General features: G+C 43.0%; 41 protein-coding genes, 6 tRNA genes, 1 rRNA gene and 1 pseudogene (1 of these 49 running past the window's edge). 8 read left to right on the top strand and 41 right to left on the bottom strand.

The window, feature by feature from the left end:
* The 12 genes from G603_RS0104615 to G603_RS0104560 form a co-directional block, all read right to left on the bottom strand.
* Positions 1-608: the 5' end (the start) of a xylulokinase gene (locus G603_RS0104615; RefSeq protein WP_026669456.1), read on the bottom strand. It extends 988 nt beyond the left edge of the window; 608 of the gene's 1,596 nt are visible here — the first part of the coding sequence; its start codon is at positions 606-608; the stop codon falls past the left edge of the window.
* A gap of 157 nt (positions 609-765) precedes the next feature.
* Positions 766-2,505 (bottom strand): SGNH/GDSL hydrolase family protein, encoded by a 1,740-nt coding sequence (locus G603_RS0104610; RefSeq protein WP_026669455.1) that lies wholly within the window; start codon positions 2,503-2,505, stop codon positions 766-768.
* 141 nt (positions 2,506-2,646) lie between these two features.
* On the bottom strand, positions 2,647-4,188 hold the full coding sequence (locus G603_RS0104605) for an ABC transporter substrate-binding protein (protein ID WP_026669454.1): 1,542 nt from the start codon (positions 4,186-4,188) through the stop codon (positions 2,647-2,649).
* 84 nt (positions 4,189-4,272) lie between these two features.
* Positions 4,273-5,283, bottom strand: a complete 1,011-nt coding sequence (locus tag G603_RS0104600) for a carbohydrate ABC transporter permease (protein WP_026496247.1) — start codon at positions 5,281-5,283, stop codon at positions 4,273-4,275.
* Positions 5,276-6,184: a carbohydrate ABC transporter permease gene (locus G603_RS0104595; RefSeq protein WP_035792038.1), complete on the bottom strand. Its 909-nt coding sequence runs from the start codon at positions 6,182-6,184 to the stop codon at positions 5,276-5,278. Before G603_RS0104595 ends, G603_RS0104600 begins: the two co-directional genes overlap by 8 nt.
* Positions 6,185-6,200: 16 nt before the next feature.
* On the bottom strand, positions 6,201-8,780 hold the full coding sequence (locus G603_RS0104590; RefSeq protein ID WP_026669453.1) for a DUF5696 domain-containing protein: 2,580 nt from the start codon (positions 8,778-8,780) through the stop codon (positions 6,201-6,203).
* Between the two features lie 21 nt (positions 8,781-8,801).
* Positions 8,802-9,461 (bottom strand): YIP1 family protein, encoded by a 660-nt coding sequence (locus G603_RS0104585; protein WP_026669452.1) that lies wholly within the window; start codon positions 9,459-9,461, stop codon positions 8,802-8,804.
* A gap of 4 nt (positions 9,462-9,465) precedes the next feature.
* Complete coding sequence (locus G603_RS0104580) at positions 9,466-10,989, bottom strand: NHL repeat-containing protein (RefSeq protein WP_026669451.1); 1,524 nt, start codon at positions 10,987-10,989, stop codon at positions 9,466-9,468.
* A 21-nt stretch (positions 10,990-11,010) separates the two neighbouring features.
* On the bottom strand, positions 11,011-11,874 hold the full coding sequence (locus tag G603_RS0104575; RefSeq protein WP_026496252.1) for a carbohydrate ABC transporter permease: 864 nt from the start codon (positions 11,872-11,874) through the stop codon (positions 11,011-11,013).
* Position 11,875: 1 nt separating this feature from the next.
* On the bottom strand, positions 11,876-12,814 hold the full coding sequence (locus G603_RS0104570; protein WP_026496253.1) for a carbohydrate ABC transporter permease: 939 nt from the start codon (positions 12,812-12,814) through the stop codon (positions 11,876-11,878).
* Positions 12,815-12,832: 18 nt separating this feature from the next.
* The gene (locus tag G603_RS0104565) at positions 12,833-15,757 is read right to left on the bottom strand and encodes an extracellular solute-binding protein (RefSeq protein ID WP_026669450.1); all 2,925 of its coding nucleotides are present in this window, start codon (positions 15,755-15,757) and stop codon (positions 12,833-12,835) included.
* A gap of 27 nt (positions 15,758-15,784) precedes the next feature.
* Positions 15,785-17,254: an endo-1,4-beta-xylanase gene (locus tag G603_RS0104560; RefSeq protein WP_026523712.1), complete on the bottom strand. Its 1,470-nt coding sequence runs from the start codon at positions 17,252-17,254 to the stop codon at positions 15,785-15,787.
* A gap of 313 nt (positions 17,255-17,567) precedes the next feature.
* Here G603_RS0104560 and G603_RS19225 point away from each other — a divergent pair, with 313 nt between their 5' ends.
* Positions 17,568-18,533 carry a helix-turn-helix transcriptional regulator gene (locus G603_RS19225; RefSeq protein WP_242834835.1) on the top strand — a complete coding sequence of 322 codons (966 nt, stop codon included), beginning with the start codon at positions 17,568-17,570 and terminating at the stop codon, positions 18,531-18,533.
* Here the strand turns inward: G603_RS19225 and G603_RS19220 are convergent.
* Positions 18,513-19,994 carry a glycoside hydrolase family 43 protein gene (locus G603_RS19220; RefSeq protein WP_081669820.1) on the bottom strand — a complete coding sequence of 494 codons (1,482 nt, stop codon included), beginning with the start codon at positions 19,992-19,994 and terminating at the stop codon, positions 18,513-18,515. The two genes, G603_RS19225 and G603_RS19220, sit on opposite strands and share 21 nt — an antisense overlap.
* A gap of 236 nt (positions 19,995-20,230) precedes the next feature.
* Here G603_RS19220 and G603_RS23105 point away from each other — a divergent pair, with 236 nt between their 5' ends.
* A complete protein-coding gene (locus tag G603_RS23105; RefSeq protein ID WP_330367519.1) occupies positions 20,231-23,005 on the top strand; it encodes a carboxylesterase family protein in 2,775 nt (924 codons plus the stop codon).
* 10 nt (positions 23,006-23,015) lie between these two features.
* Entirely contained in the window at positions 23,016-24,311 is a 1,296-nt protein-coding gene (locus G603_RS19215) for a glycoside hydrolase family 5 protein (protein WP_035792092.1), read from the top strand.
* 120 nt (positions 24,312-24,431) lie between these two features.
* On the opposite strand, the gene hflC is transcribed toward G603_RS19215, so the two are convergent.
* The 3 genes from hflC to G603_RS0104520 all read right to left on the bottom strand — a co-directional run bounded on the left by hflC (position 24,432) and on the right by G603_RS0104520 (position 28,675).
* A complete protein-coding gene (hflC, locus tag G603_RS0104535; RefSeq protein WP_026523710.1) occupies positions 24,432-25,307 on the bottom strand; it encodes a protease modulator HflC in 876 nt (291 codons plus the stop codon).
* A 20-nt stretch (positions 25,308-25,327) separates the two neighbouring features.
* Complete coding sequence (gene hflK, locus G603_RS19210) at positions 25,328-26,353, bottom strand: FtsH protease activity modulator HflK (protein ID WP_035792035.1); 1,026 nt, start codon at positions 26,351-26,353, stop codon at positions 25,328-25,330.
* A 216-nt stretch (positions 26,354-26,569) separates the two neighbouring features.
* Positions 26,570-28,675, bottom strand: coding sequence for a glycoside hydrolase family 3 C-terminal domain-containing protein (locus G603_RS0104520; RefSeq protein WP_026669447.1), 2,106 nt, complete (start codon positions 28,673-28,675; stop codon positions 26,570-26,572).
* A 166-nt stretch (positions 28,676-28,841) separates the two neighbouring features.
* Between G603_RS0104520 and G603_RS0104515 the strand changes: the two genes are divergently transcribed.
* The 3 genes from G603_RS0104515 (at position 28,842) to G603_RS0104505 (ending at position 33,192) form a co-directional block, all read left to right on the top strand.
* Positions 28,842-29,642, top strand: coding sequence for an FRG domain-containing protein (locus G603_RS0104515; protein WP_035792032.1), 801 nt, complete (start codon positions 28,842-28,844; stop codon positions 29,640-29,642).
* A gap of 85 nt (positions 29,643-29,727) precedes the next feature.
* Complete coding sequence (locus G603_RS0104510; RefSeq protein WP_242834834.1) at positions 29,728-31,104, top strand: MATE family efflux transporter; 1,377 nt, start codon at positions 29,728-29,730, stop codon at positions 31,102-31,104.
* A gap of 108 nt (positions 31,105-31,212) precedes the next feature.
* Positions 31,213-33,192: an alpha-glucuronidase gene (locus tag G603_RS0104505; protein WP_242834833.1), complete on the top strand. Its 1,980-nt coding sequence runs from the start codon at positions 31,213-31,215 to the stop codon at positions 33,190-33,192.
* Between the two features lie 75 nt (positions 33,193-33,267).
* On the opposite strand, the gene G603_RS0104500 is transcribed toward G603_RS0104505, so the two are convergent.
* From G603_RS0104500 to G603_RS0104420, 17 genes and pseudogenes are all read right to left on the bottom strand, one after another.
* Positions 33,268-33,732, bottom strand: a complete 465-nt coding sequence (locus G603_RS0104500; protein ID WP_026523705.1) for a restriction endonuclease — start codon at positions 33,730-33,732, stop codon at positions 33,268-33,270.
* Positions 33,733-33,748: 16 nt separating this feature from the next.
* A complete protein-coding gene (rsmI, locus tag G603_RS0104495) occupies positions 33,749-34,621 on the bottom strand; it encodes a 16S rRNA (cytidine(1402)-2'-O)-methyltransferase (protein WP_026523704.1) in 873 nt (290 codons plus the stop codon).
* Between the two features lie 30 nt (positions 34,622-34,651).
* Positions 34,652-35,392: a tRNA1(Val) (adenine(37)-N6)-methyltransferase gene (locus G603_RS0104490; RefSeq protein ID WP_026669443.1), complete on the bottom strand. Its 741-nt coding sequence runs from the start codon at positions 35,390-35,392 to the stop codon at positions 34,652-34,654.
* Between the two features lie 388 nt (positions 35,393-35,780).
* Positions 35,781-36,695 (bottom strand): annotated as a pseudogene (locus G603_RS23055) (PSP1 domain-containing protein); the annotation flags it as partial.
* Positions 36,696-36,698: 3 nt separating this feature from the next.
* A complete protein-coding gene (locus G603_RS0104480; protein ID WP_026669442.1) occupies positions 36,699-37,775 on the bottom strand; it encodes a DNA polymerase III subunit in 1,077 nt (358 codons plus the stop codon).
* Between the two features lie 20 nt (positions 37,776-37,795).
* Positions 37,796-38,236: a YaaR family protein gene (locus tag G603_RS0104475; RefSeq protein ID WP_026496267.1), complete on the bottom strand. Its 441-nt coding sequence runs from the start codon at positions 38,234-38,236 to the stop codon at positions 37,796-37,798.
* Between the two features lie 11 nt (positions 38,237-38,247).
* A complete protein-coding gene (locus G603_RS0104470) occupies positions 38,248-38,841 on the bottom strand; it encodes a guanylate kinase (RefSeq protein ID WP_026669441.1) in 594 nt (197 codons plus the stop codon).
* Between the two features lie 19 nt (positions 38,842-38,860).
* Entirely contained in the window at positions 38,861-40,267 is a 1,407-nt protein-coding gene (locus G603_RS0104465) for an aminotransferase class I/II-fold pyridoxal phosphate-dependent enzyme (RefSeq protein WP_035792030.1), read from the bottom strand.
* A 102-nt stretch (positions 40,268-40,369) separates the two neighbouring features.
* Entirely contained in the window at positions 40,370-41,920 is a 1,551-nt protein-coding gene (locus tag G603_RS0104460; RefSeq protein WP_035792028.1) for a carboxylesterase/lipase family protein, read from the bottom strand.
* Between the two features lie 93 nt (positions 41,921-42,013).
* Positions 42,014-43,657, bottom strand: coding sequence for an extracellular solute-binding protein (locus G603_RS0104455; protein ID WP_026669438.1), 1,644 nt, complete (start codon positions 43,655-43,657; stop codon positions 42,014-42,016).
* Positions 43,658-43,787: 130 nt separating this feature from the next.
* Positions 43,788-44,687: a carbohydrate ABC transporter permease gene (locus G603_RS0104450; protein WP_026669437.1), complete on the bottom strand. Its 900-nt coding sequence runs from the start codon at positions 44,685-44,687 to the stop codon at positions 43,788-43,790.
* 15 nt (positions 44,688-44,702) lie between these two features.
* Complete coding sequence (locus G603_RS0104445; RefSeq protein WP_026669436.1) at positions 44,703-45,686, bottom strand: ABC transporter permease; 984 nt, start codon at positions 45,684-45,686, stop codon at positions 44,703-44,705.
* A 342-nt stretch (positions 45,687-46,028) separates the two neighbouring features.
* Positions 46,029-48,014 (bottom strand): helix-turn-helix domain-containing protein, encoded by a 1,986-nt coding sequence (locus tag G603_RS0104440; RefSeq protein WP_196808042.1) that lies wholly within the window; start codon positions 48,012-48,014, stop codon positions 46,029-46,031.
* A 129-nt stretch (positions 48,015-48,143) separates the two neighbouring features.
* Complete coding sequence (locus tag G603_RS0104435) at positions 48,144-49,835, bottom strand: CocE/NonD family hydrolase (RefSeq protein ID WP_026669435.1); 1,692 nt, start codon at positions 49,833-49,835, stop codon at positions 48,144-48,146.
* 76 nt (positions 49,836-49,911) lie between these two features.
* Positions 49,912-51,123, bottom strand: coding sequence for a CaiB/BaiF CoA transferase family protein (locus G603_RS0104430; RefSeq protein WP_242829606.1), 1,212 nt, complete (start codon positions 51,121-51,123; stop codon positions 49,912-49,914).
* Positions 51,123-51,515 (bottom strand): AtuA-related protein, encoded by a 393-nt coding sequence (locus G603_RS0104425; RefSeq protein WP_026523693.1) that lies wholly within the window; start codon positions 51,513-51,515, stop codon positions 51,123-51,125. Before G603_RS0104425 ends, G603_RS0104430 begins: the two co-directional genes overlap by 1 nt.
* Before the next feature lie 63 nt (positions 51,516-51,578).
* Positions 51,579-52,967, bottom strand: coding sequence for an acyclic terpene utilization AtuA family protein (locus G603_RS0104420; protein WP_026523692.1), 1,389 nt, complete (start codon positions 52,965-52,967; stop codon positions 51,579-51,581).
* Positions 52,968-53,092: 125 nt separating this feature from the next.
* Between G603_RS0104420 and G603_RS0104415 the strand changes: the two genes are divergently transcribed.
* Both G603_RS0104415 and pckA read left to right on the top strand, forming a co-directional pair.
* Entirely contained in the window at positions 53,093-54,100 is a 1,008-nt protein-coding gene (locus tag G603_RS0104415; protein ID WP_026523691.1) for a LacI family DNA-binding transcriptional regulator, read from the top strand.
* A 193-nt stretch (positions 54,101-54,293) separates the two neighbouring features.
* Positions 54,294-55,907 carry a phosphoenolpyruvate carboxykinase (ATP) gene (gene pckA, locus G603_RS0104410; RefSeq protein WP_026523690.1) on the top strand — a complete coding sequence of 538 codons (1,614 nt, stop codon included), beginning with the start codon at positions 54,294-54,296 and terminating at the stop codon, positions 55,905-55,907.
* A gap of 173 nt (positions 55,908-56,080) precedes the next feature.
* Here pckA and G603_RS0104405 read toward each other — a convergent pair whose 3' ends face one another.
* The 8 genes from G603_RS0104405 to G603_RS0104370 form a co-directional block, all read right to left on the bottom strand.
* Positions 56,081-56,602, bottom strand: coding sequence for an HD domain-containing protein (locus tag G603_RS0104405; protein WP_051197581.1), 522 nt, complete (start codon positions 56,600-56,602; stop codon positions 56,081-56,083).
* A gap of 110 nt (positions 56,603-56,712) precedes the next feature.
* Positions 56,713-56,785 (bottom strand) — tRNA-Phe (locus tag G603_RS0104400).
* 9 nt (positions 56,786-56,794) lie between these two features.
* Positions 56,795-56,868, bottom strand: a tRNA-Met gene (locus tag G603_RS0104395).
* Between the two features lie 13 nt (positions 56,869-56,881).
* Positions 56,882-56,963: transfer RNA gene (locus tag G603_RS0104390), tRNA-Tyr, on the bottom strand.
* An 8-nt stretch (positions 56,964-56,971) separates the two neighbouring features.
* Positions 56,972-57,044: transfer RNA gene (locus tag G603_RS0104385), tRNA-Thr, on the bottom strand.
* Between the two features lie 27 nt (positions 57,045-57,071).
* Positions 57,072-57,144: transfer RNA gene (locus G603_RS0104380), tRNA-Val, on the bottom strand.
* A 24-nt stretch (positions 57,145-57,168) separates the two neighbouring features.
* A tRNA-Asp gene (locus tag G603_RS0104375) sits at positions 57,169-57,242 on the bottom strand.
* 78 nt (positions 57,243-57,320) lie between these two features.
* A 23S ribosomal RNA gene (locus tag G603_RS0104370) occupies positions 57,321-57,671 on the bottom strand; the annotation flags it as partial.

Genomic DNA, 57,671 nt, shown 5'->3' with positions numbered 1-57,671 from the left:
TCGAACTGAGCAACCATCTTCTCGTTATAATCACAAGTTGCTGAATCGATAGGGAACATACCTGAAGCATCACCTACGCCAAGAACCTTCTCGCCTGTAAGCTGCCAGTGAATGTAACCTGCAAGGGTTGTAAAGAAATCTACCTTGCTAACGTGCTCCTCGCCGTTAAGCATTGCCTGATAGAGATGAGCGATACTCCAACGCTGAGGAATGTGATAACCAAAGAGCTCTGTAAGCTCATCGGAAGCCTTCTCTGTAATTGTGTTTCTCCATGTGCGGAAAGGAACAAGAAGTTCTCCATCCTTATCAAATGCCATATAGCCATGCATCATAGCTGAAAAGCCCATGGCACCTACCTTAGTAAGTTTCTCCCCATACTGCTTCTCAACGTCCTTTGCAAGGTTTGCGTAGCAGTCCTGAAGTCCACCCCAAATATCCTCAAGGGTATAAGTCCAGATTCCGTTATCAAGTCTGTTCTCCCAGCTGTGAGAACCCTGTGCTATCGGATTGTTATCCATATCTGTAAGCACAGCCTTAATTCTGGTGGAACCAAATTCGATTCCGAGTAAAGTTTTGCCTTCAGCGATAAAACTTTTTGCATCTCCCATTTAAATGCACCTTCCCTTCTGTGTTTTTGCCTGGTTTTGAGTTATATTTTTATGCTCACAATGAACATTATAATATAGTTTATAATAGTCCGCACTACTATGCGGACTATTTTTTTTATAAAAATTTAAAATATTTTACTTTTTTGTGTAATATTTTTTATTTAACAACGCCAAATCCCAGTATTGTGAACTTTTTGCCTTCCATATCCTTAGCCATGCGAATCTCTACTTCATGTTCCTTCGTCTCTTCCTCGTTAAGGATGATAACGGGATTGCAGTGGGTCCAGCCCGTCTTTAAAGGATCAGCATCCATTACCTTTTTACCGTCAACAAATACCTCTGCTGTACCTGCTGTGGGAAGTCCCGAATCCTTGAAAACAAGCAGCAGCTTTTTGCAGCTAAGCTTTAATCTGAAAGGATCATCTCCCTGAGAATCATCAAGATGTGCCCAGTTATAGGGGAACTCAGGAACCTGAGTGATCTCGCTGTCCATCTCAACCTTCTGAATATCCTTATCTATATCTGAGAATGCACCCATCTCAAAAAGAGTAATTCCAAATCTGCTCTTTAAGAGGGGCATTTCTTTTCTGTCGAGAAGTATAACCTTCTCAAAATCCTTACCAAGAACAGGAGCGATTTCTTCAACAGGCTTTTCCTCTTCATTGCTGCCGACTCTTCCTGCATTAACTTCATCAAGTACGTAAAGCAGTGAGTCACACATAACCTGATGACCAAGGTTACTCGGATGATATACATCATAGAAGAACTGGTTCTTGGATATTACCCTGCCATCCTGAGGAAGCAGAGAAAACTGCGGTGTCACAGCATTCAAAATGCTTACCATAGGAAGGTTATATCTTTCTCCAACCGGTGACAGTCTGTCCTGAAGATTCCAGTCGTAGGAGAACACTGCAAAGAGCAGTATTACCGCAGGCTTCCAGGGCAGTGCAAGAGCTTTTCTTACAAGGGACTCATAGCATACGCCCTTGGTCTCATCGCCCTCGTCATTAACTGCAAACTCGATAACCACAAGATCCGGCTGCTCCTGGCCATCCCTAAGGACATCTCTCTCGAATCTGATCATTCCAAGCTCTGAGGGAGTTCCGCCAACACCTGCTTTTACAAGCTTAACTTTTCCTTCCTTAGAAAACTTCTTCTCAAATTCATTGGCAAAGAGTCTTGCATAGCTTTTCTCATGGATCGGTATAGCACCAGCTCCCTGAGTGATTGAACCGCCTATGAATGAAAGTGTTACCTCTTCGCCCATTGCAGCCTTTTCAAGAACCTTCTCAAGTCTCTTTGTATTGCCGGCCTTCATAAGGCTTCTTGCAATCATTTCTTTATATCCGTCGGATTCAAAATCAACCGCATATTCCATAGGCTGCGGAGGAGCTGTAAATCCGTCGTTTAGATAAAATCTCACATCTGCCATTGCCTGAACTCCGGATTCCGGAAATTCAAAGCGAATCTGCCCAATCTCATAATCTGTGGGCACCCATGAGACATCAGCAAGATCAATAGTCGTCTCCATACCATCGGTTTCAAATTCTTTTGTTATCTCAGTCGCAGGTTCTCCGGGATTTCTCGGATACATCTGCATTACAAATTTTACTTTTTCATCATTAATTCTGGAAGAAACGCTTACACCGATACTGTGAACCATTTTTCTAAAGCCTCTTGTGCTCTTGAGGTTATTAAGCATCTCTTCGTCTGTTATGTTACCGGAAAGCTTTGCCGCATCAATGATCCTTCCGTCATTTTCATATATAAACTGAATTCCCCTTCCATCAGGCTGAGGAGCTCCGAAAATTCCTTTACCCTGCATTATGAAAAAATATGGGCGTTTTTTCTCCGGATCCTTTGGCGCTGTGGGTCCTTTTCTTTCCATTACCTGCATAATCAAATTCCTTCAATTCCGTTTTGCCTAAAAAGCACTTCTTATGCGAAGTACTGTCATTATCTGCTATTAAAAACAACTAGGGCGATGTCTTTACAGACACCGCCCAAATCTACATTAACAGTTTCTGTTAAATGTTAATTATTTGTTTGCATCATCTACATATGACTTCCATGTATCTCTGATTGCTTCAACCTGCTCAGATACTACTGCGCCGGGAGCAATGTTCCATACGAAGTCAGAACCAAGGCTAAGGTTAGGAACCATGCCATGATAAGCGATGCAACCCTTCTCTGTCATCATTGTGATTGTCTCATCAACTGCTCTGCTGTCGAAGATACCATTTCTAGCTGTTGAAAGATATCCGTTGTAATCAAGGTACTCAGCTGAAGGAGCGTTTGTATAGAGGTTCCAAGCGAATGCAAGCTTCCAAGCCTTATCAGCATCATAGCAAGCAGGGATTGAAACCGGGTTGTTTGTCCAAACGTTGATGTAATCAGAAGCCTTAGGTCCCTTAGGGAACATAACGAATCCGAGTTCATCAGGCATATCCTCAAGGAAGTTGCCAGGGCATCCAGCATACTCATCCTCTACAAGGAATGCAGCCTGTCCGTTGATGAATGCTTCTTTGTAGTAATCCCACTCAGCGCCTTCAGGATCGGGCATATCATAGTTGTCATAGATCTTTACGCACCACTCAAGAGCTTCAAGAGTGTTAGGATTCTCAAGTTCATATGTAAATCCGTTAGCATCCTTGCCGATAAACTCACCGTTATTAGCAAATACTGCCTCAGTTGTCATAACACCTTCGTTAAGTGTAAGACCGTAAACGTCGATAACACCATCGTTGTCTGTATCTCTCTGAACCTTGGAAAGGAGATCCTCGAAAGCATCCCATGTCCATGTTCCGTCTGCCTGCATATCATAGATTGTCTCAGGATCGATACCTGCATCTGTAAGGAGTCTCTTGTTGAAGTAAACACCTGTACGAGCTTCTGAATATCCAGCGAACATAGCATAGATCTTGTCGCCGTCTGAATACTGCTCATGGAGCTTATTTCTCTGGAACTTGTCCTGTGAGAAATCAAGGCAGTCAAGTGTAGAAAGGTCATACATAAGACCGTTAGCCATAGCAGATGTGATAGCCGGATCATCACGAAGAGTCCAGAGATAGTTGTTACCGTCATCACCTGTTGTAGCATAATCTACGAAATCTGTAGGTGTTGAACCCCAATCGGAAATAGCCTGAGACTTGATTGTGAAGTTGTATGTCTCCTGGATCCAATCTCTGTACTCCTGAAGAGCTTCTTCATAATCGTTCTGAGGTTCTGCCGGGTCACCTGACCACCAGTCACGGATGATAATGTCCATGCCGCCAAGATCGATGGGGTTGCCATCAGCATCTGTGATAACCTGATAAGGATCGTAGTCGCTATCAGCTACTTCTTCCTCTTCCTCATCCTCTTCTTCGTCAGCTTCTTCTTCATCAGCTGCTTCCTCTGTGTCCTCTGTTTCTTCCTCTGCAGCATCCTCAGCTACTTCTTCTGTCTCTGTAGCTTCAGCCTGGTCTGCTTCAGTTGCAGGTGCCTCAGTGTTTGATGAGCCACCGCATGCTGCCATACTCATGAGCATGGCTGCTGTTGTGATAACAGCGGTTGTCTTTGTTGTTAGAGATCTTTTCATACTCTAATCCTCCTTTTTAAATACTCCTACTCATAGGAAACTTTTATATCCTCCGGAGCTAATGCTCCGGCTGACTGCTTTTTTTTACATCTTTATACCGGTACTGCTAATACTCTCAACGAACTCTCTTTGTGCGAAGAGGTAAATAACAATAATGGGTACAATGATGATAAGTGTACCTGTTGCAAGTATGCAGTTCGAATATGCAACAGAAATTGTGGTCTTAACTCCGTTAATTCTCTGAATGTAAGCTCCAAGGCTGTCTACGATTCTTGAAAGTCCTGTACTTACAAGCTTTGTGCTTCCAAGGAACATTCTGGAATAGAATCCGTCTGTCCACTGCCATACAAATGCGAAAAGGAAGCAGGAAGTAATAATAGGTCTTGCCTGAGGAAGCATGATTGTGAAGAAGGTCTTAAGTGTTCCGCAACCATCAACATAAGCCGCCTCTTCCAGGTCGCCGGGAATATTTCTGAAATACTGACGGATCATGTAAATATACAATCCGTTCTTTAGTCCCATACATCCGGCACTCATCAGGTAATAAGGTAACTTTGATCCACGAAGGTTCAGCGTCTCTCCGGTTATCAACTTGAAAATACCAAGAACATCAAAGTATCTGAAGTGAAGGTGAAGTGAGCTGGCAATTGTCTGCGGCGGAATAAGAATTACCAAAAGGACCATCGCAAACCAGAACTTCTTACCGGGGAACTCAAATCTTGCAAATCCGTAACCAACCAGTGTGCACACTGCAATCTGTAGTGCCGCAATGGTAAGTGAGATCAAAAATGAATTGAGTACCGCTTCTTTTAAGCTTATAAGCTCTGCAGCAAGTCTGTAATTGGCTGTTGTGAAATGCTCGGGTATTGAGATTACAACGGGGTTATACAGATCCTGCTCTGTCATAAAGCTTACAGAGATTTTATTGAGTATGGGCTGAATGATCATAAAGCACATTCCGAATAAAAGAATGAATCTTATGATACTTACAGCTTTCTCACCGATTACCTTTTTAAGAAGGTATCCTCCTGAGAGCTTGTTTCTCTCCCAGAATCCCATCTTTTTATAGCTTGCCATAGCTTCTGAATTAGTCATAATAGTAAACCCTCTTTGAAATGAAATATGATGTAATTCCAACAAACGCAAGGACAAGCACAAAGTAAATCCAAGACATTGCTGAAGCATTTCCGTACTGCTGCTGATCGATCATAACCTTCTGAATCTTCTCGATAACCTGGTTATCAGATCTCATACAGAAATCGACTACTGTGTAAATCCAGTTAACAAGGAAAAGTGAGCTTATCATAGGGAATGTGATCTTCCAGAGGCTTTCCCATTTAGTACATCCCTCGATATCAGCGGCTTCATACATGCTTGATGAGATGGTCTGAAGTCCTGAGAGGAAAATGATGATCTGGATACCTGATGCAAGGGCTACATCATAGATATTGTCGATAACCTCGAATACCTGCTCGTATGCTCTTACACCGACGCCTGCTGTTCTCAATATATCCTCAAGAGCTGCTGTCACGCTGACACCCTCTGTTGTCTGCTCAATTGTCTGAGCCAGGGATGCCATGAGCTGGTTATTTGATTCAAGACCGATAATAACACCGGATGAAAGAATAACCGGAAGGAAGAATATTGCTCTTACAAGAGCTCTTCCCTTGAATTTCTGGTTAAGGATCAGTGCCACGAAAAAGCTGAACACGATTATAGCCAGTGAATAAACCATCATTCTTGAAAGCTCTTCCACAAGGAGTCTTGTATATTCAGGGTCAACTCTGAATGCGAACTTGAAGTTTTCTAATCCTGCAAGAGTTTTCGTAATCTTACCTGCTGAAAGATCCACATTACAAAAACTCATATACAATGACTCAAAAAGCGGTTTAACAAGGAATACCAGGAAACCGATTATGAACGGGGATATGAAAAGATATCCTGATATGGCTTTTCTTTTCTGTAATCCGGCCAGTTTGTTTTTCTGCTTACTCATTACTATTTATCCTTTCTCACCTAGTTACCATATAATCCCTTGCCGGAACCTTTACTCCATCCTCAGTTACGAATTCGCTGTAACCGTAGTTTACATAAACCGCTGTTCCATCGGCATATTCGGTACGGGAGACGTCTGCGCTCAGATTCTTGTGGTCTACCATTTCCTGATTGAAGGTATGTCCGAGTTCGTTGTTGTATCTTGTGTAGATCTCGAGCATCTTGTCCTTCCATGCATCAAAGGTTGCTCCGTAGTAATCTGTGTATAAGGTCTTCTGTGTTGCAAATGATGTCTCTTCCATGAATGTAAAATTAAGACCTGCGCCATACTCTGCGCTGTAGAGAACCTCGTTCTCTTCGTTTCCGCAGATATTGATTGCTTTTCCTGTGTAGTTTGTTCTTCCATGTACTGCAAGCTGGAAGAAAGGAATGCACTCATCGAGGATTGTGTACTCACTACCTCTTAAATCCATGCCTGTTATCATGCTTGCATAGGGAACTGCGTAATCATTACCCATGTTTACCATGATAGGTGTTCCTGCATCGGCAATGCTCTTAAGCCTCTCTGTCTGGAGGTTAAGAACCGCCTGTCTGCTGTAAGTGTTCTTCCTGTAGAAGTCTGATGAAAGATCCATGCCCAGATCCTGGAAGGAAGCGCCTGCTGCGTACTTATCAGCTGTTTTTGCAAGATTGCTCACAAGGCTGTCAGCCAGCTCTGTGTGAAGCAGATAGTATGTATTGTTTGAGTTTTCTCTCTCTGCATATGTGATATGACTGTATTCATGAAGCTGTGCTCTCTCTTTACTGATGAGCTTGGCTGCATCGCGGAATGAGAAGAAGCCGTCGAATATGTTACTGTCATATGCATACTGTGTAATTCCGTTTAAGTAAACTGTTGCGCCCTTTGACTCAGCTGTGCTTATGAAGCTCTTAAGGTCGCTCTTTCCACCAAGTGCACCGATGGGCTTAATTGATTTAAGAAGCTTTTGCTTAACGCCTCCGTTACACCATCCTGTGAGCTTGACATCCATGTTGGTAACGCCACTGTCACTGAGCTGTGTAACTATATCTGCAGCTTCATCGAAGCTTGTAAGCTTAAGAGGTCTTGATACCGGAATACCAACAATCTGCTTGATCTTGTCGATGGCTCCGACTATCTCGATGGCAACAGGTGTGCTCTCTTCATCAAGCATATCCAGATATCCTGAATACTCATTCTGTAAATAGCTGCCGTAATCCTTTGCCATGTCCACATAACTTCCTGAACCGATGAAGGAATATCTCTGTCTGAGAGTTTCATTTGGAAGTTCAGGGATGTATTCGTAAATATCACTGTTAGCGATATCACCTACATCGTATTTTTCACGCTGATTTACGCTGTAAATTGCATTTACGTAATTGTAGCTGTTGTTTTTGCCTGCTATATCAGCCTGTACTGCTGCATAGGATCTGCCATCCTCGAGAATACAGATGAAGGAATCCTCTCCTTCAGATACACCGTACACTCCGTAGTAAGCTCTTGTGTCATGTACAACTGCATCTCTCTTTAAGCACTTATCCCAGCCATATACATTAGCATAGTAACTGCTCTGTGCTGTTTTACCGTTGTTAAAGCTTATTGTTGCTCCGCCGCCCTCGGGTACCATGATAAAGCCTTCGTCTTCAGGGCCGCCTGCTCCGAAATACGGAAGAGGTGTTATCGTATAAATAGGTGTTTCTTTATCATAAGCAAGATCTTCATAAGGAATTTCAACTACAAGGTCTTTTCCGTCAAGCTTGTAAATGATGCTTGCATTGAAGATCGGATTATCTGATGAGGTTGAAGACATATCAAGTGCTTTGTCTTCTATATAATCATCATAGGTGTAGCCTGCTGCAGCAAAAAGCTCCTCCATCTGCTGCTTGGTTGCATCCTTAGTCTTCTGTCTGAGGACATAGATTACACTCTCTTCGATGATGGGATAATTTGCGATCAGCTCGTCTTTATTGTCTTTCTTGCCAAGCTTGTTGATGTCGTATTTCTTGTAGTACTGCTTTACCAGATCGGCATCCTTTTTATCCATCTTCTTAAGAAGCTTGTTGAATGCCTTCTTGGTTGCTACAGGAGGAATTGTGAACTCCTTGGAAACTGTGCCCATTGAGTAATTTACTCTGATTTCGTTATCTCCGGGAACAATCTCATAAATTCCGTTCTGTGCACTGTAGCCGAATGAGTTATAGGTTGTCTCAAGACCCTGTGTGATTGAGTAGCTCATTACCAGTGGTGACTGGAGAAGAGCTTTTTCATCAGTAAGTGCTATAGGATCACTTGCTGCGTCCTTGGGATTTGAGTACCACACTTTACCGGAATCCTTAACTTCAATGGAGAACTCTGTTGTAGCGTTATCCATTACCAGCTTAAGTTCATCATTCTCTATTACTGTCTGTTCCTGCTCGCCGGTATATGCGTAAGGAGCAATCGCTTCCTCATGTTCTGCCGGTGCTTTGTAGTTGATAACTACGAACACACCTGTGAGGATGATCAGAAGAAGTATTATTTTAGGAAGCTGTGATAAAACCGCTTTCCCTATTTTTTTGGCTAAATTGTTCTTTTTCAAGTTCGTCACCTCTTGTTACTCCTATATTCGGAACATCAATTCTTTCGCAATGGATATGAAGTATGACACACCCTGCGAAATCATGCTAAAGAATATCATAAGTATAAAGATCATTACCAGCATTGCGAACAGTGTTGCTACTGTAAACAGCAGGTTCTTTTTAGCTGAATACTCATGGATCTGACCCATGGCTACCACAACCAGAATCGCCGCATAAACCAGTGTCAGAGCACTTAATGTGCTGTAAAACTCAGCTTCATCTACTGTTACAAAGTTACTGAATATCATCAGCGGGAACTGTACTAACGGATAGGGAGTAAGCGCATAACAGGTTGCCATATATACCTGTCCCAGTCTTCCTTTTCCATCAAAAAGTGTTGTCAGTCCCCAGTTACCTACTACCCAAAGTGCCAGTGGAAAAAGAACACTGGCCAGGTATAAGAAGATGTTCAGCTCTTCCCAGTAAACCTGTACGAATATGAAGCTTGTATATCTTAGCTTCAGTATTCTTATAAGTAGTGTAAGGAACAAAATAGTATTTGCTGCCGCATAAGTTCCTCTGCCCTCATGGGTGAGATCCCAGAATCCGTCAAGTGGATGTGAGATGCAATACAATGCAAACTTAAGGGAGTCTATATATTTTTCTTTCGGTGTATTAAACTGTTTTAATTTTGCGATCATATCCTCACCTGTTTCTGCCTGCTACGAAAATGTCTGCTGTGTCTATTTCGTGGCGTATTCTCTTTACCCTTCCAATTGAAAGAGGGATAAGGAAAAGTGCAAGAATCACTATTACGATTATTACGATGTGATCCTCAACCCACTCTTTACGGTACTGTCTGTATGCCTTGGAGTAGTTCTCTGCGTCATACTTAAGTTCGAAATAATCCATCGCCTCTTTATATCTCTTCTGGCGAAGAAGTGCTCTTCCTATACCGATATAAGCGAGATCGTAGTTACCATTCTGATTCATTACGTTCTCCCAGGAAGCACCGGATGCTTCGTAATTACCCTGGTCGAACTGCTCGATGGCATCATATACGAGATTACCGAACTCTGTAGGCACAAAAGCTGTTATTGAACAATCAAGTGAATCCAGTACATAAAGCTCATGACCATATCTCTCTATTGCTGAGGGCTGTCTGAAGTAACCATCCATGTTACCGTTTCCGCCAAAGGCGAATACCATGTGACCCTGGTCGTCATATCCAAATACACGACCTCTGTTCTTATCAAGACATGCATAGATGTCATTGTCCATTACAGTGATATCTGTGAAGTATGAAGGACCTTCGTAACCACCGCCTGATCCGAAGTACAGATCACCGTATGCGTTCCAGTCACCGTTCTGAACCAGGATGTTGTTACCCATAAGGTTCAGCTTTCTGACTGCATCAGCTGATCCGTTTCTAAGGTCATCAGCTTTTACTGCGCCGGTGCAGGCATATATGAAGCCTTCATAATCCATGAAGATGTTGTCATACTCTGTAGGAACGAAGGATACCATCTTGGCTCTCTGCTCCTGAGATGCGAATTTCTTCCATATATAATCTGTCCAGTCGTAGGTAACAGGTGTTGCTCCTACGAATCCTGAGAAGGTTCCGTCATTTTCATACTTAACAAGACCTTTGTTGATTCCAACTGCTATACAGTAAACACGCTCAGCAGTATCAATTGCCAGTTTACTGGGCTGGAAAACAAGCTTGGGATCAAGTGTCTTGTCGTCGGGCTTTTCAAACTTCTGAATGTAATTCAGGTCCTTATCAAGCTTTAAGACTCTTGCATTACCCTGATCAGCTATGAAAATATCGCCATCCTCTGATATTGCTATATCAGTGGGGTTATTAAGTGTTGTCTCACCGTCACCGCCGTTAAATGAATCAATTGTTCTTACATATTCAAGATTCTCGGCGGAGGATCTTTTCAGCTCAAGGATTCTGTTATTGCCACTGTCACAGATGAAAATGCTGTCACCGTGTACATACATTCCCTGAGGGTTCTTTAATTTCACATCAAGTCCTAAGTCTGAAGATGTGAAAACCTTACATACGTTGTACAGATCCGGGCTTTCCTGAACGTCGCCCCAGTAATCGTAATTGTATGAATATCCATATTCCGCAGATGCCTGCGCCGTTATCGGAGTAACGACTGTAAATGCTGCAGCCATAGCCAGTGCTGCGGTTTTTAAAAGTATGTTTTTCTTACGCATAAGATTTAAGTCCTTTCAGCATTAATCCTTCAAACCAGAACTTGCCATGGTCTCGAGGATCTGACTTTCTGAGAATACGAATATTATGATCGGCACGATCATTACTACTACAAGTACAGCTGCGCCCTGTCCTGTTCTGGCAATACCACCGCTCTGTATCTGCTGGAGTGCATAAACCAGTGTCTTGCGCTCCTCTGAATAGATGTATGTTGATGCCTTGTTGTTCCAAAGTCCCTGTACTGAGAAGATGATAAGTGTCATCCATGCGGGCTTAACGTTAGGCATTACAATTCTTGAAAATACCAGCCACTCATTGGCACCGTCGATCTTGGCAGCCTCGATAAGTGATGTCGGAAGACCTTCCATGAACTGCTTCATAAGGAAAAGTCCCATAGGTGAAGCAAATGCCGGAATGATTATTGACCAGTAGGTATCGATCCATCCGAGTTTGTTCAGGATCAGGTAGTTAGGAATCTGTGTTACCCAACCTGTGAACATCATGGCAACTGTTACAACTTTGAAGAATGTCTGGTTGCCGGGGAAATCGTACTTAGCAAGTACGAATGCACCCATGGATGCGATTATAAGGTGTCCAAAGGTTCCAAGGAAGGTTATGAACACTGTGTTGAACAAGTATCTGGAGAATGTAACCCAGGATTTACCCATTGTTACAAACAAATCCGAGAAGTTGTCCATTGTAGGATGCTGTGCGAAGATCTTCGGCGGGAACTTAAACAGCTCATCCAAAGGCTTCAATGCACTGCTGACTGCGTATATAATTGGAAATGCCATTACAAATGCTACAAGTAACAGGAAAACGTAAAGTGCTATATCTCCTGCGATAGATCTGTTTGGCTTTCTTTTCTTGATTAGCTTCTTGCTCATTTCAGGTTCCAACTCTCCTTAACAGACTTTGAATAGCTTTATTGCAAAGTATCATCATGAGGAACAATATAGTTGCTATGGCACAGGCATAACCCATCTCAAATCTTGAGAAACCATAGTCAAACAAGTGAGTAACAATTGTTCTTGCTGCGTAATCCGTACTGGGATATCCGCAAAGTGCCATTGTTACGTCTGCAACACCAAAGGACTGTGTGATTGACATTACCGCACCGAACATGAGCATGGGCTTCATGTTGGGGAGTGTGATGTACCACAGCTCCTGCCATCTGTTCTTGATACCATCCATGTATCCGGCCTCGAACTGTGCTCTGTCTACACCCTGAAGTCCGGCTACGAATGAAAGGAATCCGGTACCAAGTGACATCCACAGGATAACTACCATACATATAGGAAGCATGTACTGAGGATTTATGAACCAAAGTATTGGTGCATCAATGATACCTAAATTCATCAGGAACGCGTTTACGTATCCGTAAGCATCTCCTCTGAAGAATACTGAGAAGATTACATAGCAGTTACCTGCTATAGACGGTGCGTAAAACACGATGACAGCGATACTTCTGATCCATCTGGGCAGCTCATTTATGAGCCAGGCAAATAGGAAGGACAAAATGTATCCAAGAGGCCCTGTGATCAGCGCTATCATCATTGTGTTTTTCACACCGATCAGAAATATGTCATCCTGTAAAACAAGACTCACATAGTTCTGAAGTCCTATGAACCTAGGAGGTTCGAGTATGTTGTAATATGTGAAGCTGTAATAGATCGAGGCTACTACAGGAAACACATAAAACATCGTAAATAAGATTGCGTAGGGTGCGAGGAAAAGGTAACACATCTTACGATTTTTAGCCTTTTTCCACGCAACATTCATATTATGTTTACGCAGTACAAAATATTTCTGCAGGTATTCCTTCATCGCTATAGTTTCTCCCTTTTATTCCTCTACCGGCATACCGAACTCTTTACGTTTCTTTATAATCTCTTCATCTATCAGAATTGAGTAATCTATGATTGTCTCTCGTGAGTCAACCTTCTCATTTAATACTTTTCTGATGGCATTTGAGATATGTCTTCCGGTAAAGTATCCGCCGGGTACCTCCCTGATACCGACGGTCTGATCCCACTGCTCATCAAGTACTGCTATATCGTCAGCACTCCAGGACAGATTTGAAAATGCATCTCTGTTGGCTGTTGCATATCTTGCAGATGAACCAAGGAGTGCCTCGATCTCTCGACCGAATCTTACCTGTGTATCAGCTGTTGCCCACCACTTCATGAATTCCCAGGAATTCTGTCTGAGCTGATCATTGTCTGTACTGATCATCATTGTGGCACTTCCTGTAATGAAATCTGATCTGTCTATCTGACCATTTACTTCTGTTCCGGGGATGAGAGTGAAATCCCAAAGTCCTCTGATCTCCGGTGCGGAAACCATCAATGTGTTGTAGGTCGAATACGGGGATATACCTATCGGCATCTCACCTGAACGGAATCTGCTGACAAAATCGTAAATAGTAGGTATTCCATAATCATTGAAGTATCTTACGTAGTCATCAAATGCCCTTACTCCGGCCTCTGTATTAACAGTTGTCTTTGTTCCGTCTTCGTTGTACATATCTCCGCCATACTGATAGAGAAGTGAGAAGTACATTGAAAGGTCAGGAACGTTCGACATGATTGATGTTGAAGCTGCTGTAGCACCGCTACTTCCTGCTGCGGTAGGAATTCCGACAGAGAGGTTATTTCCCTGGATTGTGGGAAGCATCTCTATAAGCTCCTGCCATGTCTGAGGCGGCTCAAGTCCGAGCTCCTCAAGTACGTCCTTTCTGTAGAACATTACGTTGAAGGTCTGTGTCTCAGGTATTCCGTAGATGTGACCATCAAGTCTGTACTGTTCATAAGAACTTTCCGAATAGTGGGACATTACTTCTTCCCAACCATCGAACTGGGTTATATCTTCAGCTGCACCACGCAGAGCGTAGTTTACAGGCTGATCTGCACCAACTGAGAGAACTACGTTCGGTCCTCTTCCTGCAAGTACTGCGTTAAGCAGTGCTCCGGGATCAACGATTTCTACGTTAACCTTTACTCCTGAGTTGGGAGTGAAATCGTCATCAACCATGGATTTAAGGATTGTACCCTGGTCACGACCTGTGAGTACCCAAACCTTTACGATCTCTTCACCTGAATTCTCGTCGTAAACATCACCGACTGAGTTGTAATCAACTACAAAGGATGCTGCGAAGGACTTGATCTCATGTGCTGCCTTTGTAAAGAAGTTGGCTTTGTCCTTCTTGGGCTGTGTATCTGTACCCGATACAACCAGGTAGTCGATATCAAGCTTTGTCTCACTCATCTTAAGTGAAGCAGTACCAAGTGATGTGATGTTATCTTTGAATGTTACAAACTCTGTTGTTATCTTCTGAGGCTTTGCACAGAATCTTTCAAGCTGCTGAGCGATTGTCTGTGCTGTTGCTATGTTATCTGCCTTCTGTCCTGAATATGCAACCATGTCATCTACTATCTTGTAGAGACGCTTGCTTTCAAGCTCCATGGCTTCCATGATCTCGGGATATGTTGTATCAATATGATAATCTCTGTAGATATCAGGATTTGCTCCTGTATATACAAGTATTCTTCTGTAAATCTGATTGAGTCTGTAGGTTGAATCCTCCATCTCCTGAAGGATTGTTCCCATTCCACCAAGAGTTGCCTCAAGCCTTATGGTGTGAGTACCCTTTGTAAGGTAGAAGTTGTAAGGAGTCTTGTTTTCATCTGCCAGAGTAATGCTGTCCCAATCGTTGTTATATCCAAAGGATATTTCCTCAAGCTCCTTGAAAGGAATCTCGCCATCGATCAGTACGCTTCTGGTTGAAACAGATCCTCTTGCGTAGTTCTGACGACCCTTTACCATGATGTTGTAGAAACCGTCTGCCGGAATCTCAACGTTCCATTCAATCCACTGTCCTGAGCTTCTCCAGCTCTCACCACCTACATAGTTGAGTTTGGTGGTTGTTACACTGTTAGGACTTGTTGTGGGTGATGATCTGTCATACTTTGCATAAAGTGATGACTCGGATCTGATTGTTGAATCCTCACCCTGTATGAGTTCCATGAAGCTCTTTGCTTCTGCGCTGTCGCTCTTTCCTGCATTAGCTGCCGCATACTCTTCATAAGTAGGTCTTTCTGTTGCCGCACTGACAACAACCTTGGAAATGAGCATCGGCTCGTTATCTGCTTCAAATGTAAGAGTGTTTGCTCCCTTATTCATATAGAAGAGATAGGGTTCAGCGATGTATCCCATATCATCTTTGAAGTAAGCACTCTGCCAGTCGAAATACTCAACCTGTCTGGGACGGATCTCATTGCCCTGGTTATCAACCTTGACCTCGCCGCCGTCCATCCACATTCTTGTGAATGCTATATTTCTTGCATCCTCAAAGGGAAGCTCATCATTTATGTATACTGTTCTCTCTGCAGCTACACCTCTTGACTCAGGAAGCTTGTACTCAATGAATAGTCTGTACATTCCTTCTTCAGGCACATCCACATTCCAGGTGATCTTTGAACCTGTCTCTGTGAAAACTGCATTTTCTTCTTCGTGAACATCGCCCTCGGATGTGTAATCCATGAGGTTAACCTCAACATCCTTGTCTGCTTTTTTCACGCCGGCATGTTCATTCAGGTATCCGGTATAGCTTCCTGTTCTCTCCATTCCCTCTACTTCTTCAGCAAGGTCGACTCCTTCATATTTTTCATGGAAGTCTTTTACCTCGGTGTGAGAAAGTACTACGCATATACCTATAACTACTGCTAAAGCTATAATTACACCAATTACGGTTTTTAGATTTTTGTTCATTACCTTAAGTCTCTTTCCCTTTTTAGGTTAATTAGTATCCGCAAAAACATAGAAGCACGGCTTTGGTTCGTAATTACTGTCAAACAAAAGCGGGCACTGTTTCTGGTCTTTCTTACTTCCTCCGCCGACATTGGAGCGGAAGTTCAGCCATGAGTATTTATCAACCGTTCCCCAGAAGGTCATTCCTGTGATGTTAACCTTGCCTGAGTTCTTTGCTGACTGAAGTGCGTAGTACATAAGGTTGTATGTCTTGCGCTGCTTCTCATACTCTGTCTCCATGGCTTCCACGCTGCCATCGTAGCCATCAGATGCTGAAAGATCCCATTCTGTGATCTGTACGTTTCCAACCACTTCGCCGTAGGCTTCGGCCGAAACCTCTACATCGTTGGCATTGCTGTTTACACTGTAATGTCCCTGCATGCCCATGGCATCAATTCTTGTTCCCTCTCCGGGAGCTCCCTCCTCTGCCTTAATGGCTTCAAGGAGCTTTATGATACCCTGTCTTTTCTTAGGAACACATTCATTGTAGTCGTTGTAATAAAGCTCTAAATCTGCAGGTGCATATTTGTTGGCGAACTTAAATGCATTTATTATGAACTCTTCGCTCTGATATACATGCCACCAGCTTGAATTGTTTCCGTGTCTGTCTTCATTAAGATCTTCGTTAGGATTCTCGGTGTCTGTTCTGTAGGTTCCTGTTGCATCCGAAACCGCTTCGTTAACAACATCCCATCCATAAAAGAGATCTTTGTAAGGACTGTCCTCGCCTGTGAAGTGTGTAAGTACTTCTCTTATGTACCACTCTTCTCTCTTGGTCATCACCTCAGGTGTTACATAAGGCTTTGTCTTATCGTAGTCTTCATGGAAAAACCACTCAGGCGTCTGGGAATGCCATAAAAGAACATGTCCTCTTACTTCAAGTGCCTTGTCCGGATTGGCCTCGTTCCATTTAAGTATCTTATTAAGAATCTTCTCGGGATTCTTATAATTAAGAACAGGAACCGTTATGGTCTCTCCGTTAAGCTCTGCCTCTTCTGTTCCGGGGCATGTGCTTACGCTGTATCCAAACAGCGAATCGGGCTTTAACTCATTTCCAAGCGTTACCGAACTAAAATGTGTGGTAACCAGATTCCAGAGAGGAATGTCCCAGGGCTCATCCCCTGTGAGCGCGCATCCGATTCTGCATCCCATCTTCTGTTGTACACAGTCCCTTAGTATGGGAACTTCCTGCGCTTCGTCCACCTCTTCCGTCTCCTCCGCGGTCACTTCTGTGACCTCTGCAGCTTCTTCTGAATCACTCTCAGAAGCTTCTTCGCTCTCGGCAGGACTTTCCTTACTCTCTTCGGAGCTTTCAGTCTCAGCCGATTCATTCGATATGGTACTTTCTGATTCTGCTTGATTTTCTGTATGATCTGCACTGCCACAGCCACCAAGTGTTAACCCCAACGCTGTCATGCAGGCAATTGCTGAAATAAAAGATTTGCCCCTCCGATACAAGATGTATCCTCCCAATATTTGCTTACCAAATTTTGCTAATCATAGTCAGTTATGATAATGCTTAGTATAATGGCTTCAAAATGGGCATGCTTACCACTTCTTGCCTTGCGCCTTTCAGATATTGCGATTAATGAGCAAAAAATGAACCATGTTTTTTGTGCACTATATACAAAAACCACATAGATGCCTTGTGTTCTTTAATAAAATTACCATTGTACTTAAAACAAAAAAGCAAAATTTGATAGTAATGTGTTATCATTTGTGCTAATATACGATTGCAATGTTAATTTGGGGTTAGCAAGGGGTACATATCGTGATTAAGTTAAAAGACGAGTTGAAACTCAATTATTATCAGCAGAATACTGATTTTACAGAGCGTGTGCTGGAAGGTGATAATGAGAAATCCATCTTCCCTAAGGACAGTTCTATCCGTATCTGGCATAATATCGAGACTACGGATTATCCTACTCACTGGCACAATGCGCTGGAGATAGTATTTCCTATAGTAAATTACTATGACGTGGATGTTGATACCGACAGACATCACGTTCTTCCCGGAGATATTCTTTTCATCCCGCCCAGAAAATCGCATTTTCTCCATGCACCCAGGACCGGTGAAAGATATATATGTCTGTTCGATATAGACTTCTTTTCGTCTGTAAGAGGATATTCAGGACTTATCTCCATGCTTCAGGACTGCATACACATTACTCCTGACGAATATGCTCCTATATATAATGATATTTACGATCTCTTTTCACAGATCTGGAATGAGTATTTTCAGAAATCAGAATTCTATGAGTTCTCGATTTATTCGCATCTGTTCCAGATACTGACCATCTTATCCAGATATCATCTGAATAAGCTTCAGCTTTTCAATGATACTTCACCTGTTAAGAGAAGAGAGTATTTTGACAGATTAAATAATGCCATCGATTATATTGATGAGAATTATACGAATAAGATCACTCTGGAAGATGTGGCTTCCTACAGCGGTTTCTCCAAGTTCCATTTCTCGAGACTGTTTAAGGAATACATGAACTGCACCTTCTACGATTATCTGATAAATACCAGAATTAAGGCTACAGAGGTCCTTCTTACAAGAGACGATCTGTCAATTACAGATATTGCTCTTCAGGCCGGATTCTCAAGCATCCCCACCTTCAACAGAACCTTCAAGCAAAAGAAGGGATGCACGCCAGGCGAATACAGAACCCTTTTCTCGGGCGGCCTGGGAAATAAAGATATGGGCGATGTATCATCGCCCAAACTTCCATGAATATACTTCATAATCTTCACCGGAGAATACAAAGTACAAATTGTGTTTTCCGGTTATTTTTTCGTCCAAAACAGCTTTTATCTTCTTAAGCTCTTTTCCGGGCTTATCGATTTCAACTGTTCCCACCTCTTTACCGCTGGGAGTATCAAGACGAATGCTGATTCTTCCGCTTCCTGTTCCGCAGGCATTTACTGAAACTTCCTTGGCACCATCTTTTCCAAAATCAACTCCGCTTACGCAGGTCCAGCTGCCATCGGAGATCTCAGAGAGGATCATGTCGCCTGATCCGTACTTTTTAGCCTCTTCGCCAAACTGCTTTGTGTCTATTCCTGCTGCGTTTGAAATTGTAACAGCCTTCACATCCTTATAAGGATCAACTGTCTCAAGCTGCTTAACACCTGTTCTTGTGCCCTTACTTGTTGTAGGCTCATTCTCATCATTAAATATGAGCTTGTCGATGCTGGTACTTCTGTAGCCGCCAAAAACTCCCATCTTTTCCTCGAGAATTCTTGAATGATAGGTAATGTACCACTCACCGTTAAACTCAAATATGCAGTGGTGGTTATTTCCGCCAAGGCCAAAGAAAAACTCCGGGTTCTTAAGAACGGGATTGCAAAGCTCAAAAGGTCCCATGGGTGAATCTGATTTCATGGTCACGATCTCACCGGACTCAAAGCCATACTTTTTGGTGGCATCCTTAGTTACATCGAAATTGGAGCAATATGAGTAATAGTATGTATCTCCAATCTTATTGATGCCTGAATCCTCGAAGAGGTAAGGTACATTTTTAATGGGCTTGGGATCTCCATCAAGGCTTATCATGTCATCGCCAAGCTTTGCAACTCTTGCTGTTCCAGGGTTATCTGCTTTGTCAGGTCCCGGAACGCCGCCGCCAAAGTAAATATATGCACTTCCGTCATCATCCATAAGTACAGCAGGGTCAAAAAGCCATGTAACCTCTGCGCAGGTAGGTGTTTCTCTTGAAATAAGAGCTTCTCCCAAAGGATCTGTGAAAGGTCCTGTAGGTGAATCAGCTGTAAGAACAGCTATGCCGTTTCCATTATTTGCAAAATATAAGAAAAACTTGTCCTTACCGTTTATCTTTTTATAAGCAGCCGCAGGTGCCCAGGAGTTGTTACCCCAGTTTGCTGCGCCAAGCTTACCTGCTGCATAAACAGTTCCGTGGTCAGTCCAGTTTACAAGGTCACTTGATGAAATGACACAGATTGTGTTTATGTTTCCATAGGTATTTTCTTTTACTGTGCGATCAGGGTTATAAGAAATCTTATCCCCTGTCATATAGATATATACTCTTCCGTCATATACAAGAGCGTAAGGATCTGCACCAAAGCGCTGCACCATAAGCGGATTATGGTCAGTTACTGCCTTATAGCTTTCCTTAAGTTCTGCGGTAGCTTCGATCTCACCCACTTCTGCAGGCTGTGCACAAACGTTCATCATATTTACGTCTCCTCAAAAAAATTACTTTAACAAAAATATAAATTTGAGTCTGCAATAGCCGCCACAAAAAAGTTGCGAAAATAATTTCAGTAATTGCGTAAAGCTGCATATAGGCAAGCTTTGACTAAGGCGTAGCAATTATTGATAAGACTTTACAAGTGTCAGATAATATAAATTATGTATATATTTCTTTCACTAAAAACTAATGAATGATAGCAAAATAAAGGGGAAAAGACATGCTTAGAGAGACAAAAGTAGAAAACGGAAAAGTTAAGGGTCTGCCCGGTGCAGATCCCAGAGTAACAGTTTATAAAGGCATTCCTTTCGCTGCTCCGCCTGTTGGCGAGAACAGATTCAGAGCACCTCAGCCCTGCAAGGACTGGGAAGGCACACTTAATGCCTTTGAATTTGCTCCTATCTCCGTTCAGGACAGACCGGGCCTTGGAACAGATATATACTGCCGCGAGTGGCACGTAGATCCCGGCATCGAAATCAGCGAGGACTGCCTGTATCTGAATGTATGGACACCTGCTAAAAAGACAGACGAAAAGCTTCCTGTTCTTGTATGGTTCTTTGGCGGCGGATTCCAGTGGGGATACACAGCAGAGATGGAGTTTGACGGCGAAAAGCTTGCCAGACGCGGCGTTATCGTTGTCAGCGTAAACTATCGTCTGAATGTATTCGGATATCTTGCTCATCCCGACATCACAGCAGAAGCTCCCGATGCTCCCGGTAACTTTGGCCTTCTCGATCAGAGAGCCGGACTTCACTGGGTTCACAGAAATATTGCAGCCTTTGGCGGAGATCCTGACAAAATTACAATTGCAGGTCAGTCAGCAGGCGGATCCAGTGTAATGCAGCAGTTCACCAATGAGGAAAACTTTGACATCATTAAAGGCGCCGTTGTAATCAGCGGAATGATCCATCATCCTGATGAAGATTCTGATATCTTTAAGCCTCTCACACTGGAAAAGGCTGAAGCTCACGGAAAAGAATTCTTCGAGGTTCTCGGCGTATCAACACTTGAAGAAGCAAGAAAGCTTTCCACTGAAGAGATTTTTAACGGCTATGGAAAATATATCGCTGATCATCCCAGAATGTTCCCTATTATGGACGGCCAGTTCTGCAAGGGTAATCCCATAGAGCTTCTTGCAGAGGGCAAATGCACCAAAGCTCCCATAATCTCAGGAAATACTTCAGATGAGTTTGCAATTAATGGCGAAAGCATCGTAGAAAAGTCAGTAAAAGAGACCTTCCTTGATGCTGAGAAAAACGGACAGAATAATTACTACTATCGCTTTGATCCCGATATCCCGGGTGATGGCAACAAGGGTGATTCCTATCCCGGAACCTTCCATTCAGTAGATTTGTGGTTCTTCTTTGAATCCCTTGCAAAATGTCACAGACCTTACGCCGGAAGGCACTTTGATCTGGCACGTCAGATGTGCGACTATTTTGCCAACTTTATAAAGACAGGCGATCCTAACGGCAAGGGGTGGGATGGCGAAGAGCTTCCCAAGTGGATCCCCTACACAGATAAGTGCAGAGCTGAGATGGAGTTCCTTGGAAGAGGCGCAACTCCTAAGTTTGAAGGTGGCATCCGCCAGAACAGTAAAAAGCAGGCTGTAAATCCTTATCTTCCAAGCTGGGAGTATGTTCCCGACGGAGAGCCCTATGTTTTCGGAGACAGAGTCTATGTTTACGGATCTCATGATCTTTACAACGGCGAGACCTTCTGCCTTGGAGATTATATCTGCTACTCTGCTCCTATAAATGACCTTGGCAACTGGCACTACGAAGGTGTTATTTATAAAAAGACTCAGGATCCCGCAAATCCGGACGGCCATATGTGTCTCTATGCCCCTGATGTAACGGTTGGCCCCGACGGCAGATACTATCTGTATTATGTGCTTGATAAGATTTCAATCGTTTCTGTGGCAGTAAGTGATACTCCGGCAGGCCCTTACGAGTTCTACGGCTATGTTCACTATGAAGATGGCACAAAGCTTGGAGATAAAGAGGGCGATGAGCCTCAGTTTGATCCCGGCGTTCTCACAGAGGGCGATGTTACCTATATGTACACAGGCTTCTGCGGACAGGGTGATAAATCAAGACACGGCTCCATGCTGACAGTTCTTGGTCCAGATATGCTGACAATTAAGGAAGCTCCCATTTTTGTAGCTCCCGGAAAAGAATATGCTGCAGGAACTGAATTCGAAGGCCATGCATTCTTCGAGGCATCATCAATCAGAAAGCATAAGGACACCTACTACTTCATTTATTCATCAGAAGTTATGCATGAGCTTTGCTATGCTACCTCCAAGGATCCCAGAGGTCCCTTCAAGTATGGCGGCGTCCTTGTAAGTAACTGCGACCTTCACATAGACAGCTACAAAAGGGCTGAGGAAGCTACTGCTTACGGCGCAAATAACCACGGAAGCATGGTTCAGATAGGTGATGACTGGTATATCTTCTATCACAGACACACAAACGGTAACTGGTACAGCAGACAGGGCTGCGCAGAAAAGCTCACAATTAATGCTGACGGATCAATTCCGCAGGTTGAGATCACATCCTGCGGACTTAACGGCGGTCCACTTTCTGATGTAGGTGAATACCCGGCATATCTTGCCTGCAACATCTTTACAGAAAAGCATGACATCTACGTTGAGCCCACAGCTCCACGAGTTGTCCAGGAAGGCGGCGACGGCGATCAGAATCCCGGTTATATCAAGTCCATCACAGACGGTACTACCATTGGATTTAAGTACTTTAACCTTAAGGATGTTACAGGTCTTAGAATTCGCACAAGAGCTTATTTTGGCGGCAAGTTCGAAGTAAAGACCGGCATTAATGATGCGCCTCTTGGAGAGATTGAAGCCATCTCATCAAATATATGGGCAGCCTTTGAGTGCAGGTTCCCGAAAATAAGTGGCACACATGCTCTTTATCTAAGGTATAATGGTACAGGAAGCGCAAGCCTTGCTTCCATAGAATTCTTGCATGATTAAGGAGCAAAAAATGAAGTCACATGTAATTAAGAAAAATATTTCGGCAGTTATGGTTGCTGCAGCCCTTATGGCTACCACAGTAAGCGGCTGCGGACAAAAGCCTGCAGAGCCGGCTGCTACACAGGAAGCAGAAACTGCTGCCTCTGAGGAAGCCGAAACCACTGCCACAGAAGAAACAGAAGAAACAGAAGAAACAGCAGAAGCTACAGACGATGCTGAGGAAGCAGATGCCGAAACAACAGAAGATGCACCTGCAGCAGCGGGGGATAAATACGAAATGAGAGATATTTCACCAAAAGACCTGGTCGCTGAAATGACCACAGGATGGAACCTTGGAAACACCTTCGACTCCCACGGCACAAAGGGAGTCGCTGCTGAAACCAGCTGGGGTAACCCCAAGACCACCAAGGATATGATTGATGTCCTTCACGACAAGGGCTTTGACCTTATCAGAATTCCCACCACCTGGATGGACCACATAGGCGAAGCACCGGATTACACCGTTGATGAAGCTTGGCTTTCCAGAGTTGAAGAGGTTATAAACTACGCCCTTGATGATGGAATGTATGTAATCCTCAACACCCATCATGAGGAGGATTGGAGAATCCCTGATGATGCTCACATTGATGAAGTCGATGAAAAACACGCTGCACTTTGGAAGCAAATCGCAGAACACTTCAAAGACTACGGAGATCACCTTATATTCGAGGGTCTGAACGAGCCCAGAATTAAGGGCGATGCCCATGAATGGGACGGCGGAACAGACGAAGTAAGAAAATGCTTAAATCGTCTTAACAAGACCTTTGTTGATACAGTAAGAGCAACAGGCGGCAACAATGAGAAGAGACTTCTTCTTATAACATCCGTTGCTGCATCTCCTCTTCCTGTAACAATTAATGATGTTGAGATTCCCGAGGATGACCATATAGGCGTATCAATACATGCCTACACACCTTATGCATTTACCTTTGACATCGATGAAGATTGGGAGTTAAACACATGGGATGGCAGCCACAAAAAGGATATTCAGGATGTATTCAATGACTTAAAGAAGACTTTCTTAAGTAAGGATATTCCTGTTATCATCACTGAATACGGAGCTATCCACAAAAATGACAATATAACCCACGTAACAAGATGGGTTTCTGATTACCTCTCAATTGCAAAAGCAAATGGTGTACCCTGCATCTGGTGGGATAATGGTCAGTATGAGGAAGGCAATGAGCACTTTGCAATATTTGACCGTAACAACCTGACCTGGTACAGAGAAAGCGTTGTAGACGCAATCATGGATATTTATAAGTAATACCCTGGCAAAAGGCTTTAAACAAAATCGAGGCTATGGAACAAGTTAAGTTCCATAGCCTCTTCTGTTTTATATATATTTCCAAAACACCCGCCAGGTACGGGTTTGGGCTCTAATTTATCAGTTCATGCCATAGAGAAGTCTTGCAATCTCAGAATTCTTATCAAGAATAATTGTCTTCTGTCCACCGTTTAAGGATTTTTTCATTGCTTCAAGAGAACGAACATAGTTGTAAAAATCTGCCTTATCCTCTGTGTTATAGGCTTCAGAAAGAATACTCATGTACTCTGCTTCGCCTTCACCTTCAAGCTGTGCTGCGGTTTTCTCGGCATCTGCTGTTAAGATAGCAACCTTTTTATCGGTTTCGTTCTTTATCTTCTGAGCTTCTGCTGCACCTTCTGCCTGATAAGAAGCTGCGATGTTGTTACGCTCTGATGTCATACGCTCATATACAGCGGTTCTGTTGTCATCCGGAAGGTCAAGAGCTTTTATCTGAGCTGTAACTATCTCAATGCCATATCCGTCCATATCTGAGTTGGCATCATCTGTGATGAGCTTTGTGAGAGTCTCACCTCTTGCCTCGATAACTTCATCCTGACTCATTGAAGAGATAGCTGTCTTTGTAGCATTGTAAACAGCAGCTTCTATTCTCTCCTGAGCCCTTGAATCGATAGCATTAAGTGACTGGATAAATTTAACGGGCTCAACAACTCTCCAAAGCACGTAGGTATCTGCTATCATGGATTTTTTATCTCTTGTGATGACATCGGATTTAGGGATGTCATACATCTTGATCGCTGCATTAATTCTCTGGGTTGACTGTACGAAAGGAGTGATCATCTTAAGACCGGGCTCGTTTTCAACGCGTACAATCTTACCGAACTGTCTTACTGCAACAAATTCTTTTTGATGAACTGTAAATAATGAATTGCCAAGGATTACCACCAGTGCTAAAGCGATAAACGCTACCAGGGTTCCGGCTATTGTTTTTTTCATATATCATATCCTCCAATATCTTATTCACCATCTGTATTCTGATCAGTTGTCTCAGTAGTGTCTCCATAATTCAGAATAGGAGCCATTTCTGTAGTACTCTGATTGAAGCTATCCAAAGGAAGTATCTCTTCTGTCTGTCCATCAGTGATAATAAGCTTTGCATCCGGAAGGACATCCTCTATAGCTTCATAGAATAATCTCTGCTTGGTGATAAGAGGGTATTTGCTGTATTCCTCAAACATGCTGTTAAACTTTGCAACTTCACCTTCTGCTTCTGCAACTCTTGCAGCCTTGGCAGCTTCTGCAGTCTGAACGATTCTGTCAGCACTTGCCTCTGCAGCGGGAACCTGCTCACTCTGATACTTTTTAGCATTGTTTACAGCGGTTTCTTTTCCCTGCTTAGCAGTTTCTACAGCCTTGAAGGCTTGTTTGATCTCATCCGTCGGGGGCTCTGCGTCCTGTACGGATACGTTCACAACTGAAAGACCGATATTCTGCTTGGTGAGTTCATTTGATAAAAGTGTCTTAACATCGGACTGGATCTGGCCCTTAGCTGTGGTGATTACTTCATCTACAGGGAAGTTGATAACTGTTGATCTGATGCTTGCCAGTGCGGCATTTTTCATGATGGTCTCAGGATCACTTGTGTTGTAGATATAAGCTACGGGGTCGCTAACCTTGTATTCAAGATAGAAATCGATATCAACAAAGTTGAAATCAGAGGTGATCATAAGACCCTCATCCTCAACAGTGATATTCTGGCCGTTTCCATCTATGGTATATCCGATTCCTATACCGTGGGTTGTCATATCTACCTTGTGAACAGCCTGGATAAAGGGAACCTTGAAATAAAGTCCTGCTGAATTGGTAGCCACAACCTTACCAAACTGTGTTACAACTGCCTGCTCCTGCTCACTTACATTATAAAAGGAGTCAAAGGCTGCACCTGCAAGGAAAACCAGAACGATTATGATCGGAATAAAGGGTCCGATTTTTCTGTCCTTGTAGTGTTCTACTTTTTTGCGTACATTCTTTTCTACTTCCATTTATTTCCTCCTACTTTTTTCATAACAAAAATCAGTATATCAGCAATGCGTGCTATCTGCATGTTTTTTATGTTGATATGATTATAATGTGATTTCGTAAACCATTCCATACACAGTTGTCCCACTTATCGCCCTCTATCTTGCTTTTTAGGTAAAATAACAGCGACGGACCATGAAAGGTCCGCCGCCGTATAATAGAAGGTATTTATGAGCTTTTTAGAGTGTAACTTTTGCAGATACACATTCGTATCCTGTGAGTTCCTTAGAACGCTCATCAGGCTGTGAGAAGCCGGCATAGATTGTGAAGTTCTTAGAGAAAATCTCTCTGTTTCCGTCTTCATCAACTGTAGTGAATGCTCTTTTATCCAAGCTAACTGTTACATCCTTTTCTTCGCCGGCGCCAAGACTTACTCTCTTAAAGCCGCAAAGGCTGTAATTTCTAACTGCAAATTCGCTGTCCATATCCTTTATATAGATCTGGACTACGTCATCTGTAGCCACTTTTCCGTCGTTCTTAACTGTTACAGTGACGTCCATTCCGTCCTCTGTAAAGTCGCCGGTCTTCACGGAAAGTGCCTTATTATCGCCGTATGTAAGTCCAAAACCGAAGGGATACTCAGGAGTTCCTTCGTAATATCTGTAGGTTCTGTTCTTCATTGAGTAATCTGTAAACTCAGGAAGATCTTTGCCTTCTCCGTAGAAGGTTACAGGAAGCTTACCTGATGGAGATACTTCGCCAAAGATGATCTTAGCGATATCCTCGCCGCCTCTTGCTCCGGGATACCATGCCTGCAGGATAGCGTTTGCTCTTTTGTCTGCAAGCTCAAGGTTTACAGAGCTTCCTGACATATTAATGACAACGGTAGGCTTGCCCATATCAAGGACATTCTTCAAAAGAAGTCTCTGGCAAAGAGGAAGGTTAAGGTCGTTCTTATCTCCTGATGAGAACTGGTTACCTGTATCACCCTCTTCACCCTCCAGGGTCTCATCAAGTCCCAGAACAACAAATACGATATCTGAATATTCAGCAACAGTCTGAGCCTCTGATAATCTGTCGGGATAGAAGGGATTAGCAAGTCCGCTGATATTTTCCTTCCAAAGATCGCAGCCTTCTGAGTAAAGAACTCTTGTGTCCTCTCCTACTGCGTTCTGGATTCCCTGAAGTACAGTTACGTACTTGGAGCTTGTTCCGTGATAGTTACCCATAAGAGCAACTCTGGAATCTGCATTGGGACCGATAACGCCCACTGTCTTATATTCGCCCTTCTTAAGAGGAAGAACGCCGTCATTTTTAAGCATTACTACACTTTCAAGAGCGGCTCTGCTTGCAACTGCAAGGTGCTCAGGGCTCTCTACTACAGTGTAAGGAATCTTGTCATACTCTGTCTCATCAAACATACCAAGAAGGAATCTTGTTGTGAAAAGTCTGATACATGATTCTGTAATATACTTTTCATCAAGCATTCCTGCTCTGTATGAATTCATTACTCTCTGATATGTGCAACCACAGTTAAGATCACATCCCATTTCCAGGGCAAGCTTTACTGATTCCTCAGGAATACTTGTAACCTTGTGGTTTTCATGGAAATCACGAACAGCCCAGCAGTCGGAAACGAAATGTCCCTTAAAGCCCCATTTTCCGCGAAGAGTATCCTTCATCAGAACCTCGTGTCCGCAGCAGGGTTCACCGTTTGTCCTGTTGTATGCTCCCATTACAGCTTCTACATCTGCATCCTTAACGCAGGTCTCAAAAGCGGGAAGATATGTCTCCTCCATGTCCTTCTTGGAAGCCTTTGCATCAAAATGGTGTCTTAAAGCTTCAGGACCAGAGTGAACTGCAAAATGCTTGGCACATGCAGCTACCTTCATATACTCACCATCACCCTGCATACCTTTGATAAAAGGCACTGCAAGCTTTCCTGTAAGGAAGGGATCTTCACCATAAGTCTCATGACCGCGTCCCCATCTGGGATCACGGAAGATGTTTACATTGGGTGCCCAGAATGTAAGACCTTTATAGATATCTCTGTCACCGCGTTTGCTCTGCTCGTTGTACTTGGCTCTGCCCTCAGTAGCGATTACTTCGCCCACTTCCTGCATAAGCTCCTCGTCAAAAGCTGCAGCCATTCCTATTGCCTGAGGGAACATGGTTGCGGTACCTGCTCTTGCTACGCCGTGAAGAGACTCGTTCCACCAGTTATATGCGGGAATTCCTAGTCTGTCGATTGCTTCTGCATCGAACTTAAGCTGAGATGCCTTCTCCTGAACGGTCATCTTGCTAACAAGTTCTTCTGCTCTTTTTCTTGCTTCTTCTCTGTTCATATCGAATCCTCTTATAACTAAAGTCAGTTTGATGAGCAAATTGTAAGTGTTAGCCCTTATTTTTTCCACTCATTCGTTGCTTCAATGCACTTAAAAATTGCGCAATGTGATAAAATATTATTGTAAGCAACCATAAATGTTTTCATTCTTAATGAGGGTCCTCAATATGATTAAAACGGTTGAAATTTCTGATATGAATTCCCTTTTTGATATGGTTTCCGAACAGGAATACAGAAAAGACTTAGATCGTCACAGAAATCTCTTTGTCTACAGGGGCCAGCCCGATGCAGAGTTTCCCCTTACCACCAGTCTTATGCGCAATTGCAAGGACAAAAGAAAAGAACTTGAACCCTGTATGCTGAGAAACTTCACAAAATACGCAGCCCTTGAAGAACCCACAATTGAGCGCTCCATTTGGCGACAGATGATCTTCGGACAGCATCACGGTCTTCCCACAAGGCTTCTTGACTGGTCATTTTCGCCCCTTATGGCTCTCCATTTCTCCGTAACAGAAAATGATATGGATGAGATGGAAGCTCACGACAGCGTTGTTTGGAGAACTGACATCCACGAGCTCCACGATCTTTTACCGGAAAAATATCAAAAAATCGCAACAAAGTACGCAACCACTGTATTTTCCGTTGATATGCTGGCAGAAGCCTGCTCCTCCCTTGAGCAATACGATGATGATATGGGTTCAGAATCACTGCTTATAATCGAGCCTCCATCCGTTGATGTCAGAATCGTGAACCAGTACTCATTCTTTGCGGTTATTCCAAGTGCCATGGAGGACATTCAGGGCTTCCTTGACAAGAATACAGAAAAAACTGTTAAGTACATTATCAAAAAAGAACTGAGGTGGCAGATTAGGGACATGCTTGATCACCAAAACATCTCCGAAAGAATAGTATATCCGGGCCTTGACGGCATTTCACGCTGGCTTGGAAGGCACTATTTTGTGAAATAATGGCAGGGCAAAAACCTTGACAATTGTCATACTTTTCATTAACATATATTTAAAGAAGAGAAAGAAAAAGAAGTTGGTGAAAGTTATGAATTTAAAAAGTATTTTCGCCCCTGTTGACATGACAGAGGGCAGCCCCGTCAGGCAGATTGTCAAGTTTACCATTCCCATGCTTCTGGGAAACATCGCACAGCAGCTTTATAACACGGCAGACAGCATAATAGTTGGAAGATTTGTTGGTGATAACGCACTTGCAGCAGTCGGAAGTGCAGGTCCCATCCTTAATCTCATGCTTGTTCTTTTCATGGGTATCGCAGTAGGTGCATCAATCATGGTTTCCCAGTATTTTGGCGCTAAGCAGAGGGAACACTTATCAAAAGCAATTGGCTGCAGTATCACACTGACAGCAATAGCATCACTTATCATTATGATCATGGGTCCCATAATAACGAGGCCCATACTGGAACTCCTTGGAACCCCGGAGAGCATCATTGACTGGTGTACGGTTTATCTGTGGATCATCTTCATCGGAATCCTGGGCGGTGGATTCTACAACATAATGAGCGGAATTCTGCGCGGTCTTGGAGATTCTGTTTCAGCACTTATTTATCTGCTGGTTGCTACATCCCTTAATATCGCACTGGACCTTTTATTTGTTGCCACCTTCAGAATGGGTGTTGCAGGTGTTGCCCTTGCAACAGTACTTGCTCAGTTTGTATCAGCATTCCTTTGTATGAGAAAGCTTACCAAAATGTCAGATGTTTTCGACATGAAGAAGGAGTACCTTATCCCTGAGAAGTTCTACACTATGAACCTCATTAAGCTTGGACTTCCTTCAGGTGTTACCCAGGCAATTTTCTCAATGTCCATGATAGTTGTTCAGAATCTTACAAATACCTTCGGCGAGCTGTATATAGCTGCTAACGTAATCGTTATGAGAGTCGACGGATTCGTAATGCTTCCCGCATTCTCATTCGGAAGTGCCATGACCACCTTTGCAGGTCAGAATATCGGAGCAGGAAAAATCGACCGCGTAGAAAAGGGTGCAAAGAGCGGAACCTTAGCTGCTATGGGTATTTCCGCAGTGCTCTCAGTGCTGATCATTATCTTTGGAAAATACATCATGGGAATTTTCACCAGTACCCATGAGCTTATCGAGATGAGCTATAAGATGATGTGTATTCTGATCGTAGGCTATATCGCCATGGAGGTTACCCAGTGCCTTTCAGGTATTATGCGCGGAGCCGGTGATACTGTTGCTCCCATGTGGATCTCCATGTTTTCATCGATCATCATGCGTGTACCTATGGCCTACATTTTTGTAAACCTTACAAAATCACCTGAGCTTCCCCAGGGTAACTGCTACATGATGCAGCTCTCAATGCTGATTACCTGGACCCTTGGTGCATTCATAACCTTCCTTACCTACAAGGTTGGAAGATGGAAAACAAAGGCTATTACCTAAGCAATAAGTAAATACAACTTCGCAAATATTGAAATGCCATGTACCACGAAAAATTTTAGAATTATTGTGTTACATGGCATTATTTGTACATTAAGGAGAATTATTACAGTGAAAAATACAGATTGGTCACAGCTTTGGCTTGCTTATCACAAAGTAAGTGATGATGGCGGAAAATGGCATATTTCTTTTGATGGATTTGATGAGAAAAACAGAGTTATTAATAGCCTTAAAAACGAAGTTTCTCTTGCTCTTCCAAAACTTACGGGAGCTGAGATTACAGATACCGGTGCTGACACAGAGCTTAAGGTAATAAAGGATTCATCCATAGCTAAGGAAGGCTTTGTTGTTAAAAAGATGGGAAGCACAGTTACAATCGGCGCATCCGACGAAAACGGTGCCCTCTATGGAATGTTCGAGCTTCTTAGACTTATCACTTTAAGAGAAGTTGACGCTGATTTTGAGCTATTATCAGAGCCTGATAATCCGCTTCGTATGATGAACCATTGGGACAATATGGATGGCAGCATTGAAAGAGGTTATTCGGGAAGATCATTTTTCTATGTTAATAATGAGATTATTGTTGATGACAGGACCCGTGATTATGCACGTTTCATGGCAAGCATCGGCATTAATGGCATCGTAATTAACAACGTAAATGTAAAGCAGGCTGCCAGCTACATGATAACTGACAGATATTTTTCAAAGCTCCGCGAACTGTCTGAAGTTTTTGCTGATTATGGAATTAAGATGTACCTGTCACTTAACTTTGCATCTCCCATTGAGATCGGTGGAATGGACATTTGCGATCCCCTTGATGAAGGTGTTATTTCCTGGTGGAAGGATAAATGCAAAGAAGTATTCACAGAGCTTCCTGAACTTGGAGGTTTCCTTGTAAAAGCCGATTCTGAGGGAAGACCCGGTCCTTTTACCTATGGAAGGACACAGGCAGACGGCGCAAATATGCTGGCAGACATCGTAAAGGAATACGATAAACTCATAATCTGGAGATGCTTTGTGTATAACTGCACTCAGGACTGGAGAGATAAAAAGACCGACAGAGCCCGCGCAGGCTATGACTATTTCAAGGATCTTGACGGTGAGTATCACGACAATGTTATTCTTCAGATTAAGAACGGCCCCATGGATTTCCAGATAAGAGAGCCTGTTTCTCCCCTTCTTGGCGGTCTTACAAAAACAAATCAGATGCTGGAGGTGCAGATTGCCCAGGAATATACAGGTCATCAGATCGACTTATGCTATCTTATGCCCATGTTCAAGGAAGTTCTTGAGTTCAGAACACACTGCCAGGATGATAAGGATACTGTAGCAGATGTCATAAGCGGCAAAGCTTTTGGAAATAAGAACTGCGGAATCGCCGCTGTTATTAATACCGGTAACGACCTCAACTGGACAGGAAACGACCTGGCTGCTGCCAACACCTACGGCTTTGGAAGACTTGCTTTTGATACGACACTTTCTTCTGAAGAGATTGCAAGAGAGTGGGTTAAGCTGACCTTTGCACTTAGCGAGGATGCTGAGGATAAGCTTGTAAAGATGCTTCTTGATTCAAGAAGAATATACGAGAAATATACCTGTCCTCTTGGAATTGGCTGGATGGTTACTCCTGAAACCCACTACGGACCAAGTGTGGATGGCTATGAATACTCAAGATGGGGCACCTACCACAGAGCAGACCACCTGGGACTTGGCGTAGACAGAAGCGATAAGGGTACAGGCTATGCTCAGCAGTACTACAAGGAAAATGCTGAAATCTACAATGATCCTAAGACCTGCCCTGAAGAACTGCTTCTTTTCTTCCATCACATTCCTTACACCTGGAAGATGATGGATGGCAGAACTCTCATACAGTACATCTACGATACCCACTTTGAGGGTGAGTCAGAAGCTGAAGAGCTTGCAGCTATGTGGGACAGCCTTGAAAAGGAGATTGAACCTGAAGCATTTGCAAGAGTAAAGCAGCGCTTTGACATGCAGATTCACAATGCCAGGGAGTGGCGCGATCAGGTGAATTCCTACTTCTTTAGAAAAAGCGGAATAGCTGATGAAAAGGGAAGAGATATTTTCTGATAAAATTTTAGAGCAGCTTAAATAACTAAAGGCTATGGAACTTAACTTGTTCCATAGCCTCTTTTTTAATCCTCGCTAATGCTCATTTTCCTTTTCCATACTATCTATATAGCCTCTGTCCCAAAGCATGATGTTTAGCTTCTTTGCCATAGTGACTGCGGGCTCTGTGAAGTACTGATTGGTCATTACTACGCCAACCATGCAGTCGTAGAAATCTTTCCCCGCATATACTTCCTGTATGGCCTTTACGCCGATTGGCCTGTCGTAGCACTTACACTGCACCGCATAGCTTACGCCATCCTTCTCCGCAAGGATATCTGCTCCGAAATCTCCGCTTCCTTTGGTAACCGTAGCTTCCTGGAAGCCGTGGCTTTTTAGAAGGTCTGCGCAGTAGTATTCAAATTCATGGCCGCCAAGCTCATCCATGGGAAGCGGTCTGTTTCTCCATCTCCTAATTAGAAGAACTATAACCACCATGATCAGGATAACTGCTATGACAGCGATAAGAATGTATGTGGTTTTAAGTAAATCTGCCTGCATTTATCCTCCCCAAATCTTATTCCTTACCTTCTTCCTCCAAAAGAGCCTTGTAAATATCGCGCTTTCCAACTCCTCTGTCTGAAGCAACCTGCTTCATGGCATCTTTCCTGCTCATGCCGTCCTTTTCATAGTAGGCCATGTGGTCCTGAAGGCTCATTTTAAGCCATTCTTCCTGACCTCGTTTTTCAAGCTCCAAAAGGCTTACCCCATCTATTACAAGTACGTACTCCCCTCTTGGATCATTTTCCTCATAAAAAGCTATGGCTGAGCTTATGGTTGTGGGCACTATCTCCTCAAACTTCTTTGTAAGCTCTCTGCAAATGGTGATCTTTCTGTCCCCAAGTGTATCCGCAAGGTCAGCCAGAGTTCCCCTTAAGTGATGAGGTGCTTCATACATGATGATAGTCCTGTGCTCGTCCTTAAGACTATCCAGTATCCTACGCCTCTCCTTTTTATCATCTGCAGGAGGCAAAAAACCTTCAAAGACAAATCTTCTGGTGCTAAGTCCTGAGAGCGTAAGGGCTGTGATACAAGCTGCAGGCCCCGGGAGCGATGTCACAATAATGCCTGCTTCATGGCACATTCTGACCAGAACCTCTCCGGGATCTGAGATGGCAGGAGTTCCCGCATCTGTGATAAGGGCGATATCCTTACCCTCATTCATGAGTCTTATAAGATACTCTGCCTTCTCCACCTTGTTGTATTCGTGATAGCTGGTCATTTCTGTATGAATATCGAAATGATTAAGCAGCTTTATGCTGTTTCTTGTGTCCTCCGCAGCGATGATATCTACATTTTTCAGCGTATCGAGAACGCGGAAGCTGATATCATCAAGGTTTCCTATGGGAGTAGCACACAAATAAAGCATACCCGTTCTGTTTTCTTCCATTAGAACTCCTATTTTAATTGCAATTAATACTTAAAAGCCGTAAGTCTCGGCTACTTCATCTGTGTATTTGCCATCTTCTTTATAAATAATAAGCGGGGGCTCGACAGACAACCTGGGCTTTCCATCCCTAAGGCCCTCAATGAGAACCATGCTTGGCTCTTTATCGGCGTAAGGGTGCACAAAGCGCACTCTTTTAGGTTCAAGCCTGTGTTTAGTCATGGCTACAAAAATCTCTGAAAGTCTAAAGGGCCTGTGTACCATGTAAAACTTACCGCCCGGATGAAGCATGATCTTTGCAGCCCTTAGTACATCATCAAGGTCGCAGAGTACTTCATGTCTGGCTATGGCTTTTGGTCCTTCAGGATTTCTTAGTCCATGGCCCATTATCATATATGGAGGATTTGTTGTCACAACGTCAAAAGAGGCAGGTTCAAATATTTTGTCCGCCTCTTTTATATCTCCGCATACAATGCGCACGCGATCAGCTATATCATTTAGCATCACGCTGCGCATCGCCATATCTGCACTTTCTTCCTGGATCTCCAGTCCTACCAGTTCCTTTGCCTGTGTTTTAGCTGCCATAAGTATCGGAATGATTCCTGTACCCGTGCCAAGATCAAGGACTCTTGCCCCTTTTCCCGCACTTGCAAAAGCAGATAAAAGCACAGCGTCCATGCCAAAACAGAATTTCTCGGGATTCTGGATTATCTGAAAACCGTTCCTTTGAAGGTCATCAAGTCTCTCACCTGTCTTAAGCTTTGGTGCTTCCATCCTGGTTACCCTTTTGGCCCTGGGGCTTACCGCCACCTTTATTGCCGTTTCTGTTAAAGTTCTTTCTGTTTCCGCCGTGGCGATTCTTCTTTTTCCTGTTATCGCCGTCATTCTGGCCCTTCTGCTCAGCAGCTTCTACACCTGCGCCCTGATTATTCTGGGCGTTTTCCTTTTCAGCTGCGCCTTTTCCCGGCTGATTATTTTGACTGTTCTGATTGTTTTGATTGTTATCTTTGCCGGCAGCATTCTGAGCATCCTGAGGGTTCTGGTTATTTTGACGATTCTGACCGCCCTGCTTGTTCTGCTTATTCTGTCTGTCTCTTCTATCGTTGTTTTTCCTGTCGCGGTTTCTATCGCCCTTATTAGCCTTAGGCGCTCCTGCATTTCCGTCATCATCAAGACCTGAGATGTCTTCCTGCTCTAAAGCCTTAAGTGCTTCTTCATCTACATCCTTTTCCTTGGGAGCATTGTTCTGCTTATGCTTCTGCTTTTTACGAAGGAAGGTGATGTCGTCCACATGATACTCATGTACTTCCTTCTCATCATCCACATCCACAAGGATACGAACTGTCTGTCTGAGAATATTAACGCTTGCAACCTCGCCCTCAAGGCCATCGTTAGAAGCAACAATATCGCCTACTCCGGGCATCTTGCGGTTGAGTTCTTCATATACATCCTCTTCATTTTTAAGGCAGCACATAAGTCTTCCGCACACACCTGAAATCTTGGTGGGATTAAGTGAAAGATTCTGCTCCTTGGCCATCTTGATAGATACAGGAATGAAATCGGATAAATAAGAGTGGCAGCAAAGCGGTCTTCCGCAGATGCCGTATCCGCCTATTATCTTGGTCTCATCTCGTACACCTATCTGTCTAAGTTCAATTCTGGTCTTGAACTCTGAAGCAAGATCCTTAACCAGTTCTCTGAAATCGATTCGTCCATCTGCTGTAAAATAGAACAGCACTTTATTGTTATCAAAGGTGTATTCTGCATCGATAAGCTTCATCTCAAGACCGTGCTTGATGATCTTCTCCTTACAGATGCGGAATGCTTCCTTTTCTTTTATCCTGTTGGTAGCCTCCTGCTCAACGTCCTTGTCATTTGCCATACGAAGAACGCCCTTGAGGGGCTTTGTAACCTCTTCATCCTCCACGTCTCTGGGATCACTGAGAACTGTTCCAAACTCGATACCTCTGGCAGTCTCAACGATGACGTGGTCTCCCTTTTTTATCTCAAAATCCCCGGGATCAAAATAGTAGATCTTTCCGGCCGTTCTGAATCTGACGCCGATAACCCTGGTCATATATTATAAATTCTCCTTTATATTTAGCATTAGCATCTCAAGAGTAAGAAGCACGTTAACGTTAGCTTTTATCCTGCTTCTGGCCTCATCGACAGCTTTGATCATATTGCCTATCTGTTTATACGTACATTTTGTGGTAACACTACTAATATACGACAGTTTATCCGCGAAAATCAAGTGTTCAGCGCTATCCTCGGCTTTATACACAAGGAAATCACGGCCCAAAAACATTAATATATCAAGATAGTTATTAACCGCTACAGGATCCGGCTTTTTGGATGTGGACTTTGCCTTTTTCTCTTCAGTGTCGGAATCATCACTCTCTTCGACTGCATTACCTGTGATCAGCATATCGGACATTCTGTCTGCAATTTCATTTACGGTGAGTCTCTCCATCCTCGATAGCAGATCAATTGTGCCGTTTTTAAGCCTCTCAAACTCCTCGCTCTCAGATAACAGAATTGCTTTTCCTATATTGCCCTGAGCAAAGGAAACAGAAAGCCTTGCCTTGTAATCCACAATCTTCCTTTTTTCCATAAGATACTTCATAAGAAGATCGTCCCTTACGGGTTTTATCTGAAAAACAATGCATCTGCTCAGTATTGTTGGCAAAAATGCATCTATATTGGCTGTCAGAATGATGATAACCGCGTATGCAGGCGGCTCTTCCAAGGTCTTAAGAAGAGCATTTTGAGCCTGAACCGTCATCTTTTCGGCTTCCGGTATTATATAGATTTTATGGTCGGAATAGGGCTTGATGTAAACATCATCGCAGACCTGCTGCCTGATATCGTCAACACCGATAGTGGCTTTCTCGTGGGTCACCTTCCTGATATCAGGATGAGATCCACTCTCTGTCTGATTGCAGGAATGACATTCGTCGCAGCTCTCTATGAGCTTACCGTCATCTTTTCTGTTTTCACATAAAATTGCCTTGGAAAATGTATCAGCTATAAGCTTTTTTCCGGATCCGACATCACCGGAGATAATATATGCGTGGGATATTTTTCCTGTTCTCAGGGCATTCTGCATGTGTTCCACTATCTGTCCCTGATCAATAATATCTGCAAAATGCGCCATTTTTGCAGCTCCTCCCGTCATTACGTAAATATATCAAGCAGTAATCCCTGAATCTGGCCTATTTTTGCCAGTATCTGGATATTGTCCTTTTCATCCTTAACAAGCTCCTGTGCCAGCTCGTCAAGATTTTCATCAATAAGTCTGATTATGCCGTAAACCCTGTGTCTTCCTCTTCTGTCCAGGAAATTTTCTCTGGAAAAGGCATGGGATCTCGTAACCACTTCATTAAGGAAATCCTTAATAAGAAAGCGATATCTTTGCATGTCTCTGATATCGTTCTTTTTGGATATCTGTTTTCCCTGCTGAACGATGTCCTGCATCATAAGGTTAAGGCGCTCCGCCAGAGACGAGTCCTCAATCTTACTTGTAAGCGTGAATTTAAAGTCACCGCTTACCTCCTGCTGTGACTGTGTCTGTTGAACCTGCTGTGTATTTTGAATATTGTCTATTCGTATATCCATTAGGTTTCCTCTTATTTTTCATCCGCAAGGATAAATGCTTCGATTTCGCTAAGACACTCCTCGATGTCGCCGTCGTTATTGAAAAAATTATCGACACCTGCTGCCTTCAAATTCTCATCAGAATAATCCGCCTTGTCCGCCAGATATCTTCTGCACATCTCATCATATCCGGGATTTTCCCTTTTCAGCTCCCTTCCAAGGGCTCTTTGAAGGATCACTCCGTCATCAACCTGGATCATCATGGGCACCACCTTGTCTTTGCCAAAGTAATCCCTGATCGATGTATACATCTCAATTGTGCCGATTATAAGGTAATTTCCTTTATCCAAATCTATCTGTCCATCGTCCACGGTAAAATAATGCCAGGGCCCATAGACAGTGTTGTAGGTCCTCTCTTCTATTATCTTTCGACTGTTTTTGAATTCCAGATAACGCTCTTCATCACAAAAAAAGTACTGTACACCATCGCGTTCTCTGTCTCTCATGGGCCTTGTGGTATAGATGATCACCTTATTAAGGTTCGCATTACCTCTCTCAAGGAGCTTTTTGTATATAGTATCCTTACCGCAGGAGCTCCTGCCCATTATTTCATAAATCTTTCCCATCAGTATTAATTACTCCAACTTAACTTTCACTTTTTATTACTTTTAATCTTCTATCTCCGGCATGCGCAATTTCTACGCCCTGGACATTCATACCCGCATTAATATATTCCCCAATTTCTGCTATGAGATCTTTATCAAAGGTTTCTCCGGGGACTATAAGAGGTATTCCCGGCGGATAGAGATTTATAAAATCTCCCGCAATCCTGCCTGCTGCCTCAGATATGTCGATATATTCAAACTCTGCATCCCATGCTTTATATAAAGGAAAAACTGCTCTTGGAATATTAAAGGTTTTGTACTCACCGGGATTACCTTTACCGGCAAGTCGCAAATCCATATCCTTTATGGCCTGTATCAGCCTGTCTATTCCTACATCCGTATCGTAACCTGTGATAATGGCAAGGCCGTAGGTATCTCCTGCCATCTCCAGCTGCAAATGATACTCTAAACGAAGTATATCATATATCTGCTGCCCTGTGATATTTGCTGATGCCGAGCATATCAGTACTTTTCCCGGATCAGCTATCACGTTCATGTCAGGAATAAATATATTCCTGCAACCGGCAGTTTCCTTTTCAATTCGAGTTCTGTATGCGAGAAGCCTTGAAAATACTTCCTCGCCCCGCTCTTCAATGTCCCTTAGGCAGGAATCAATTGATGCCATTAATACGTATGAAGGACTGCTCGACTGATAAATCCTAAGATATCTGCGAAGTCTTTCTCTGTTAACAAAATCTCCTTGTACATGTATCAGCGCTGTCTGTGTCATTGAGGCCAAGGTCTTATGAACACTGCATATTACTATGTCAGCGCCTTCATTTACTGCGTTCTTAGGGAGCCTTTCATCTAAGCCGAAATGCGCCCCATGGGCTGAATCCACAATAAGGATAACTCCTTTTTCATGACAGATATCTGCTATGGCCTTTATATCTGATGATATTCCCTCGTATGTTGGAGATGTGATAAAAAGTGCCTGTGCATCCTCATTTTGTAAAAGGGCTTCTCTGACTGACGAAGGACTTATCCTGCCAAGAAGCCAGGTACATTCCGGCATGATGTATGAAAGCGAAAGCTCCCTCAAATAAGCTGCATTGTATAGAGACTTATGACAATTCCTTGCAGTTATCAGCTTTCCGCCTTTAGAAACAGCTGCTGATACCGCACTTAGTACTCCGCAGGTACTGCCATTAACAAGAAAATGCGTCTCCTCTGCGCCGTACAGCTTTGCTGCTCTTTTTTCCGCATCAAGAATCATACCCTCTGCATCATGGAGGTTATCGTAATCATCTATCTCCGTGATATCAATATCCATATAGCCTGCCATGGGACCTGCATTTTTATTTCTCTTATGTCCGGGCATATGTAAAGGATAGAGATCACTGTCTCTTAAGTTTTTAAGTTCGTCTAAAATATGTTTCTTCGCCATTTTGTCCGTTTTCTTGGAATTTAATGAATATATTTATATTTTATCATAAAAACAGGCAGCTACATACGCAGCTGCCTGTCATGACCATATTTAAGATATGAATTAGTGCTGAATTTCAACATCTCCGCCGAACATAAACTTCGGAATAATGCTTGAATGAAGCTTTACGAGCTCTGCATCAAAGTTGTGCTTACACTCGCAGGTTCTGTCAAAGATCATTGTAGCTTCATCACCAGGCTTGGATGCATCCCATGTAGGAAGCTCTTCGTGGTTAGGATCGCCTGTTCTTGCAAAGTTCATTACTGCCTTGAAGATCTGCTCCTGAAGCTTATCGGATACGCCGGGTACGTTTGCTACAGGTACGAGATCGATATTGTGGAAGAAGAATGCAATATCTGAGCAGTGCCAAGCGGGCTTGTTGTGCTGAATCGGGAACTCAAGAGCAAATACATAAGAGTAAACAGGTGCTTCTGTTCTCTTACTTGCTTCCTCAATGAGTACTCTAGTAGGCGCACGGAAGATTGAGTCATAAGAAATAAGATCAACAATCTTCTTATCAGGATAAGCTGCCTTGAACTTCTCAATGAGCTCATCTGCCTGATCACCAAAGGTCTCTGCAACCTTTGCTCTCATCTCTTCTTCAGTCATCTTTGTCTTATCGAATGTAAGAGGCATGAATGCGAATTCGCCAAATACACTACCGATCATAAGCGGGATCTTCTTGGAATTCTCTGTGAATCCAACGAACTGAGGCTCACCCTTGTACCAGTCATTGATCATAGGTGACATACCTGTGTAAAGTCCCTGCTTCTTGATATCCTCAACTACTTTGCCATAAGCCTCGCAAAGAGCCGGATAAGGAAGGGTTTCAAGCTTCTCTACGTCGTTCTCAGATAGTCCTAGTTCTTTAAGCATAGCTGTAACGATCGGTCTGCCATCACCCTTTCCTGTATCCATAAAGTCTTTGCCGAGTACTCCGCTCATTACAATACCTTTCTGGAAAAGTCCATCAGCTTCAGGTGTCTGCATAAGAGAGGTAACTTTCATACCGCCACCAGACTGACCAAAGATTGTAACGTTGTCGGGATCGCCGCCGAAAGCTGCGATGTTTTCTTTAACCCATTTAAGGGCTGCTACCATATCTGCGTTACCGCAGTTTCCGGAATTTTTGTACTTTTCACCAAAAGGAGAAAGATCAAGGTATCCAAGGAGGTTGAGACGGTGGTTGATTGTAACAACTACTACGTCGCCTTCCTTAGCCATTGCTGCTCCGTCATAGCAGAGCTGCTCTATAGAAGAACCTGCAAAGAATCCGCCGCCGTGAAGCCATACCATTACAGGCTTTTTAGCATCTTTGCAAAGTTTTGTTGACCAGATGTTAAGGTTCTGGCAATGTTCATCCTGAGGCCAGTATGCATGAGGAACCATCAGCTCTCCTCTGGGTGTATCCTGCTGCATAAGAGGGCAAACCATTCCGAAAGATGTTGCATCCTTGATGCCTTCCCAGGGCTCTACCTCTGTGGGCTGACAGAAACGCTCTGCTTCAGCGTAATGCACGCCCTTGAAAATGTAAGTACCGTCATAGAAATATCCCTGAAGTTTTCCGGCCTTTGTACTTACGATTGTTGATTCATCCTGTTTAAAAAATTTCATTTTTATGTCCCCACTTTTCTGAAATTAATCGGGTAGGGGGATAACAGCTTCCCCCTACCCTTATATTGTTAAATACCTTCTCTTTTTCTGAAATTAACGAGCGTTGTAACGATCAAGTGCTGCCTGCTTAAGCTCGATGCAACGATCGATGTTGTATGTCTTAAGCTGCTCTACGAATGCATCGTAGTCATCAAGTGACTGCTCGCCTGTGATGAACTTAACTGTGTTCTCCCGAACAAGTGTCTGGATATCTGTGTAAAGTGTTACATACTCAGAGTTCTCAGCATCTGTAAGTGTCATGCAGGAAGGAAGCATAAGATCAAACTTGTCTTTATTGAATTCATCATAAGCATTAAGGGCTGAATTTCCTTCGTAGATAGGATCAAACATACCCCAGTTGTAAAGACCGAAATCAGATGTTCCAAGTGAATATGTGTAAACTGCCTCTGAAAGTGTGTTAACCTTACCCTCGTCTACCATCTGCTGCATAGCATCTGTGAGGTGATATGTGTCGCCGTCCTTTGTATAGGACTCGCCTTCAATACCTACTGAATCAAGAAGCATAGCTTCGTTTGTGTACCAGAAATCAAGATATCTGCATGCAAGCTCAAGATCCTTTGTTGTAGCTGCGATACCAACTTCTTCCTTAACAAGGTCAGATGTTGCAAAACCGATCTCAGGTGTGTCACCTTCCTTAAGTACAGGTGATGATGTTGCTACGATGTTAAAGTCCTCATCATTATTGTAACCCTGAGCCTTCATTACGTCAGCTGTGAATCCCCAAAGCTGGATACCTGCACCGCATTTTCCTGTTCCCATGTAATCCTGAGGGCTCATCATGTCAGCTGCGTTTGTCATGAAGTTAGGATCGATGAGTCCCTTCTCATACCAGTCATGGAAAAGTGTAAGCCACTGCTTGTAACCATCTTCAAGAGGACCATACTTAACTTTATCGCCATCCTTGTAGAATTCACCAAGGCATCCATAAGCTGAAAGGAAATGGCTGAAGTAATCATATCCGTTTGTACCGATCATAAGAGGTGCTTCACACTCAGGATAGTTCTCCTTGAATGCTGTAAGAACTGTTTCCCACTGATCGATAGTTCTGGGAACCTCGAGACCAAGATCGTTGAGCCAGTCACCACGAAGTGCCATACCTGCCCATACTCTCTCACCTGATACATCACCGAAGTAGGAAGCAATTGTACGTGCTCCAACGAGCTTTCCTTCATCAGTTACAGTATCCTTTTCGAGCTGAGGATTGCTCTTACGAAGTGCCTGATAGTTAGGCATATACTTATCTGCTACGTCTGTAAGGTCTGCAAGGACGCCGTCCTGTACACCCTTCTCTGTTCCGCCGGGATAATATGTTCCGCAGTCACGGATGATATCCGGATACTCACCGGATGCAAGCATAAGACCGAACTGCTCCTGAGCGGATGCAGCGTCTACTACCTGCCAGTTAACATGTACGTTTGTAAGCTCTTCCATCTTCTGGATAGCTTTAAGGTCGTTAGGATTCTCTACATAGTCGTTACTCCAAACGATCCAGATGCTAAGCTCCTTCTTCTCTGCAAGGGGCCATGTCCAATCGCCTGCATCTGCTGTTACAGCTGCATCCCCTGAACTTGCTGAATCAGTGCCTGAACCTGTGTCTGCACCCTTACTACCGCAGCCTGCGATAGTTCCTGCAAGCATTGCTGCTGTCAGCATTACTGCCAATACCTTCTTTTTCATTAAAAATTACCTCTCTTTCATTTATATCATTTTTAATTGATACCAATAATGAAGTTCTGCTCTCGGGCTAAAGCCCTCACCAGAACGACTTTCGGACCAGATTCGAAAGAACCTCATCAAGTCCTCAATGTCAACCTTTTACAGATCCTACCATTACACCTGTAACGAAGTACTTCTGTACGAACGGATATATAACGAGAATCGGAAGTGTTGATACTACGATTGATCCGTATTTAACCAGTGTCTTATACATCTGAGCATTATCCATAAGATCGCCTGCATTAGCAGTAACTGAATTTGTGGAGTTCTGCGCAGAAATCAAAATCTCTCTCATGAACATCTGAAGAGGATACTTATCTCTTGCGGTAGGCAGATACAGGAGAGCCGGGAACCATTCATTCCACTTACCAACTGCGATAAACAGAATGATTACTGCAAAGGTCGCTTTACACAAAGGAAGGATGATCTTAAACATGATTGTCAACTCCCCTGCTCCGTCAATTCTTGCAGATTCTTCAAGAGAATCCGGAATAGCCTGGATAGCTGTTCTCATAATAATGATATAGAAAACGCCCATGGCCTGCGGAATCAAAAGCGCAGCTCTTGTATTCAAAAGTCCCAGCTTATTTACTACCATATAGGTTGGGATCATTCCGCCGTTAAACAGCATTGTGAATGCCAGGAACATCATAAGTGCATTTCTGTAACGAAATCTTTTTCTTGATGTGATATAACCTGCGATAACTGAAAGTACGCTGGTTATAAGGCACTGTGCTACAACATAAACGATTGTGTTTCTGTAGCCGATCCAGATGTTCTTGTAACGCATGATAATCTTGTAAGCATTAAGTGATGGCTTACCTAAAGGCAAAAGAATAAAACTTGTAGCCTTATCAACAAGTGCGGGTTCTGAAATTGATGCAAAGCATACATGTACGATTGGAACCACACACAGAAAAGCTATTAATGCGAGGAATATATAATTGAGTGAATCAAATATATAATCTCCTATTGTCTTTTTTACTACCATTTCTATTTCCTCCAATCAGAACAGGCTTGACTCTGTAAATTTCCTTGAAATTGCATTTGTTGTAAGCAGGAATGCAGTACCAATTATTGAGTTGAAAAGACCTACTGCAGTTGAAAAACCGTAATCATACTGCTGAAGACCACATCTGTAAATGTAAGTACTGATAACATCCGCTGTCTCGTAAGTTGCAGGTGTGTACAAAAGCAGAATCTTGTCTGCGCCGACCTGCAGGATGGATCCCATTCTGAGGATAAGCATGATCATGATTGTAGGCATGATGGATGGGATTGTGATGTGTATACATCTCTGCCATCTTGATGCCCCGTCCAGAACTGCTGCCTCGTAAAGCTCCTGATCAACACCGGCAAGTGCTGCGATGTAGATGATTGATCCGTAGCCCATTCCCTGCCATATATTAGAAGCAATATGTATTGCCCAATAGTTTGAAGGGTTAGCCAGCAGGTTCTCTACTGTTGTGTTTGTAAGCTTAGCTACTACGTTTGAAATAAGTCCGCCGCTCTGTGTGAAGTCTACGATAAGACCGCAGACAACAACCATTGATATGAAGTAGGGCATATAAGAAACTGTCTGAATTGTTTTCTTATAGAATTTTGCTCTTACTTCATTAAGAAGCAATGCGAAAATAATTGGTGCCGGGAATCCGAATACTACATCCAGAACACCGATCACAGTTGTGTTTCTAAGAAGTCTTCCAAAATAAGGACCGGTAAAAAATCTTGTGAAGTTATCAAGTCCTACCCAAGGGCTACCTGATATTCCAAGTGCCGGTGTGTACTTCTGAAATGCCATTATGATACCTGCCATCGGTATATAATGGAAAATGATGTACCATACCACGATCGGTATGCACATAATGTAGATTACTTTGTTTCGCAGGATGTCTGTCTTTAAATTATGTAAGAACCCTGCAAAGCCGGCATGCTCTGCATACCCCGTTGCCGGAATCACCGGCTTTTCTTTTGTTACTTTTTGCTCCATTCCTTCCTTCTCCTTTTTCTTTTGGCTGCTCCCTATGCAGCTGATTGCCTTGTGTGAGTTTAGTATATCGTTGTACTATACGCATTAAAAGAACCGCTTTTTTACGTCAGGGTATCATTTTTGTCATTATGTAAAAAATGTGCTATGTTTCGAAATATTGCCCTCTTAAAACCCTGTATTTATCTGCATTTTGAGATTGATGTACAATTTTTTACTATGAAAAATTGTGGTATTTTACAGAATGTTTATAATAAAAAATCGGAAATACATTTACGTATTTCCGATTTTATAATCATCTTAATTATTTACTTTGGGTAATAAAATTTTTATTTTTTTAATAAATTATTTACTCTTATAAAAATCTCCCGGGGTGGTTCCATGTTTTTCTCTAAAGCATCTTATAAGAGGTCTTGGTGTTGTAAATCCAACCTTGTCGGCAGCATCTTTAACAGTCATTCCGTTTGCCATAAGTATTTCAGCGTTATCAAGTCTTACATTGTTGATATATTCCAGCATTCCTATGCCATATATCTGTTTAAAAGTTCTTGATAGATAGGAATTATTGACATTAAGCTCGTTTGCCACGCTGTTGACGTTCATATCCTTATCAGAATACTGCTTATCAACAAACTCCTTGGCCTTCTCCACCAGCTGCATGCTCTTTCCGCTGTTTTCCTTCTCGGATTCATCAACACTATCAGTGCCTTTACTGCTCTCAACAGCGGCATTTACGATATTATCAAGCATGCTCTGAGCTTCAATGCCTCTATGCATGCGGTAAAGGTTCTGAACCTGCTCCATCTGATCCCAGCTTGTCAGGGTTGCCTTTGCTTCATCATCGAGAGACAACTCTTTATAGAATGCTACATTTGGAAGAGTACCTACATAAATACGGTATTCTCGAACCAGCATAGCCTCTCTGTTGGCTGTAGGGATTCCTTTTTTACCATGATGGATGTCAGAAATGTTCGCTACAAGAGCTATATCAAACTTCTCTCTGATAAAGCTGCATACGGTATTTAATTTATCGGTCAGGTCCGGAAGTGACAGCTCATCCTGTCCTCTAAGTTCAACAATATTGTAAAACCAGTGAGCCAGGCCGCCTGTAATTAGCAGATTCTCTTTCCCAATAAGCTCTTCCGATACATTGTGAATGATAAACCATACCTGATCTCTCTCCTTCTGATCCATTGGAGTTTCAGTAGGATTATCGATATCATAGCTGACTACCAGGTATCTGTTGCCATCGCCATCATCCTCGGATAAGGTATCCGTTCCGTAATTCAACAGTCTTATAATCCTTGTCTCGTTGTCATTTTTGAATTTATCGAGCTCCTTCTGGGATACCTGCAACATCTGAATGCTATTGATTGACTTACTTATTCCAATTTCAATACGCTTGAACTCGTCATCATTTAACTCAGAACCATCTGCAAATCTGGTAGTCTCGTATTTATCCATGAAATCCAGAAGTGATTCGATGGGTCTGTACTGAACTCTCATAATGTGGGTGACAAAAATTCCGCCCAGCAGAATAAGAGCAAGACCATAAATAATTACCCCGACAACAAAGGGTTTAACTGCATCAATAGCAAGTCCCGTATCAAGAACAGCGACCATTCTGAGTCCATAAGGTCCCAATGCAAAAGGATATATTACCTTCTTACCAACTATATGCTTATCCACAGAAGCTTTGCATTCAGTAATCATCTCTTCGTCGAGACCACCGTTGCCCAGCTCTATATATTCATCATCTTCCGAAATAAGCAAAAAATTATAATTATTATTTATTGCTTCCTTCATTTTGGTCTTATCTATCTCTATGAGTAAGACGGCATCCTGCTCCTCAAAAGGAGCTGCATACTGTGTGGACATAGAGTAAAAAAGGCGCTTCTCACTGCCTGATCCTGCAACCTTAAACTTACTGTACAGCGCATCGTTGTACAAAATCTGCATATCCTCAGCTGTAAGACCAAGGCCCTGAACGCTGTTTATATTATCACTGATGTTGATAAATTCTTCTTTTGTCAGAACTGATGGCGTATTCTTAGGTAAAAAAAGATACATCTTACCAAACACATCATGAACAGCGCCATATTCATCCATCAGATCCGCTATCTCAGAAAGACGCATTTTGTCTTCCAGATTTTCATCATGCTTTTTTGCCGCAATCTGAACCAGATTATTGGTTATAAAGGTCTGTGCCCCAAGTACTACCTCTTCGCAGATGTTTTCAATTGATGCCACCTGCTCACGAAGGAGCTCCTCCTGAAGAGACTCCTCCTTGGCATACAATTTATGCACCAAAAAGAAGGCTGACCCTATCATACCCACACCGGTGAGTAAAACAATAGCCAGCCCTACTAAAATCCATCTTCTCAGTATTGGGCGGTGCTTCAAATATTTTGAGAGTCTCCCAAACATTCAAGTTCTCCCATCTTTTTCTAGTAAAATAAGTTATGCTATGGGCAACTCAAGGACAGAGGCCCTTTCTTTGCCTGTATAAATTGTCTGTTTTGCCTTTTTCTGATTCTTCTGAAGTGACCATACTCCGGCATTATTTGAATGTATACTGTATTCAGGGAAATTCGATGATGTTATATCAAGTCTGATCCTGCTGCCCTTTTGAAAACACCAATCGATGTCCCAGAGCTTTATGTTGACCTCGCATACATCACCCGGCTCATAGCTTTGTCTTGCGTCAGCGTCATTTCTATATGCCAAAGTGGTAATGCTACCTCTAACATTATAACTCTTTTTATCCTCAAATTCCTCAATTACTTTTACATAGAAGGCTGTATCCTCCGCATCAGATGATACATGAAGCTTTACATTGATCTGTCCAAGGACATGGATCTCCTCTTCCAGTTTATCTGATACAAAACTGGTAACATCGCTTCGATAGTCCGCTTCTTTTTGTATGTGTGATCCATTTTCCATCATAGAATGGAAGGTTGACTCCGCTCCGCATACCATAACCGGATTCTTTGGATCATATACAAAAGAGCATTCTCCGTTATCTGATGACATTTCTCTGCAAAGCTTTTTATCCTTATCAAGATAAAAGCTCTTTATTTTCTCTGATCTAACCGGGAATTCCTTAGGATATTCCCATCTATCTGCACCTACTTCATATAATCTTACATTCTCTGAAGTAGTCTTATTTTTCCTAAGTATCTCATCAAACCAAAGAGCAGGCGATGAAAATGCATCTTCACCTACATTCTCGGTATTCTGATGATCTATACAATTTGCATACCCATGATTCCAAGGGCCAATCTCTATTCTGCTTATAGCCTTGGTCTCATCACTAAGAGCTTCCCAGGTCTCAATAGCGCTGCCAAGATGATGGTCATACCAACCTTCTCTGACGCATACGGGTATCTTCACCTTCCCGGGGATTTCCTTAAGCATTCCCCAGAAGCCTTCTTCCCAATAGGGATCATTTCTGTCTGTATGAGTAATCCAGTCCCTGTACCAGTCAAGCTTTACGCCCCAAAGCTTCTCATCAACTTCTGCCTGCGGCATGTAAGCTGCGCTTTCAAGATAGTCTGCGCTAATCGGAACTCCCGCATTATTCATGGCCCAGTCTGTCAGGATGTCCTGCCTGAACATACCATCCTTGTATGCAGAGGTATGTCTAAAGCAGCCATAGACTCCAAGATACATGGTCTTAACCTTGGAGGGAACCGCATCAGCCATGCACCATCCTGTAAGTGCAAGATATGAATCTCCCCAGTAGCCAACACTTTCAATCCTATCGTCTTCCTGAAGTGCATTCATAAAGGAAAGTCCGTCTCTTCTCTCATTTATGTTAGGTACCCACTCTCCTTCAGAGCCATTTATACCGCGGCACCACTGAACTGCAAAGGCAAAGCCCCTTTTATTAAACTCCCTTGCCTTAAGCTTCAGTAATTCCACCTGATCCACATAGCAGCATCTAACTGCAATACAGGGAAGAGGATATTCCATATTTTTAGGGAAAAAGAACCATGTTTTCAGCTTTTTTCCATCATCTGAAGGAATCATGACCTCTTCAAGTTCGCCTTCTTCTGCCACTATATCAAGTGGAATGTTGCAAAGAAGCTTCTTCTGCTTCTCCATATACTGCCTGATCATCTCTTCAATTGCTGCCTTATCTAATGCCATGGTTCGTTCTCCTCTTTAATCGCCGGTTTACATGTAGCTATGCCGTCCGGATACGGTGGCCGAAAATTAAAACTTATCAGATTGTCCCTGCTTCCTTAAAAGCAGCGATTTCTTCATCTGAATAGCCAAGTACGTCTTTTAAAATGCTGTCATTATCCTGTCCAAGAGTAGGAGCAGGGCGATTTATTCTGGGCATCATATCCATGAGTTTAATGGGATTGCCATTTACCTTCATAGGTCCGATAACGGGATGATCTACATCAATGAACATCTCTCTGTCTTTACAAATATGCTCATCCTCTGTTATCTGCTTAACATCATAGATAGGACCTGCAGGAATACCTGCACCAAGAATAATATCCACTATCTCACTGACAGTTCTGTCCTTTGTCCACTTCTCTATCTCTGCCTTTTGGATCAGGTTGTTCTTTACACGAAGAGGAACTGTAAGAAATCGCTCATCGGTTATCATATCTTCTCTGTCTATGAGCTTACAGAATTTCTCGTAAAGCTTCTGGTTACCACAGGCGATAACTACAAATCCGTCCTTTGCATGATATGTATCATAAGGTGCGATTGATGCATATGCGTTACCATTTCTTACAGGGATTTTTCCCGAGTCAAAATATCTGATATACGCATTCTCAAGACTTGCCACAACCGAATCAACAAGAGAAACATCAACTCTCTGGCCAAGTCCTGTACGCTCTCTTGCATGAAGCGCCATAAGTACGCCCATGATCATATTCATTCCGCCAAGGATATCACCCATAGCATTACCTGATCTTGTAGGCTCGCCTCCCGGAATACCTGTAACTGACATAAGTCCGCCCATTCCCTGAGAAATAATGTCATATCCGGGACGCTGGCTGTATCTTCCATAGCTTCCAAAGCCGGAGCAGGCAGCATAGATCAGTCTTGGATTTATTTCCTTTAACACATCATATCCAAGACCAAGCTTCTCCATGACACCTGGTCTGTAGTTTTCAAGAAGTACATCTGCCTTGGCAACAAGCTTCTTAAAAATCTCTTTTCCTTCATCACTCTTAAGATTTAAAGTGATTCCTCTTTTGTTCCTGTTAAGATTGGCATAGTACATGCTCTCGCCATTTCTGTAAGGCGCATAGCCTCTTGCATCATCACCTTTTCCGGGAACCTCTATTTTAATTACATCTGCTCCAAAATCTCCAAGAATCGATCCGCCATAAGGTCCTGCCACAACTCTTGTAAGATCAAGGACGCGAACATCCTCAAGTGCCTGTCCGCCCATATTTAAAGCCTGTTCCATTACTCTTCCTCCGCATAAGGATCCTCGAAGGGCATAAGCTTAACGCCGCTTTCAAGCAGACTGTCAAGTTCTTCCTTTGATACGTTTATCTTCATTCTCATAACTGCTGATCCCATGGATTTTCCAAGGGAGTCAAGTCTAAGGCTCATAGTAGCGCCGCCGCCAAGTGCGTGGTGCATAACAAAATTCATTCCGTTTAAGGATGCAACCTCATATCTTGTGATATCGCCCTTAACCATATCACCAAAATAGTTCTTCAAATTCTCAGGTGTTGCTTCCCTCAAGATTATGTCGTAATACTCAGGTTTTCTTGCAAAAACACAGACATTACTGGTATCTCCCTTATCGCCGCTTCTTCCGTGTGCGATATCATATAAATATATTCTGGGCATGATGACCTCCTAATTTTCACTAAAAATCCATTCCTGAACCTCTGGTTCAAAAATGCTACCAATTTATACTGTAAGAATGTGACTCTCAACCTTAAGCGCATCTCTTGGAATAACTGTAGGATAAAGTGCCATAACTTCCTGAACGTGTGCTCTTCCGCCAAAGAAAGATGCTCCCTGAGGTCCGTTAAGCTGCAGTGGGCTGATCTCAGGAATGATCTTTGCACATTCTGCCTTATCCTCTGAGAATACTGCGATTCTCATTACGCACTCATTAAGTCTTGCGATTGTTTCAGGACTCTTATCAGCAACTCCAAGATGAAGTGAATCAAGACCGATGAAGCTGATATGCACATCATCTGCCTTCATGCCTCTCTCCTGCATCTTCTTCATGATCACATCTGCGCAGTATCTTGCCTTCTCATAGGCATCCGGCCATGCAAAGGATAGCATTGAAACTGTCTTCCAGCCCTTGTGATATCCAACGCAAAGCTTGATGGTATCAGGTCTTTCCTTACCCTTTATGCCTGCAACAGCTACTCTGTTCTCACCCTTCTGAGTTACAGTAGCGTGGCTGATATCAACGTTAACATCAGGTGTGTAATAATTGGCAGGATCAAGAACCTCATATAAGAACTGTTCCTTAACACTCTGCTCAGTAATAAGTCCGCCGCAATCCGGAGCCTTAGTGATTTCGAATGTATCCTCTGTAATCTCAGCGATGGGGAATCCAAGATGTTCCATATCAGGAACGGATCTCCAGTCATACATGAAGTTACCGCCTGCACCCTGACCGCCGCACTCAAGAAGGTGACCTGCCATAATACCTCTTGCAAGGTTATCCCAGTCATCATCTGCCCATCCAAACTCATGAGCAAAAGGTGCAAGGAAAAGTGCAGAGTCTGCTGCTCTTCCTGTTATAACCGTGTCCGCACCGTCTGCTATAGCCTTCTGAATCTGCTCATGACCGATGTATGCGTTACAGTTGTAAATCTTATCCTTTATATCTTCAAAACGAACACCGCTTGTATCATCGCTTCCCGCTGTGTCCATTGAAGGGAATTCCCATCCGTCTGCAATAAGCTGAGGAATCTTATCCTTAATATCATCTCCTGTTACATAACCAATCTTGTAACCCTTTAAGTTCTCAGCCTCAGCCCAGCTCTTTATAGAATCAACACAGCCCTGGACATTCATTCCACCTGCATTTGTAACAATCCTTATCTTTTTCTCAAAAGCCTCTCTTCCGGCCTCCTTAAGGAGCCTTGTTACAAAATCAGGCGCAAAGCCCTTTGTGGGATCCTTTATCTTCTGTCTTGCCATGATAGACAGTGTAAGCTCTGCAAGATAATCGCAGGCAAGATACTGTATATCAGCTTTTCTAATCATATGTATTGCTGCATCCGGAGAATCACCCCAAAATCCCTGACCTCCGCCGATAGCTATTTTCTTCATTTCGTAGCCTCCTGAAATAATAGAGATAGTAAATAATTACTACAACGTTGTACTAGCATATTGAATATAACCCCGTTTAGTGTATAATGTCAATAGTACATCGTTTGACTAAAGGATTTTTTATTATGGTTACAATTAAAGACATTGCAAAATACACAGAACTGTCACCCAGTACAGTTTCTATAGTTCTTAGAGGACTTGGTAAGAAAAGAAATATTTCAGAGTCTTCTATAAAAAAAGTCCAGGAGGCTGCAGTTAAGCTTGGATACACTCCCAACATGCAGTCAAAGCTTCTTAGAAGTAACCTGCCCAATATGCCGGTTATCACCATATTCTGGGACGCTTCCGCAAGACAGGATACGCTTTCAAGATTTTTATCAGGCTTACAGTCTTCAATAATTAAGCATGGTTATAAGTACGGACTAAATATCAACCCTTATAACACATCGCACCTTAGTGAAGCCATCACCCAAAGAACGCTCACCAGCAGTAATGGAGTGATTATCTGTAATGCATCAGAGAACGATATGGAATTCCTCGACAGCAACGATTTTCCAATTCCCATCGTCCTCTACAACAGATATTCAGACAAATATCCCACTGTAAATATGGATGATAACGAAATCGGCCTTATACCTGCAGAGGTCTTTGCAAGGCATGAAAAAAAACGCCCCTGCATTCTTGGCTCTGTTGCAACCTTCAACGGAATGCACATCAGAGAAAATGTCTTTCGTTTTAAGATGAATGAATTTGGCATATCAGATATTGGAAAAATTGAAGTACAGGACAGCCTTGGCGGAGGCTATCTTGGTGCTTTGGAGATATGTAAAAGAAAAGAACTTCCCGATTGTGTTCTTTGCACTTCCGACAACATTGCATTCGGTGCCCTCAAAGGCTTTCATGAAAAAGGAATAAAGATTCCTGAAGACCTTGAACTCATCAGTATCGGTAACGGTCTTAAGGATCATGAAGAATACGCCATTCCTTCTCTTTCAGTGGTTGGACTTCCTATTGAAGAGATGGCAGATGCATGCCTTACAAGAATAGCCCGAGCAATTACTGAATTTGATCTTACACCGGACAGACAACAGTTCCATGTGGAATACATTTCAAGGAAAAGCTCTCCCGTGTGAATTATTTTCATAATCTGTTTGGTATTTTGCAGACAATATTTCTATTTTGTCCTATTTTTAAAGTATTTGTAAAATTTCTATGATTTTTGTTATTTTTCTAACAGAATATTGTATAATGTAGTGTATGAGCGTTTAGCATTGATTTTTTGTAATCATATGCTATCAAAATAGAAAAAGAAAAGGAGTTAAAGAAATGGCAGAAATTAATTTAACAAAGTATGGCATTACTGGCACAACTGAAATCGTTCATAATCCTTCTTATGAGGTTCTCTATGAAGAAGAGAAAAAGGCCGGTCTTGAAGGCTATGAAGTTGGACAGGATACAGAACTCGGTGCTGTTAATGTTATGACAGGTATCTACACAGGACGTTCTCCTAAAGATAAGTACATCGTTATGGATGCTAATTCTAAGGATACTGTTTGGTGGACATCAGACGAGTATAAGAACGACAACCATCCTATGAGTGAGGATGTTTGGGCAACTGTTAAGGATATCGCTAAGAAAGAGCTCTGCGACAAGAGACTTTTCGTAGTTGATGCATTCTGCGGTGCAAACAAAGACTCCCGTATGGCAGTTCGTTTTATCATGGAAGTTGCTTGGCAGGCACACTTCATCAAGAACATGTTCATCGTTCCTACAGATGAAGAGCTCGCAAACTTCGAGCCTGACTTCGTTGTTTACAACGCATCTAAGGCTAAGGTTGACAACTATCAGGAGCTTGGCCTCAATTCTGAGACTTGCGTAGCATTCAATATCACAAGCCGTGAGCAGGTTATCATCAACACATGGTACGGCGGTGAGATGAAGAAGGGTATGTTCTCAATGATGAACTATTACCTTCCTCTTAAGGGCATGGCTTCCATGCACTGCTCAGCTAACACAGATATGGAAGGTAAGAACACAGCTATCTTCTTTGGTCTTTCAGGAACAGGTAAGACAACACTTTCAACAGATCCTAAGAGACTCCTCATCGGTGATGACGAGCACGGTTGGGATGACAACGGCGTATTCAACTTCGAAGGTGGTTGCTATGCTAAGGTTATCGGTCTTGATAAGGACGCTGAGCCTGACATCTACAACGCAATCAAGAGAAATGCTCTTCTTGAGAACGTTACAGTTGATGCTAACGGCAAGATTGACTTTGATGATAAGAGCGTAACAGAGAACACTCGTGTATCATATCCTATCCAGCACATCGACAACATCGTTCAGAAGGTTAACAAGATCTCCGCTGGTCCTGATGCTCAGAATGTTATCTTCCTTTCAGCTGATGCATTCGGAGTACTTCCTCCTGTATCTATCCTTACACCTGAGCAGACACAGTACTACTTCCTTTCAGGCTTCACAGCTAAGCTTGCAGGAACAGAGCGTGGAATCACAGAGCCCACACCTACATTCTCAGCTTGCTTCGGACAGGCATTCCTTGAGCTTCATCCTACAAAGTACGGTGAAGAGCTTGTTAAGAAGATGCAGAAGTCTGGCGCTAAGGCTTACCTCGTTAACACAGGTTGGAACGGCACAGGCAAGCGTATCTCCATCAAGGATACTCGTGGAATCATCGATGCAATCCTTAACGGCGATGTAAACAAGGCTGAGACAAAGAAGATCCCGATCTTCGATTTCGAAGTTCCTACATCTCTTCCTGGTGTTGATCCTGCAATCCTTGATCCTCGTGATACATACGCTGATGCTTCTGAGTGGGAAGCTAAGGCTAAGGATCTTGCTGAGAGATTCACAAAGAACTTCAAGAAGTATGAAGGCAACGACGCTGGTAAGGCTCTTGTAGCAGCTGGCCCTAAGCTTTGATTCTTTGAAAAGTAAATCTGATTAAGATATTAAAGGTGGTCACATTGATTTGTGGCCACCTTTTTTATCATCTTTTGCTAATGCATTTCATTAAAATATAGAGAGTTATGATACTTTATTATTTCTTTCTACAATAAAAAAGAGGTCAGAAAATATCTAACCTCTTATAATACTCAATCATTGTTCAGTTCAATATATTTAGCCTTCAATCTGGCTTTATGTAAGCCTATCGTCTCCATAGCTGAACAATACTTATCAGCCAGTGTCACAACCCATGCCTCTCTGCAAAGCGGAGGAACGACTGTCAGAGGCCACATATGCTTCTTAATTATGTCCTTTTCTCTCTCTGTTAATACGAAGTCCCTGGATGCGTTTTTAAGGGCCGTAGAGGGGTGAAAAAAGCCATGAAGCTTTGGATGTACATTTCCCTTATCTTTGCCGTCTATATGCCAATCATAGAGGAAATAATCGTGTAATAAGGCTCCTCTGACCAGATCTCTCTCTTTACATTTGGCATGCAAAAAACGATTGATCCTAAGTGCTCTCTCTGCAACATTAACACTATGCTCATACACAGACATATCACCATGCTGTATAAACTTATGTGATTTTAAGAAAGAATGAGAATTCAGGATCTCACTACCATGCTTCTCAAGCAATTCCCTTGCAAGCTTTTTCTTTTCTTTTCTTGTCATAACCTATTTACATCTTTCTATATTACAAATCAAATATATGATGCTTTACATTATATAGCTGTACGGGGAAAAATCAAATTAAAATTCAGCGAAAAAAGGGTAAAAAAAGATGCCTAGACTCGGAATCGAACCAAGGACACGAGGATTTTCAGTCCTCTGCTCTACCAACTGAGCTATCTAGGCATTTGTGAGTAGCGGGGACAGGATTTGAACCTATGACCTTCGGGTTATGAGCCCGACGAGCTTCCAGACTGCTCCACCCCGCGATATTAAGTTGAATGGATGGCGGTGGATTCGAACCACCGAAGCAATTTGCAGCAGATTTACAGTCTGTCCCCTTTGGCCACTCGGGAAGCCATCCATATAAAGAGCCGATGAGCGGACTCGAACCGTTAACCTGCTGATTACAAATCAGCTGCTCTGCCAATTGAGCCACATCGGCTTATCTCAAAGAAAATCTTTGAAATAGTGGGGCCTACAGGGCTCGAACCTGTGACCCTCTGCTTGTAAGGCAGATGCTCTCCCAGCTGAGCTAAGACCCCATTCAAAATTTATTCAATTTTGAGCGACCCGAAGGGGGTTCGAACCCCTGACCTCCGCCGTGACAGGGCGGCGCTCTAACCAGCTGAGCCACCGGGCCAAATTCTTGAAGTTGTACCTTCAAAACCGAACACTGAATTATTCCATCTTATTCCAAATCTTTTTTTTTTTTTTCTTTTTGGACAAGCCCTCGACCTATTAGTACACATCAGCTGAACATGTTACCATGCTTACACCTTGTGCCTATCTACCTCATAGTCTCTAAGGGGTCTTACTCCATAATGGAGGGATATCTCATCTTGAGGGGGGCTTCACGCTTAGATGCCTTCAGCGTTTATCCCTTCCGGACTTGGCTACCCAGCCTTATGCATCTGGCGATGCAGCTGATACACCAGCGGTCCGTCCATCCCGGTCCTCTCGTACTAAGGACAGCTCCTCTCAGATATCCTACGCCCGCGCCGGATAGGGACCGAACTGTCTCACGACGTTCTGAACCCAGCTCGCGTACCGCTTTAATGGGCGAACAGCC

Source organism: Butyrivibrio sp. AE3006, from assembly GCF_000424165.1.
GTDB lineage: Bacteria > Bacillota > Clostridia > Lachnospirales > Lachnospiraceae > Butyrivibrio.
Note: the sequence above shows the minus strand (reverse complement) of the source record. Positions and strands in the feature narration are given on the sequence as shown.

Excerpts from the sequence above, each read along its gene's own strand:
- G603_RS0104595 (WP_035792038.1), bottom strand. The coding sequence starts at position 6,184 with ATGAGTAAGCAGAAAAACAAACTGGCCGGATTACAGAAAAGAAAAGCC.
- G603_RS0104605 (WP_026669454.1), bottom strand. The coding sequence starts at position 4,188 with ATGAAAAGATCTCTAACAACAAAGACAACCGCTGTTATCACAACAGCA.
- pckA (WP_026523690.1), top strand. The coding sequence starts at position 54,294 with ATGGCAGAAATTAATTTAACAAAGTATGGCATTACTGGCACAACTGAA.
- G603_RS0104435 (WP_026669435.1), bottom strand. The coding sequence starts at position 49,835 with ATGGCATTAGATAAGGCAGCAATTGAAGAGATGATCAGGCAGTATATG.
- G603_RS0104450 (WP_026669437.1), bottom strand. The coding sequence starts at position 44,687 with ATGGTAGTAAAAAAGACAATAGGAGATTATATATTTGATTCACTCAAT.
- G603_RS0104515 (WP_035792032.1), top strand. The coding sequence starts at position 28,842 with ATGATTAAAACGGTTGAAATTTCTGATATGAATTCCCTTTTTGATATG.
- G603_RS0104580 (WP_026669451.1), bottom strand. The coding sequence starts at position 10,989 with ATGCGTAAGAAAAACATACTTTTAAAAACCGCAGCACTGGCTATGGCT.
- G603_RS0104585 (WP_026669452.1), bottom strand. The coding sequence starts at position 9,461 with ATGATCGCAAAATTAAAACAGTTTAATACACCGAAAGAAAAATATATA.
- G603_RS0104425 (WP_026523693.1), bottom strand. The coding sequence starts at position 51,515 with ATGCCCAGAATATATTTATATGATATCGCACACGGAAGAAGCGGCGAT.
- G603_RS0104455 (WP_026669438.1), bottom strand. The coding sequence starts at position 43,657 with ATGAAAAAGAAGGTATTGGCAGTAATGCTGACAGCAGCAATGCTTGCA.
- rsmI (WP_026523704.1), bottom strand. The coding sequence starts at position 34,621 with ATGGAAGAAAACAGAACGGGTATGCTTTATTTGTGTGCTACTCCCATA.
- G603_RS0104480 (WP_026669442.1), bottom strand. The coding sequence starts at position 37,775 with ATGGCGCATTTTGCAGATATTATTGATCAGGGACAGATAGTGGAACAC.
- G603_RS0104465 (WP_035792030.1), bottom strand. The coding sequence starts at position 40,267 with ATGGCGAAGAAACATATTTTAGACGAACTTAAAAACTTAAGAGACAGT.
- G603_RS0104405 (WP_051197581.1), bottom strand. The coding sequence starts at position 56,602 with ATGACAAGAAAAGAAAAGAAAAAGCTTGCAAGGGAATTGCTTGAGAAG.
- G603_RS0104460 (WP_035792028.1), bottom strand. The coding sequence starts at position 41,920 with ATGAAATTTTTTAAACAGGATGAATCAACAATCGTAAGTACAAAGGCC.
- G603_RS19215 (WP_035792092.1), top strand. The coding sequence starts at position 23,016 with ATGAAGTCACATGTAATTAAGAAAAATATTTCGGCAGTTATGGTTGCT.
- G603_RS0104415 (WP_026523691.1), top strand. The coding sequence starts at position 53,093 with ATGGTTACAATTAAAGACATTGCAAAATACACAGAACTGTCACCCAGT.
- hflC (WP_026523710.1), bottom strand. The coding sequence starts at position 25,307 with ATGAAAAAAACAATAGCCGGAACCCTGGTAGCGTTTATCGCTTTAGCA.
- G603_RS0104440 (WP_196808042.1), bottom strand. The coding sequence starts at position 48,014 with ATGATAGGGTCAGCCTTCTTTTTGGTGCATAAATTGTATGCCAAGGAG.
- G603_RS0104430 (WP_242829606.1), bottom strand. The coding sequence starts at position 51,123 with ATGGAACAGGCTTTAAATATGGGCGGACAGGCACTTGAGGATGTTCGC.
- G603_RS0104575 (WP_026496252.1), bottom strand. The coding sequence starts at position 11,874 with ATGAGCAAGAAGCTAATCAAGAAAAGAAAGCCAAACAGATCTATCGCA.
- G603_RS0104445 (WP_026669436.1), bottom strand. The coding sequence starts at position 45,686 with ATGGAGCAAAAAGTAACAAAAGAAAAGCCGGTGATTCCGGCAACGGGG.
- G603_RS0104510 (WP_242834834.1), top strand. The coding sequence starts at position 29,728 with ATGAATTTAAAAAGTATTTTCGCCCCTGTTGACATGACAGAGGGCAGC.
- G603_RS0104420 (WP_026523692.1), bottom strand. The coding sequence starts at position 52,967 with ATGAAGAAAATAGCTATCGGCGGAGGTCAGGGATTTTGGGGTGATTCT.
- G603_RS0104470 (WP_026669441.1), bottom strand. The coding sequence starts at position 38,841 with ATGGGAAAGATTTATGAAATAATGGGCAGGAGCTCCTGCGGTAAGGAT.
- G603_RS23105 (WP_330367519.1), top strand. The coding sequence starts at position 20,231 with ATGCTTAGAGAGACAAAAGTAGAAAACGGAAAAGTTAAGGGTCTGCCC.
- G603_RS0104475 (WP_026496267.1), bottom strand. The coding sequence starts at position 38,236 with ATGGATATACGAATAGACAATATTCAAAATACACAGCAGGTTCAACAG.
- G603_RS0104565 (WP_026669450.1), bottom strand. The coding sequence starts at position 15,757 with ATGAACAAAAATCTAAAAACCGTAATTGGTGTAATTATAGCTTTAGCA.
- G603_RS19220 (WP_081669820.1), bottom strand. The coding sequence starts at position 19,994 with ATGATGAACGTTTGTGCACAGCCTGCAGAAGTGGGTGAGATCGAAGCT.
- G603_RS0104570 (WP_026496253.1), bottom strand. The coding sequence starts at position 12,814 with ATGAAGGAATACCTGCAGAAATATTTTGTACTGCGTAAACATAATATG.
- G603_RS0104490 (WP_026669443.1), bottom strand. The coding sequence starts at position 35,392 with ATGGAAGCACCAAAGCTTAAGACAGGTGAGAGACTTGATGACCTTCAA.
- G603_RS0104610 (WP_026669455.1), bottom strand. The coding sequence starts at position 2,505 with ATGCAGGTAATGGAAAGAAAAGGACCCACAGCGCCAAAGGATCCGGAG.
- G603_RS0104600 (WP_026496247.1), bottom strand. The coding sequence starts at position 5,283 with ATGACTAATTCAGAAGCTATGGCAAGCTATAAAAAGATGGGATTCTGG.
- G603_RS0104500 (WP_026523705.1), bottom strand. The coding sequence starts at position 33,732 with ATGCAGGCAGATTTACTTAAAACCACATACATTCTTATCGCTGTCATA.
- hflK (WP_035792035.1), bottom strand. The coding sequence starts at position 26,353 with ATGGAAGTAGAAAAGAATGTACGCAAAAAAGTAGAACACTACAAGGAC.
- G603_RS0104520 (WP_026669447.1), bottom strand. The coding sequence starts at position 28,675 with ATGAACAGAGAAGAAGCAAGAAAAAGAGCAGAAGAACTTGTTAGCAAG.